We start from the raw sequence: 57671 nt of genomic DNA on the forward strand, positions 1-57671 counted from the left end.
GGCGCGGGCCTGATCACCACCGCCGGGCCGCTGACCCTGGTCAACCTGGCCAAACTGAACAACCAGGGCGGCGAGATTTCCACCGCCCAGGCCCTGCAACTGGACGTCAGCGAGCTGGACAACCGTGACGGCAAGCTGATCAGCGAACAGACGCTGGCCATCACCAGCGGCGCCATCGACAACCGCAACGGCCTGGTCTCGGGCTGGCAGGGCCTGACCGTGAGCGGCCAGAGCCTGGACAACCGCCAGCAGGGCACCCTGTCGAGCCGCTCCGGCGCCGTGCAGGCGACCGTGACCGGCGCGCTGCGCAACAGCGACGGCGGCGCGCTGGTTGCCCAGCAACGCCTGGACGTCAAGGCCGCCAGCCTGGACAACAGCGCCAAGGGCATCCTCTCCAGCGGCAGCGGCCAGCAACTGACCATCACGGCGGCACTGGACAACCATGACGGCGGCCTGATCGATGCCGGGGAAAAACTGGTCATCAGCGCCGGTGCCCTCGACAACCACGGCGGCCGCGTGGCCACCCGCCAGGACCTGGGCCTGACCGCCGCGAGCCTGAACAACACCAACGGCAGCCTCGCCGCCCAGGGCACCCTGACCCTCGACCTGCTCGACGAACTGCTCAACCGCCAGGGCAAGCTGTTCGCCGGCAAGGACCTGCTGCTCCAGCGCGCCGGCCTGGTGGACAACCAGGCTGGCCAGATCGCCAGCCAGGGCCAGCTCAAGGTGCTGGCCGCCAGCGTCGACAACAGCCAGCGCGGCACCCTGGCCGCCAATGGCCCGCTCACGCTCGACAGCCGCGGGGCGCTCAACAACTCAGGCGATGGCCTGATCTACAGCCAGCAGGGCGACGCAGGTCTGCAGGCGGCCAGCCTGAACAACGCCAAGGGCACCGTGCAGGCCAAGGGCGCGATCACCGCGCAGGCCACCGGCCTGCTCGACAACCAGGGCGGCAAGCTGATCGCCCAGGATGGCGCGCTGAGCGTGACCGCCGACACCCTCGACAACCGCGGCGGCATCCTCGCCAGCCTCAAGCAGGCGCTGGGCGTACGCACTACCGGTGTGCTGCGCAACGGCAGCGACGCCACTGGCCAGCGCGGCATTCTGCAGGCGCTGAGCCTGGACGTGCAGAGCGCCAGCCTCGACAACGACGGCGGGCGCATCGCCGCGCTGGGCGGTGACGCGCTGATCCGCACCGGGCAGCTGGACAACCGCGATGGCGGCATTTCCGCCAGTGGCCTGCTCAAGGTCACCGGCGCCAGCCTGCTCAACGGCGGCGACGCGCGCGGCGAGATGGTCGGTCAGCGTATCGACCTTGGGCTGAGCGGCGCGCTGGATAACCGCTCCGGCATCATCGAAAGCGCCAGTACCCTCGCCATCACGGCCGCCACCCTGGACAACCAGGCGGGCCAACTGCGTGCACTGGGCACCAGCGGCACTACACGATTCCAGATCGGCGGGCTGCTGGACAACCGCAACGGGACCCTGGAAACCGCCAACACCGATCTTGCCCTGGTCATTGGCGATCTGCTGAATGCCGGGGGCAGCATCACTCACCTCGGCAATGGCGATTTCGGTGTCAGCAGCCAGCAGGTCATGGCGGCGGGAGGCCGCCTGTTGACGCACGGCACCCTGAATCTCAGTGCCGACGACTGGGTCAACAGCAGCGTGCTGCAAGCCGGCACCCTCAACCTCGATGTCAAAAACTTCACCCAGACCTCCAGTGGGCAACTGCTGGCGACGAAGGCGTTGCTGGGCAAGGGCGGCAACTGGCTCAATGATGGGTTGATTGCCAGCGACGGCACGCTGAGCCTGACCTTGGGTGGTACCTATTCGGGCAACGGCCGACTGACCAGCCTGGGGAACATGACCCTGTCTGCGGCGCAGATGAGCCTGGGCACCGCCACAAGCATTGCCGGTGGCGACAACATCGTTGTCAACGTCGGCAACCAGCTGAGCAATCTTGGGCGCTTGTCGGCGGTCAACGACCTGACGATCCACGCCGGCAGCCTGTCCAATTACGGGGCATTGGCCGCGTCGGGCAACCTGAACCTGATTGCCCAGTCCGTCCACAACGACCAGGCCGCCGATGGCAGTCGAGGTTTGCTGTTCAGCGGCCGGGACATGTCGATGCGCACGGCGGATTTCAGCAACCGTTATGCGGACGTCTACAGCCTGGGCAATCTGCTGGTCGCCGGCGTCACCGCAGGCAGTACTGCGGCAACCTTCCTGAACAGCTCCGGGACTGTCGAGGCAGCCGGCGACATCAACCTGCAGGCATCCAGCTTCGTCAACAAACGCGACAAGTTCAGCGCCAGCCAGCAGATCACCGACGGCTACATGACCATCTACTGCGTCCAGCATTGCAAAGGGCCGCAGGTGAGGGGGCCGGTGCACATCTACAAGACCCAGGCAACCGTGGTGCTGGAAGATTCGCCAACGGCAACCCTGGCTGCCGGGCGTGACCTGACCATTGGCGGGGGCAGCGTTCTCAATTCTCGAAGTGTGATCTCGGCGGGCAATGATCTCACCATCACGGCCGGCAGCATTACCAACGAGGGTGAGCGTTCCAGGTCGGGAACCGTTGGCAGAGAGGTGGGGGCTGGAACCAAGATCCCCAGGGCGTACTTCTTCCAGTTGATCAACGAGGTGAACGCCTACAACCAGGCCCACCCTCGTTCTGGACCGTTCGATGAAGCAGCCTTCAAGGCCCTGGTCGCGAAGTTCGACCCCGGGATGTTTTATGGCATCAATGAAGCACTCACGCTCAAGGACGATAATCAATTCATTGCTCCGGCGCTGATCCAGGCTGCAGGCACGGCGAAGCTCACCGCGGCAGGCAACGTCAACAATATCGTTGTGCGCAGGGCGCCGGAGGCGACCAGCAGTCGTGCGTTCGATACCCAGGTATCCAGCGCGACGCAGGCCACGGTGGTCAACCTGAATGCGCAGTTGCCCCCCGATCTGGCCCAGCGACAGGTAGACCCGACCACCCTGCCAGGCTTCAGCCTGCCGGCGGGGCAGAATGGCCTGTTCCGCTTGAGTGGCAAAGGCAGCGATGCGGCAACCGGGCCCACTCAGGGCTGGACATTGGGCAACGCCACCGTCGGCTCTCATGAGCGCCAGGGGCTGGCCAGCTCCCGACCGGGCGCGATCCAGGCAGTGGATGCTGCCGCGTCCAGGGCGAGCGAGCAGGCAATCGATCGGATTGCCCACCAGCGCGTCGAGTCGGTGGCCAAGGCCAGTGCCATCGGGGTCAATGCGCCCGTGGCCGAGGCAGTGGATAGCGACATTCGATCGCCAAACCCAGGCGCGCAGGCGCTTGAACTGAGCGCGCAGGATGCCGGAGTCAGTGCCCCGCCACGGATACCGGGCATCACCCGCCTGCCCGACAGCCAATATACGAGCAAGCCGCACAAGTACCTGATTGAAACCAATCCTGTGCTGACCGACCTCAAGCAGTTCATGAGCTCCGACTACCTGCTCGGCAATCTGGGCTATGACCCGGACAAGAGCTGGAAGCGCCTTGGTGACGGCTTCTACGAGCAGCGCCTGATCCAGCAGGCGGTGGTGGCGCGTACCGGCCAGCAGTTCATCGATGGCCAGACCTCTGGCGAGCAGTTGTACAAGCACCTGATGGACAATGCCATCCGCAGTAAGGATGCGCTTGGCCTGAGTGTTGGCGTCGGCCTGAGCTCTGCGCAAGTGGCGGCGTTGACGCACGACATCGTCTGGCTCGAAGAGCGTGAGGTCAATGGTGAGCAGGTACTTGCACCTGTGCTGTACCTGGCCCATGCCAACGGCCGCCTGGCGCCTGACGGCGCGTTGATTGCCGGGCAGGATGTTCAGCTGATTGCCGGGGAAAACCTCAACAACATTGGTACGCTCCGTGCCTCACGCAACCTCAGTGCCACTGCAGGCAAGGACCTTACGAACAGCGGCCTGATCCAGGCAGGTGGTCGCCTGGACCTGTTGGCCGGCAACAGCCTGGTCAACAGTGCCGGCGGCATCATCAGCGGGCGCGATGTGAGCCTGACCGCCGTCAATGGTGACCTGATCAATCAACGAGACCTGACGCGCACGGACAACGACTACGGTAGCGTGCGTGAGCAGAGGGACCATCTCGACAGCGCGGCCCGCATCGAAGCCAGCAACAGCCTCAGCCTCAAGGCGGGCCAGGACATCAAGAACGTCGCCAGCGTGATCCAGAGCGGCGGCGACTTGTCGCTCAGTGCCGGGCGTGATGTGAGCTTGCTGTCGGTCGAAGAGCGTCACGGCTTCTACACCGAGCGCCAGCGCAGCAACACGGTGCAGCAGCACGGCGCCACGGTCACCGCCGGCCGCGACCTGAGCCTCGTCGCCGGCCGCGATCTCACCGCCGTGGCCAGCCAGATCGACGCGGGCCGCAACCTCACCCTGGCCGCAGGCGAAGACCTGAACCTGAGCTCCGCCGCCAATGAAGCTCACAGTTTCAGCCGCAGCAAGAAGGTCACCCAGTCCAATGACCAGGTCACCCAAGTGTCGACCACGGTCAAGGCCGGCGGCGATGTGTCGCTGTCCGCGGGCCAGGACATGGCCATCGTTGCCAGCCAGGTCAAGGGCAAGGGCAATGTCGACATCGACGCCGAGCGCGACCTGACCATCGCCTCCGACCAGAACGAAAGTGCTTCGTACTACCTGAAGAAGAGCAAGGGCTCGTTCGGTCGCAGTAGTTCCAAGCAGCAGGAGAGCTACCACAGCACCAACGTCGCCTCGGTGATCGAGGCCGGTGGCGACCTGACCGTCAACGTCAGCAAGAAGGATGATGGCGGCATATCACTGGACGGCGGCCGCGATGTGACCGTGATCGGCAGCCAACTCAAGGCCGGCGGCGATGTCATGCTCGGTGCCACGGGCGATGTGGCGGTGTTGTCCGGCGTCGAGGAGCACGGCGAGTACAGCAAGAAGACCAAGTCCGGCTTCCTGGGCCTGTCGAAGAGCGGCAAGAGCCAGCTGCAGACCCGCGCCACGCAGGTGGGCAGCGAGCTCGATGCCGGAAACGACATTGTTCTGGCTGCAGGCAGCGACCTGCGTTTGCGGGCCAGCGAGGCGAACGCCGGCAACGATGTCGAACTGCGTGCAGGCTTGGTGGACAAGGAGGGCGACATCAACCTGGTGTCGGCCAATGACACTGCCTATAGCCGCTCGGAGGAATACAAGAAGAAGTTCAAGCTGTCGCTTTCTCCCGACATCATCCTGAACCCGGCGGCATTGATGATGCCGATTGCACCGGGCACGGTCCTGCCGTCGGTGTCGATCGGCTCGGCCAAGGCTTCAGGGCAGGAGGCTCGCAGCAGCACCAGTGTCGGCAGTCAGGTGAGCGGTGAGCGTGACGCCACCCTGCAGGCAGCTCGCGATATCAACGTGTTGGGCAGCGGCGTCAGTGCCGGGCGCAACGTCAGCCTCAACGCCGGGCGTGATGTCAATGTCAGCGCCGCACAGAACCAGAGCGACAACTCGCACTGGTCGAGCTCGAGCAAGACGGGCCTGCGTTTCGACAGTGATGACAACGGCATGAACTTCTTCGCCGGTGTCGAAAAGGAGAAGGCCAAGGACCGTTTGCGTGAGCAACTGAGCGCAGGTAGTCGCATCCAGGCCGGACAGGATCTGGATGTCAAAGCCGGACGCGACATCAACCAAACGGGCTCCGACCTGGTGGCCGGTCATGACATCAGCCTGGACGCTGGTCGCGATATCAACATCGACGCGGGGCGCGAAACCCGTATTCAGGAACAGGAGCGTGAGTACGAATCGCACGGTATCAGTGGCTCGGTCAACCATAACGTGGGCAAGACCAAGGACGCGCTGAGCAACACCGGCAAGGGCGAAAATGGGGTAAGCAAGGGCTCCAGCACCCTGCAGACCCTGGATGCGATTGGTCAGTTCTTCGCCGGCCCGACCGGTGACGGCAAGATCGGCAGCAGCAAGCAGACCAGCAGCCAGCAAAGTGTCGACCAGAACAACCGTCCCTCGACGCTGGACGCTGGCAACGATGTGAAACTGCAGGCGGGCAACGACGTAAACATCAAGGGCAGTCAGGTGCAGGCCGGGCGTGATATCGACGTCAAAGGGCGTGACATCAACATCGATGTGGCCAAGGGCAGCAGCAGCCTGGAAAGCAACCAGTCGCAAAGTTGGGGAGGGATCCACGGAGGTACCAGCGGTGGCTTCAAGGTTGGTATCGGTGGCAGCCACGGTACTGCCAGCAACGACAGCCAGCAGGGCACTTCGACGCCAGCGCAGTTGGAGGCTGGGCGCGATGTCCGGCTCGAGTCCGCCAACGATCTGAACATTGTCGGTAGCCAGGTCAAAGGCGGGCGCGATGTCGAGTTGAATGCCGGCAACGACCTGAACATTCGCGCGGCACAGAACGACAGCCAGCAGGAGCAAAATCGCCGCAGCGGTGGTGGCGAGGTGGGGCTGACCTTCGGCTCGGAGGGTGTTGGGGTATATGCCAGCGTCAATCTGGGCAAGGGGCATCTCGAGCGTGAAGCTCAGCGCCATGAGCAAGCCTATGTCTACGCCGGTGACCAATTGAAGTTCACCAGTGGTAAGGACACCAACATCAAGGGTGCACAAGTACGTGGTGATGAGGTGATCGGTCGCGTCGGTGGCGACCTCAATGTGGCCTCGGCCATCGACACAGGTGAAGTAAAGGGCAAGGAGTTCGACATCAATGCCACGGTCACCATTGGTCCCGGGGCGGGTATCAGTGGCTCGGTAGGCTATGGCAAGACCACCGGCAAGACCGAGTGGGTCGAGGACCAGACTCGCATCACGGGTCGTGACAAGGTCGATATCCGCACCGAGAACCACACTCAGCTCGACGGTGCGCTGATCGCCGCCGACAACGGCAATCTCAAGCTTGATACCGGTACCCTTGGATACAGCGATATCGCCGGCAAGGACAAGGAACACGGTTACTACCTGAATGTGGGGGGCAGTTGGAAGAAGGGTTCGGCCAACGCCGAGCAAGACCCCTCCAATGGCAAGGTTACCGAAGGTGCAGGCAACGGGGAGAAGGGATCGAAAAACCAGACCAGCTGGAGTGTCAGTGGCTGGGAGTATGAAAAGGATCGCGAGCAGATTGTCCGCGCCACCGTGGGTGCGGGTGATATCACCGTGCGCAAGGACGCCGAGACAGGGCAGGACTCGACTGTCGGTCTCAACCGTGACCTCGACAAAGCCTATGAGATCACTCGAGACAAGGAGTCGCGTACTGATCTCTACGTGACCGACAGCTCGTTGCACGATGCGCTGAACCCTAAGGAGACGCTGCAGAAGTGGAGCGATGGGCTGCTCAACTACGACAAGACAGCGCTGAAAAACTTCGAACAGGCCAGCGTTGGTATCAATGCCACCCTCAATCGCCTGGAGCGGGTGATGGGGCGTGAGCTGGCGGCAGGCGTTACTGGCGTCACCAGTCGTGACTTCGCTGAACAAACCCTGGAGCAACTGATTCTCGGCGGCAAGAGCCGGGCTGATGCCATGGCGATGATGGCGGATGAAAAGTTCCAGCAGAACGTCCTGGGTGAGTTGAGCCGCTTCTGGAACATCAAGCCGGAGACCATTGCACAAGCGAAGGAGATAGTTGAACAGGCGACTCAACAGGTTGGCGGGGCAAATGTGCTGCATCTTCCAGCTTCCGACGTATCCGCGAAAAAGCTGACTTTGTTGCAGGATAACCTTCGTTCTTTGTCGAGCATCAGTGACTTCATTGAGCAGAATCAGGACAAGGCCCAGGCCATTGGCATCGTCCTCGCCCTCACCCAAGGACCCAAGGGGGTAATCCAGGCCGCAGCCATGAGCGCTGCAGAGCAGACTCCACTCGGTCAGGCTTTGATGGAGCGTCTGCACGGCATGCAGGAGTATGTGGGGCAGAAAATTGCCGAGCACATGGAAGGGCAGGGCCTGAAGAAAGAGGACGACTTTGATAAGTATTTACTGGGCGGCGGGAACCTAGTTGCCAGCATCATAGGCACGGGGATCTCGTCAATTCGTAAGGGTGGCAGCGTCAAAGACTCGCCAAATGATCACTCCAAGTCAGTCGGAGGCAAGGGCAACGAAGAGCATGTCGCGAGAGTGGGCGAATCGACCGGTTCTGACGCAAGTCATTCTAAAGATCCCGGAGGGCAGGAACCCAGGCCCGGTGAGGTATCTGCTAAGCCGCATCCGGCATTGGAGAAGCTCGCTAATGAACGCATGGATGACCTTATTTTACAGTTTGCCAACAAATCACTACCACCCAAGGATTTTGAGCTGACAATAAACGGAAAAACGTTGAAGGCAGATCCGGAGGTCAGTAAGAATGCACCGGTATATTTAGGTGCCTCTGAAGGCATGGTGAAGTCTTATTTCATGCAGCTCGGAGGTGTTGAGCAGCTGCCGGCACCCAAGTCGATAAATATTCGAGGACAAACTGTTGAGCTCTATGCGTTGGTGCGGGCTGATGGCGTTAAAATGAATTTGCGCAATGGCTCAAGTTCTACTGCAGAGTCTGGTGCTCAATGGACGATTGATATCATCGGACATCCAGGGGTGAAAGCTTCAAAGCTGGAGGTTAAATTCAAATGATTTTGTGCTGTCGAGATTCCGAAGAATTCAAGGAAATCGTGGAGTGGAGTCAAGGCTTAGCAGTTGACGCGCTGTGGTTGAGCGTCTGCAAGATTTACTCCTGTGAGAGCTACAACGACCGTAAGCGTATTTTTTTGCAGGTACTGGCTGAACTGCTTCTTGAGGGTAGGGTGTTTCTCGCTAGTGGGGATCGATTGAAAGGGAATGTTATTGAACAAATCGCTGCATTCGATTTGGCTTGGCCTGCAGAAGAAGAAATCGACGAAGCGGTATTTTGGATCAAGAAAGACGGAGTTAGTTGGGTGCCGGGAGGCCTCGTTTGGGTTTACGAGGATGGTACGGAAGTATGGACATGAGCAGTGCCTTTCAGAGTATGGGAGCCTACTTCAGGCTTCTGGTGCCAGGGGAGTATGCATCGATTGGAGATTTTTCAGAGAGCCTGAGACCAGGAGTTGTCGTCTCTCAAGCCTTGGATTTCGATTCGAAACAAGTGTCGAATGGGGAATTTATCAATGAGTATTTTTGCGATTTGTATAGGTGCTAAGCCTGGGGTAAAAAGCATGTTCGCCACACACCGGCGGGATTTTAATAGCAGCTAACCGGCGTTGTCGTGATCGAGTTTTGGCTGATACGTGACATGGAAGGAGCAGCCGTGGATAGGTATGACGATCTGCATCCGGACAAGGTATCCGGCCTGCTTGCAAAACTGGAGACAGCCAATGCGCATGTGCTCGCGGCACTGACTGCCGATCATTCGCAAGTGCCGGCCGACTATGTTGACTTCATGAAGGATCTTGGCTGGGGTGAAGTGGGTGAGGCTGCCTAAATGTTGTATGAGGGCCTGCTGACGCCAGACCAGATCTACGATGAAGATGATGAAGTCCCCTTGGACGGCATCCTCTTGTTCGGGGATGACATGTACAAAAAAGGGGACAGATTTATTTTCCTACTCTAATTTCTGTCTTTGCGTGGCCGAGACGACGTTGAAGCCCGTTGCTTAAGGTGTCTGTGAGGAAATAACGTGCTGGAAGCCGGGGCGTCAAAATTAGAGTATGGAAAATAAATCTGTCCCCTTTTTGCTAATCTACTCAGGCAGCAACCCAATGCTGACTGGAGTGACATTGACCGCCCGAGGCTCCAATGGATTAAAACTGGATGTATCTACCCCTAACATTAATGGTGTCAAGTAATGCTTGCCGATCTAATGAAGATGTTGCCCCCACCGGCATCTCCTGCCTACTCGAACCCCGACTGGGCAAGGGTGGAAAATGACCATGGCATCCGATTGCCTGCTGACTACAAGGCTTTCATCGAGCGTTTCGGCGTGGGGTGCATCGACGATTTTTTGTGGGTAATTGATCCATTCTCCAGCAGTAGTGACCTGAATTTCGATAAGGGCGATTACTTCCGTGAATCTTATGCGGTGATGAAAGCTGAGTTTCCTAGCGACTATCCTAGGCCTGGCTTCCCTGCCCAGGGGGCATTTTGGCCTTGGGGATTCACCGAAAATGGCGAGACGCTGGTATGGGTCGTCAAAGGCGAGCCAGATTCTTGGTCCGTCGCGCTTCATAGTGTGGACCAAGGGGAAGAAGATCTAATCGCCTGTGGTTGTGTTGAGTTATTATGCAGGCTACTAAGAAGAGAGATACACTCACGTATCCTGCCAGAGGATTTTCCCAGTGTAGAAGGAGTCCCTTATCGTTTCATGACTTATAAATAGTCGATCCGCTGTGGGAGATATAATGGCTTGATTTTTATGTGCAGTTCGCAAGATGGGCTTGATGTGTTTTCTAGAGTGCGCGGGTGTTGTTTTCGAAGACTGCTTTCTCCGAAAATTCGAGGATGTCTTTGGGAGTGTCCTGGCTAAAGTATGGTATGACCCGTATGATCGCTTGAGCGGAGTGTAGCTGTATTACCCTGAAGCATTGTGGGTTTTCTGGGTGGGCAGTTCACGGAGTTTTAGTTGAGTTGCTGGAATTTTTTAAGCGGATCCGTGCCGGGCATGCATTTGAAAACGATTGTTTAGGTTTGAAGTTTTTGGTAGAAGGTGTCGAGATTGGGTTCTATGCTCCAGTTTTTGAACATGGAGAAAATGTGGGGCGAAACCGCCTGGCGGGGGATTGATGGATTGGATAAAGCTGCTTAGCCTTGTCGGTAGGGACCAAGGGAGCAATGACTTTCAAGAGCTTTCCACAGTGCTTGGTGAGCAGCCGCAGGTAAATGAAACACCCTTGTCGTATAACGACCCAGAGGGAAGGACCCTTTATCACAAATATCTCAACAGTGGGTTGGAACTCGGCTTTCGAGCGCACAGACTCAATCACATCCATATTTACGTGCAAAGCCACGAGGGATATGCTCCGTTCAAGGGCAGTATTCTCGATCAGGACGCACAAGGCTGGGGGCATGATGCCCTCATAGAAGTGCTTGGGCCTCCGGATACCCAAGGGGGTGGCAAGATGGATAGTTTGCTCGGTTATATACGGCCGTGGGTACGTTATGAGGGGGCAGGCCCTATATTCCTTGCCGAGTTTTCGCAGGATGGACGTTTGTGGAAGTGTTCGCTTGCGCTCAAGTAAATTTTATTAGGCGGGGAGCCATTACTCAGGATTAGGCACTGTGTAGTACGTAACGTTAATGCAAAATCTTCTCTACTTTCTGCTGTTGTGCGGCCAAGGCGACGGCTAAGCGAAAATTGCACGGTGACATGGCCTAAGGGGAGCCGGTAATGAGCCTTGATGAACAATGGGAGCCTGGCTTCGGTACCCTATACACGTGGTTGGCCATGGATAGAATTGGTCGAATTGCGGTCATGGTGAACAATTGTTTTGGTGATATTCCGAAAGTGCTCTTGGCACTGAGCGGGGCGGAGGAAATGCTGGACGCCCTCAGTGAATTCATGTGGGAGGAGTCTCAGGTCTTTCGGTCGTACCCACCTTTGAAGAAAGGTGGCTTTACGGTGGACTTGTATTCGGCATGGCGCTGGCAAGGAAGAGACAAGGCTTTCGTTCTGGATGAGCTGTTGCACGATCTCGAAGAGCGAGGAATCTACAGTGAAGCCAGCCTTGTCTTCAACAAAGGTTTCTTTGTCTATCACGCCGTCGAAGGTTCCCGGGAGGGAGAGGACTTTCCCGTTGGATATGATGGCCCTACGAGTATGGGGGACTATTTCAGGTTTCTGGTGCCAGGGGAGCATGCATCGATTGAAGATTTTCCAGAGAGCCTGAGAGCAGGAATTGTCGTCTCTCAAACCTTGGGTTTCGATTCGAAACAAGTGTTGAATGGGAAATGTATCAATGAGTATTTTTGCGATTTGTATAGGTGTTAAGCCTGGGGCAAAAAGCATGTTCGCCACCCCGGCGTTGTCGTGGTCGAGTTTCGGCTGATTCGTGACAGGGAAGGAGCAGCCGTGGACAGGTTTGAAGATCTGCAGCCGGACAAGGCATCCGGCCTGCTTGCAAAACTGGAGACAACCAATGCGCAGGTGCTCGCGGCACTGACTGCCGATCATTCGCAAGTGCCGGCCGATTATGTTGCCTTCATGAAGGAGCTTGGCTGGGGTGAAGTGGGTGAGGCTGCCTACATGTTGTATGAGGGCCTGCTGACGCCAGACCAGATCTACGATGAAGATGATGAACTCCCTCTGGACGGCATCCTCCTGTTCGGAGATGACATGCAGGGGTACTGCTCGGGGTTCGATACGAACAATGGCTGGGTGGTTGTCGATATCGACCCGGTAAGCCGTGAGGCGAATCAAGTGGCGGACAGTTTTTCCGAGTACATACGTGAAATGCTGAACGACTTGTAGCCTGCGAGGAGCAATGGGGGTGGCCCTTCGGTTTCTGATTGAACACCTGGCAACCTCTGTCAGTCCCACGCTGTGTACCTACTTGTTCACAGCAGGAGGCTTACCCCATGAGCACATACGACTGGGACCTGATCGAACGCTTGCTGCACGAAGTGCAGAACGGCGCCGGTCAAAGTTTCACGCCGCGCCCCTATGCCGAGCAGCATGCCGCCGCGCTGGCCGCCGATGGCGAGGCGCCAGGCGATCTGAACCAGCTCAAGGCCCAGGCCTGCAAGTACGAAAAGATCCTCTTCGAACGCGGTTTCATCGAGAGCCGGCCTGAAGCGGAAGGTGGCAACGGCGAGAATTTCGTCCTCAGCCCGCGCGGCTCGCGCCTGCTCAGCCTGATCGACAGCAGCATTCCGGGCTTCGAACATCCGCGCCAGGTGCTCGATGAACAAGCCGATGCCTTGGACGAAGCCACCTTCGAGCATGTCTCGGCCAAGGCGCAGATCGCCGGCGGGTCAATTTAGACTGGCATCGGCAAGGCCGGTCCCCCGATAATCGGGATCCATTCTCACCGCCGAGCCTTGCCATGTCGTTCAACCCGCAGAGGGGCCGCCCATGACCGCGGTCCGCAAGAACCCCGACGCTTTTGCTTTCCAGGTCATGCTGGGGCTGTGCCTGATCTGGGGCTGCCAGCAGGTGCTGATCAAATCCGCCGCGGTGGATATCGCGCCAGTGATGCAGGCGGCGTTTCGCAATGGTATCGCCGCGGTGCTGGTGGGGCTGCTGGTCTGCTTCCGCGGAGGCTGGAGCCTGGTGGGCAGCACTTGGCGTGCCGGGCTGCTGGCCGGCGCGTTGTTCGGGCTGGAGTTCCTGTTCATCGCCGAGGGTCTGAAGCTGACCTCGGCGGCGCATATGTCGGTGTTCCTCTACACCGCGCCGATCTTCACCGCCCTGGGGCTGCATTTCATGATGCCCAGCGAGCGGCTGCGGCTGTTGCAGTGGCTGGGAATCTTGCTGGCGTTTGCAGGGATTGCCCTGGCCTTCGCGGGTAGTGTTTCCCTGGAGCACCTCGATGGACGCATGCTACTTGGCGACGCGCTGGCGATCCTCGCAGGCTTGGCGTGGGGCGCGACCACGGTGGTGGTGCGCGGCTCGCGGTTATCCGAGGCGCCGGCAACCCTGACCCTGTTCTACCAGCTGGCAGTGGGGTTTGTCGGGCTGGTGCTGATCGCCTTGGTGAGTGGACAGATCGCCGACTTTTCGCTGACCCCGCTGGCGGTGGGCAGCGTGCTGTTCCAGGGGATCGTGGTGTCGTTCGTGAGCTACCTGACCTGGTTCTGGTTGCTGCGTAAGTACCTGGCCTCGAACCTGGCGGTGTTTTCCTTCATCACGCCGCTGTTCGGGGTGACCTTTGGCGTGCTGCTGCTGGACGAGCCGCTGAGCCTGAATTTCGTGATCGGCGCGGTGATGGTGCTGCTCGGGGTGATCATGGTCAGCGCCGAGGCGTGGGTGCGGCAGCAGTTGCGCAAACTGGTGGGGTAAGCGGTCTGTAGTTCCGGCCCTATCGCGAGGCAAGCCCGCCCCCCCCAGGGCTTGCCTCATCACAGGGTCAGCCTGCCTGTCTCAGGTTGGCGCAGGTTGGTGGAGCCGAGAGCCCCCCGGCCAACATCCCGGCCAATCCCATCCCTACCGCAGCCAGTACCAATGCGGGCTGTAGTCCCCCACTGAAATGGCTGCTCAACGCCGCCAGCAGCGGCCCACTCAATTGCCCAAGGGCGAAACAAGCGGTCAACAATCCGGCATTACGCTGCGTGGCATGGGGCGCCAGTTCCCGCGAGCGCTGCATCACCAGTTGCATGCAGGCCAGGAACGGCCCGCCGCACAGCAGCACGCCCAATGCCAGGCCAACCCCGCCGCCCAGCAGGCAGGCCAGTACACCCAGCCCTTGCAACCACAGGGTGATGCTCAGCCAGGTCGAGGTGCGGCCCGGGCGGCGCAGGCTGACGATCATCACACCCAGCGCCGAGGCCAGGCCGAACGCCGGCCAGAACAGGTCGGCCAGCCATTGCCCATGGAACTGCTGGCTGGCCATCTGCGACAGGAAGGTGGCCGGCAGAATGTAGCCGATCCCGTAGAGCGCGTAGACCAGGCCCAGGCGGCCGATGCCATTGTTGGGGCCGCGGTCGTTGCCCAGGGGCAAGGTGACGGGTTCGAGCGCTCGCGGTAGCCACGGCAGCACCGCAAGCAGCATGATCAGTGCGGCGACCCCATAAACCAGCCACAGGGCCGCCGAATCCAGCCCCAGCAGGTGCGCAGCCAAGGCCAGCAAGCCTGTCACCGCGATCCCGACACCGGGTCCGGCGAACACCAGTGCGCCGAGACGCTGGCGGCCATGGGCACTGGCCAGTTGCTGGCTGAGGCTGGCGATCATCACCAGTACCCAGGCGCTGGCCACGCCGGTGCCGAAGCGCAGCAGCAAATGGCTCCAGAATCCGTCGGCCGCCCACGATGCCAGGGTCAGCAATACGCACAGCCACAGCCCGCCATGCAGGCGCAGGCGTACCTGGCGTGGCTGGCGGGCGAACATGCCGTCCACCGCGCCAAGAAAGTAGCCCAGGTAGTTGGCGGCGGCGACCAGGCCGCCAGCGGTCAGGTCGAACTGGCCCTCGGCGATCAGCCGGGGCAGTTGTGGGGTCAGGGCGAAGCGGCCGATGCCCATGGCCATCATCAGCGCCACGGCGCTGGCCAACAGTTGCACGAAGGGCGACATGGAAAAGTCTCCTGCACGAAGGGATGCGATGGATGGCAGGGTAGGGTGCATTGACTTTCAATAAAATTGAATAATGATGATGAAGTTGTTCTGTTTTGGAGAATCTCATGGAGTTCAGCCAACTGCGCATCTTCCAGGCCGTGGCCGAGGAGGGTTCGGTTACCCGCGCCGCCGAGCGCTTGCACCGGGTGCCGTCGAACCTGTCGACGCGCCTGCGTCAGCTCGAGGAGCAACTGGGCGTGGAGTTGTTCCTGCGCGAGCGCCAGCGCTTGCAGCTGTCGCCGGCCGGCAAGGTGCTGCTCGACTACGCCAACCGCCTTGCCAACCTGCGCGACGAGGCGCTCGCGGCGGTGCAGGGGGGCCAGCCAGCGGGGGATTTCGTGCTGGGCACCATGTACAGCACCGCGTCCATTCATTTGCCAGCGCTACTGGCGCGTTATCACCAGGCTTATCCAGCCGTGAACCTGCAGGTCCAGGCGGCGCCTAGTGCGGAACTACTCGAAGGCGTGCTCAGCCATCGGCTGGACGCGGCGTTGGTCGACGGCCCTCTCAACCTGGCCGGGCTGGATGGCGTGCCACTGTGCGAGGAAACGCTGGTACTTATCACCAGCCCCGAACACCCGGTGGTGCACAGCGCCAGTGACGTTGCCGGCAAGGCGGTGTTCACCTTCCGCCAGGGCTGCTCGTACCGCATGCGCCTGGAAGCCTGGTATGCCCATGCCCACACGCCCATGGGCCGGGTGATGGAGATCGAGTCCTACCAGAGCATGCTGGCCTGCGTGATCGCCGGGGCCGGGGTGGCACTCATGGCGCAATCGATGCTCGACAGCCTGCCGGGGCGCGACCAGGTGCGTGCCCACCGCTTGCAGGCACCGTTCGATCATGCGATGACCTGGTTGATGTGGCGCCAGGGCAAACGCGGGGCCAATCTGCAGGCCTGGATCGATTTGCAACAAAGCGAAACGATTGACCGACCGTCGGAAGCTGCCATCTGCGCTTGATCCGGGTCAGAATCGCCCATATCTGTAAGAACAGAGGCATGCGCAATACAAGACATCGGACTATGATCTGTATGACGCATCGCAAGATTGATTGACCGTGAGGCTGACCCGTCAAGGGGGCAATATGAACGAACGCATGTACAACTGGCTCCATGACCTCGCCGTCGCCCTGGGCCTGCTCCCGCCACCGTTGCAGCCGGTGCCGATCCCGACCGACGAAGAACAGCGCAAGCGCCAGCCGCGTCGGCGCTGACCACAAGGCAAAAGGCCGCCGCATCCAGTCGATGCGGCGGCCTTTTGCGTTCAAGGGGCGCGCTTTCGGGGGTGCAGCGCCCAATCCCGGTGCTACTTGCCGCGGATAAGCCGACGCAGCGCGAAGCGGTTGGGATGGCACGCCTCGGCCACCGCTCTGGGCACCGGCAGCGGCTCACCACTGACCCACGCCGCAATCAGCTCACCAGACAGCGGCGCGGTGATCAGGCCCCGTGAGCCGTGCCCACTGTTCACGTACAGCCCCTCCAGCCACGGGCAGGCTAAATCCGGTACCTGCCGCGCATCCTTGCCCAACATGGCGTAGGCCTCGTTGAACGCTTCGACATCGGCCATCGGCCCGACGATGGGCAGGTAATCCGGGCTGGTGCAGCGAAACGCCGCCCGGCCCTGCAACTGCGCCGGGTCCAGCTCGGCGGTGCGCAGGCGGGCGGCGAGGTCTGTGGAGATGTCATCGAGCAGCGCCAGGTTACCCTGATGCTCGGCCACGGTTGGCGTCAGGTCTTCGCTGTTGAAGTCGAAGCTGGCGCCAAGGGTGTGCTCGTCCCCTCGCGGGGGCGCCACGTAGCCGTCGGCACAGACCACGGTGCGCAGCGCACGGCTGCTTTCGGTCACGGGCAGGCGGGTGATCTGCCCACGAATACGCTTGAGCGGCAGCCCGGCGCACGCCGGGAAACGGCGGATATCGGCGGCGCCGGCCAGCACTACCAGCGGTGCGCTGGCCAGCAGGCGCTCACCCTCCCAGGCCTGCCACAACCCATCGGTACGGCGCAGCTCGAGCACATCGGCGTGGGTAAGCAGGCGGATGCGCGGGTGGTCCAGCTGGGCCTGGCACAGCGCAGGCGGGTGCACCCAGCCACCTTCGGGGTAGTACAGGCCGCCGCTGGGCAACGCGACCCGGGCGATGGCTTCGGCTTGGGCGCGTTCCAGGCGCTGCAGCAGGCTGTTGTCGAAGGCCGCTGCCAGCTTGGCCTGGCGCGCATTTTCCTGATCATCAAAAGCCAGTTGCAACACGCCGCAGGCATCCCAGTCCCGGCCACGCTGCAGGTGCTCGAGCCAGCGGCGGGTGTAGCCGAAGCCGGCGAGGATCATCTGCGAAAGGGCGGTGCCGTGGGCGGAAAGCTTGAGGTACAGCACGCCTTGTGGATTGCCCGAGGCCTCCCGGGCCGGGCCGTCGTGGCGCTCCAGCACGCTGACCTGCCAGCCCCGTGCTGCCAGGCTCCGGGCCGTGGCACTGCCGGCCAGGCCGGCGCCGATCACCAGCGCTTCGCGTGGCCCCGATACGGGTGCCGGGTGTGCGTACCAGGGCGCTGCGCGAGCGACAGGCGCACCGTTGTAGACCCCGTGCATCACTTCCCACTTCTTGCCGATGCCCGGCACTTTCTTCATGGTGAAGCCGGCCTCGATCAGCGAGCGACGCACCCAGCCAGTGGTGGTGAAGGTACCCAGGGTGGTGCCGGGGTGCGACAGCCGCGCCAGTTGGGCGAACAGTTCTGGCGTCCACATGTCGGGGTTCTTCGCCGGGGCGAAGCCATCGAGGAACCAGGCGTCGATGCGGGCGTCGAGCTGAGGCAACTGTTCCAGCGCGTCGCCGATCATCAGGGTCAGGGTGACGCGGCCACCGTCGAGACTGAACTGCTGGAACCCCGGGTGGATCGCCACGTACTGCTCCAGCAACGGCTGGGTGAAGGTTGCCAGTTCCGGCCATAGTTGCATGGCGCGGGCCAGGTCTTCGCGGGCCAGCGGGTACTTCTCGACGCTGACGAAATGCAGGCGCGCGTCGGCGGGCGCAAGCTCCGCGAACAGTTGCCAGGCACAGAAGAAGTTCATGCCGGTGCCAAAGCCCGTTTCACCGATCACCAGGCAGGCATGCGGCTGCAGCTCGGCGAAGCGCTGGCGCAGGTGATTCTGCTCGATGAACACATGCAGGGTCTCGTCGATGCCTTCGTTGATGGCGAAGTAGACATCGTCGTATTGCCGGGAGTGGGGGCGGCCCTGGTCATCCCAGTCGATCTGGGCCTGTGTAGGGAGGAGGGTGTCGGACATGGTCGGCTCGGTTGCAGCAAAGGGTGGATCTTAAGCTATCTGCAGACGCTTGCGTCGTTCGTGGCAGCGGCCTGGTGTCGCGATGCTGAGCGCAGAGGGCGCAAAAATCCTGCTCGATCCGCTAATCTTGCTTATCCATTGAAGGAGCCCGCCATGTTCGAATCCGCCGAAATCGGTCACAGCATCGACAAGGACACCTACGAAGCCGAAGTGCCCGCCCTGCGCGAGGCCTTGCTCGAAGCCCAGTACGAACTCAAGCAGCAGGCGCGCTTTCCGGTGATCGTGCTGATCAACGGCATCGAAGGCGCCGGCAAGGGCGAGACGGTCAAGCTGCTCAACGAGTGGATGGACCCGCGGCTGATCGAGGTACGCACCTTCGACCAGCAGACCGACGAAGAGCTGGCCCGCCCGCCGGCCTGGCGCTACTGGCGGGCGCTGCCACCGAAGGGGCGCATGGGCGTGTTCTTCGGCAACTGGTACAGCCAGATGCTCGAAGGGCGGGTGCACGGCCAGTTCAAGGACGCCGTGCTCGACCAGGCCATCGCCGGAGCAGAGCGCCTGGAGCAGATGCTGTGCGACGAGGGCGCGCTGATCATCAAGTTCTGGTTCCACCTGTCCAAGAAGCAGATGAAGGCGCGGCTCAAGGCGCTGAAGGACGACCCGTTGCACAACTGGCGCATCAGCCCGCTGGACTGGCAGCAGTCGGAAACCTACGACCGCTTCGTGCGCTTCGGCGAGCGGGTGCTGCGCCGTACCAGTCGCGACTATGCGCCCTGGCATGTCGTCGAAGGCGTCGATCCGCACTACCGCAGCCTGGCGGTCGGGCGCATCCTGCTCGAAAGCCTGCAGGCCGCGCTGGCCAATAATCCCAAGGGCAAGCACCAGGGCAATGTCGCGCCCCTGGGGCGCAGCATCGACCAGAAGAGCCTGCTCGGCGCCCTGGACATGACCCTGCGCCTGGACAAGCACGACTACCAGGAACAACTGGTCACCGAACAGGCACGCCTGGCCGGCCTTTTGCGCGACAAGCGCATGCGCCGGCACGCCCTGGTGGCGGTGTTCGAAGGCAATGACGCGGCCGGCAAGGGCGGGGCCATCCGGCGGGTGGCGGCGGCGCTGGACCCGCGCCAGTACCGCATCGTGCCGATTGCCGCGCCCACCGAGGAAGAACGTGCCCAGCCGTACCTGTGGCGCTTCTGGCGCCATATCCCGGCCCGCGGCAAGTTCACCATCTTCGACCGCTCCTGGTATGGCCGCGTGCTGGTGGAACGGGTCGAGGGCTTCTGCAGCCCTGCGGACTGGATGCGCGCCTACGGCGAGATCAACGACTTCGAGGAGCAACTGAGCAACGCCGGGGTGGTGGTGGTCAAGTTCTGGCTGGCCATCGACCAGCAGACCCAGCTGGAGCGTTTCGAGGAGCGTGAGCAGATCCCGTTCAAGCGCTACAAGATCACCGAGGAAGACTGGCGCAACCGCGACAAGTGGGATGTCTATTCCGAAGCGGTGGGCGACATGGTCGACCGCACCAGCACCGAGATCGCGCCGTGGACCCTGGTGGAGGCCAACGACAAGCGCTGGGCGCGGGTGAAGGTGCTGCGCACGATCAACCAGGCACTGGAGGCAGCGTTCGCCAAGGACAAGAAGTAGGCGGATCGTGCACGGGTGTTGGCTTGGCCCTATCGCGGGGCAAGCCCGCTCGCACGAAAGCCCGCCCACGCATTGAGCATGCATCCAGGGAATGACCTGATGAAATCTTTTCCCACCACATCCTTCCCGGCAAGCCTTTAGACTGCAGCTTCCCCCGCCAAGGCCTGATTCGAGAACACCATGCACATTTCTTCCGGACGCTGGGTCCAGGGCCTGCTGCTGGCGCTGCTGACCGCGTTTCTCTGGGGCATCCTGCCGATCAAGCTCAAGCAGGTGCTGCAGGTGATGGATCCGGTGACCGTCACCTGGTACCGCCTGAGCGTTTCCGGCGGCCTGCTGTTCGCCTGGCTGGCGGCCAATCGGCGGCTGCCGTCTTTCAGCGGTCTCGGTGTCAAGGGCAAGGGCCTGGTAGCCGTCGCGGTGGCGGGGCTGGTCGGCAACTACGTGCTGTACCTGGTCGGGCTCAACCTGCTCAGCCCTGGCACCGCGCAACTGGTCGTACAGCTGGGGCCGGTGCTGTTGCTGGTGGCCAGTGTCTTCGTCTTCAAGGAGCGCTTCAGCCTGGGGCAGGGCCTGGGCCTGTTGGTGCTGCTGTTGGGCTTCGCGTTGTTCTTCAACCAGCGCCTGGAAGAACTGCTCACGTCACTCGGCACCTACACCACCGGTGTGCTGACCATCATCCTGGCGACCAGTATCTGGGTGTTCTATGCCCTGAGCCAGAAGCAATTGCTGACGGTGTGGAACTCGCAGCAGGTGATGATGGTGATCTACGTCTGCTGCGCGCTGCTGCTGACGCCTTGGGTGCATCCGCTGGAGGCGTTGCAGCTCAGCCCGTTGCAGGGCTGGCTGTTGCTGGCCTGCTGCCTGAACACACTGGTGGCCTATGGCGCGTTCGCCGAGGCATTGGCGCATTGGGAGGCCTCGCGGGTGAGCGCGACCCTGGCGCTGACGCCGCTGGTGACTTTCGTCGCGGTAGCGCTGGCTGCCTGGCTTTGGCCGGACTACGTGCATGCCGAGCAGATCAATGGCCTGGGGTATGTCGGGGCGGTGACCGTGGTACTGGGCTCGGCGCTGGTGGCGCTGGGGCCATCGCTGATGGCTGGCTGGAAAGCGCGTCGGGTGCAGGTTGATTGATGGCCTCATCGCGGTGCAAGTCGCATTGCGATGAGGCCGCCGTATCAGCCCTTGCCGCCGGGCGCCAGCATGTTCTCTGGCCGCACCCACTGGTCGAACTGCTCGTTGGTCAGGTACTTGAGCTCCAGCGCCGCCTCGCGCAGGGTCTTGCCCTCGGCGTAGGCTTTCTTGGCGATTTCCGCCGCCTTGTCGTAGCCAATGTGCGGGTTCAGCGCGGTTACCAGCATCAACCCACGCTCCAGGTGCGCCGCCATCTGTTCGGCATCCGGCTCGATGCCGGCCACGCAGTGCTGCTGGAAGTTGCTGCAACCATCGGCCAGCAGTTCGATCGACTGCAGCAGGTTGTGAATGATCACTGGCTTGAACACGTTCAATTGCAGATGCCCTTGGCTGGCGGCAAAACCGATCGCCGCATCATTGCCCAGCACCTGGCAGGCCAGCATCGACAAGGCCTCGCACTGTGTCGGGTTGACCTTGCCGGGCATGATCGAGCTCCCTGGCTCGTTGGCTGGCAGGCGTACCTCGGCAATCCCCGCGCGCGGGCCGGAACCCAGCAGGCGCAGGTCGTTAGCGATCTTCATCAGGGCCACGGCCAGGGTCTTCAGCGCGCCGGCCAGGCTGGTCAGCGGCTCATGGCCGGCCAGGGCGGCGAACTTGTTCGGCGCGGTGACGAACGGCAGGCCGGACAAGGCCGCCAGCTCAGCGGCGATGGCTTCGGCGAAACCGTGCGGGGCATTGAGCCCGGTGCCCACGGCGGTGCCGCCCTGGGCCAGCTCGCAAACCGCCGGCAAGGTCGCGCGAATGGCGCGCTGGGCGTAGTCGAGTTGGGCAACGAAGGCCGAGACCTCCTGGCCGAAGGTGATGGGCGTTGCGTCCATCATGTGCGTGCGCCCGGTCTTGACCAGGTGGGTGTGGCGCGCCGACAGCTCGGCCAGCCCGGCCGACAGTTCGGCGATCGCCGGCAGCAGTTTGTCATGCACCGCCTGAGCCGCGGCGATGTGCATGGCGGTGGGGAAACAGTCGTTGGAGCTCTGCGAGCGGTTGACGTGATCGTTGGGGTGCACTGGCACCTTGCCGCCACGGCCCTTGCCGGCCAGTTCGTTGGCGCGCCCGGCGATCACCTCGTTGACGTTCATGTTGCTCTGGGTGCCGCTGCCGGTCTGCCACACCACCAGCGGAAATTGGTCGTCGTGCTCGCCGTCGAGCACTTCGTCGGCGGCCTGCTCAATCAGGCGGGCGATATCGGCGGGCAGGTCGCCGTTGCGGTCGTTGACCCGGGCAGCGGCTTTCTTGACCAGCGCCAGGGCATGCAGTACCGCGAGCGGCATGCGCTCCTTGCCGATGGCGAAGTTGATCAGCGAACGCTGGGTCTGCGCACCCCAGTAGGCGTCCTCCGGAACTTCGACCGGGCCCAGGCTGTCTGTCTCGATACGGCTCATGCTGCGCTCACTCCTTTGTAGTTCGAAATCGCAGTTTAGGCCCTGATTCGATAGAGCGGTTCCGTCGCTCGTCGTGCCACTTGAGCACTTCGCCATCACAGCGCAGAATGCTCTACTCTGAGGTACCCGCCTCCCTTTCTTGAAGGAAATGCAATGACCCGTCTCCGTGTCCTCTGTGCCGCCGTTGCCCTGGTTTGCGCCAGCGGCCAGGTACTCGCTGCCACTCCAGCGCACAACGCTGCCGCCGAGAAATTCCTGACCCTGGCCAATGCCGACAAGCTGGGCACCCCGGTGTACATGCAGGTCCAGCAGATGTTCGCCCAGCGCTTCGAGCAAACCAAGGCGCCGGCCTCCAAGAAAACCGTGCTCGACAGCTACCAGGCCAAGGCCAACGCCGCCCTGGACAACGCCATCGGCTGGAAGAAGCTCAAGCCGAAGATGGTCGACCTCTACACCGCGACCTTCACCGAGGCCGAGCTGAACGACCTGGTCAAGTTCTACGAATCGCCCCTGGGCAAGAAAGTCCTGCGTGAAATGCCCAAGGTCACCCAGCAGTCCGCCCAGCTGACCCAGCAGAGCCTGGAGCCGGCGGTACCGGTGGTCAACAAGCTGCTCGACGACATGACCAAGGAACTCGACCCAAGCGCCGGCAAGGCCCCGGCGAAGAAGTGAGCGTGACGCGATGAGCATGCAGCAACGCATCGAACAGCAGCTGGCGCCGCTGGGCACGCAACACCTCGAAGTGCACAACGAAAGCCACATGCACAGCCGTGGCCAGGAAACGCACTACAAGGCGGTGCTGGTCAGCGAGCAGTTCGCGGGGCTGAACAGCGTCAAGCGCCACCAGAGGGTCTACGCCACCATGGGTGAGCTGATGGGCCAGATCCACGCCCTGGCGATTCACACCTACACGCCCGAGGAATGGGCTGTGGTCGGTGTGGCGCCGGCCTCGCCGGTGTGCGCCGGCGGCGGCAAGCACTGAATCCTTTCCGTCGTTCTGATACAATTCGCGTTATTCCCTCGGGGCCGCTTTGCGGCCCATCGCCGGCAAGCCGGCTCCCACAGGTCCTGCGCAAATTTCGAGTCTTGCGCTGAGCGTGTGGGAGCCGGCTTGCCGGCGATGGGCTGCGCAGCGGCCCCATGCTTTTGCCAAACCCGGTCCGCCCCTTACGAGGGCAACCACCTGGAGATTCAACGCAATGACCCAACCGATCGTCGTGGCGGCGCTGTACAAGTTCGTCACCCTCGAAGACTACGTCGAACTGCGCGAGCCGCTGCTCAAGGCCATGCTCGACAACGGCGTCAAAGGCACCCTGCTGCTGGCCAACGAAGGTATCAACGGCACCGTCTCGGCCACCCGCGAAGGCATCGACGCGCTGCTGGCCTGGCTGCGCAACGACCCACGCCTGGTGGACGTCGACCATAAAGAGTCATACTGCGACGAGCAGCCGTTCTACCGCACCAAGGTCAAGCTCAAGAAAGAGATCGTCACCCTCGGCGTGCCTGGCGTGGATCCGAACAAGGCGGTCGGCACCTACGTCGACCCGAAAGACTGGAACGCCCTGATCAGCGACCCGGAAGTGCTGCTGATCGACACCCGCAATGACTATGAAGTGGCCATCGGCACTTTCAGGGGCGCCATCGACCCGAAGACCGAGACCTTCCGCGAGTTCCCCGACTACATCAAGGCCCACTTCGACCCGAGCAAGCATAAGAAGGTCGCCATGTTCTGCACTGGTGGCATCCGTTGCGAAAAGGCCTCCAGCTACATGCTCGGTGAGGGCTACGAAGCGGTCTATCATCTTAAGGGTGGCATCCTGAAATACTTCGAGGAAGTACCCCAGGAAGAAAGCCTCTGGGACGGCGACTGCTTCGTCTTCGACAACCGGGTCACGGTGCGCCACGACCTGACCGAGGGCGAGTACGACCAGTGCCATGCCTGCCGCCACCCGATCGACGTGAAGGACCGGGAGTCGGAGCACTATTCGCCAGGCGTGAGCTGCCCGCACTGCTGGGACAGCCTGAGCGAGAAGACTCGGCGCAGCGCCATCGATCGCCAGAAGCAGATCGAGCTGGCCAAGGCGCGCAACCAGCCGCACCCGATCGGTTTCAACTACAAAGCCGAGGCCTGATGCATGTCCGCACGCCTGCTCTATGTGATGGACCCGATGTGCTCCTGGTGCTGGGGCTTTGCCCCGGTGGCCGAGGCGCTGATCGCCCAGGCCAGTGAGGCGGGTGTAGGGACCCGCCTGGTGCCGGGCGGCCTGCGCACCGGTGGCAGCGCCCTGGACGCCTCGACCCGCAAGTACATCCTCGAGCACTGGCAGGCGGTGCATGATGCCACCGGGCAACCGTTTCGTTTCGACGATGCGATGCCCGACGGTTTCGTCTATGACACGGAGCCGGCGTGCCGCGCCCTGGTGGCCGCACGCGAGCTGGATGAAAAGCAGGCCTGGCGCCTGCTGCAACTGATCCAGGCATCGTTCTACCAGCAGGGCGTGGATGTCACCCGCGCCCCGCAACTGGTGGAGCTGGCCGAGCAGGCCGGCTTCGACCGCGAGCAGTTCTCCCAGCGCTTCACCCTTCCTGACACCCGTGTCGCCACCAGTGCCGATTTCGCCTGGGTGCAGGACCTGGGCATCGCTGGCTTCCCCACGCTGCTGGCCGAGCGCAATGGCCAGCTGGCCCTGCTGACCAATGGCTACCAGCCGCTGGACAGCCTGCAACCCTTGCTCGGCCGCTGGCTGCAGCAGGCCGCCTGTGCTTGACCTGCCAGGGTCGCCAGACCCTGTGCCAGGGAAGTCCCCCGCTGTGCCCGATCGCCTGAGCTGGGCGGAGATCCGCCGCCTGGCCCTGCACCACAAGCAAGCCCTGTGGACCGCCAACCTGGTGGCCGTGCTCGCCGCCCTGTGCAGCGTACCGATTCCCTTGCTGCTGCCGCTGCTGGTGGACGAAGTGCTGCTGGGGCATGGCGACGCAGCGCTGAAGTGGATGAACAATTTTCTGCCCACAGGCTGGCAGGTGGCCGCCGGTTACATTGGGCTGATGCTGTGCGCCACCCTCGGCCTGCGCCTGGCGGCGTTGGCGTTCAACGTGGTCCAGGCCAAGCTGTTCGCCGGCCTGGCCAAGGATATCGTCTACCGCCTACGCATCCGTCTGATCGAGCGACTCAAGCGCATTTCGCTCAAGGAATACGAAAGCCTGGGCAGCGGCACGGTGACCACCCACCTGGTCACTGATCTGGACACCCTGGACAAGTTCGTCGGTGAAACCCTGAGCCGCTTCCTGGTGGCCGTGCTCACCCTGACCGGCACCGCGGCCATCCTGATCTGGATGCACTGGCAGCTGGCGTTGCTGATCCTGCTGTTCAACCCGCTGGTGATCTATTTCACCGTGCAGTTGGGCAAGCGCGTCAAGCACCTGAAGAAGCTCGAGAACGACAGCACCGCACGGTTCACCCAGGCATTGACCGAGACCCTCGACGCGATCCAGGAGATCCGCGCCGGCAACCGCCAGGGCTACTTCCTCGGCCGCCTGGGGCTGCGCGCCCGCGAGGTGCGCGACTACGCGGTGGCCTCGCAGTGGAAGAGCGACGCCAGTGGCCGCGCCAGTGGCCTGTTGTTCCAGTTCGGCATCGATATCTTCCGTGCCGCTGCCATGCTCACGGTGTTGTTCTCCGACCTGTCGATCGGCCAGATGCTGGCGGTGTTCAGCTACCTGTGGTTCATGATCGGACCGGTGGAACAGTTGCTGAACCTGCAATATGCCTACTATGCCGCCGGCGGTGCGCTGAGCCGCTTGAACGAGCTGCTGGCGCGGGCCGACGAGCCGCAGTACCCGGCGGCCGCCGACCCGTTTGCCGGGCGCGACACGGTCGGTATCGAGGTGCGCGACCTGCGCTTCGCCTATGCCGACGAACCGGTGCTGGACCAGCTCAACCTGACCATTGCCCCGGGCGAGAAGGTCGCCATCGTCGGTGCCAGTGGCGGCGGCAAGAGTACCCTGGTGCAGTTGCTACTTGGGCTGTACAGCGCCCAGGCCGGGACCATCCGCTTCGCAGGCGCCAGCCTGCAGGAGATCGGCCTGGAGACCCTGCGCGAAAATGTCGCGGTGGTGCTGCAGCACCCGTCACTGTTCAACGACAGTGTGCGCGCCAACCTGACCATGGGGCGTGACTGCAGCGACGACGCCTGCTGGCAGGCGCTGCGCATCGCCCAGTTGGACGCCACCATCGCCGCGCTGCCCCAGGGCCTGGACAGCATCGTCGGGCGTTCCGGCGTGCGCCTGTCCGGTGGCCAGCGCCAGCGCCTGGCGATCGCCCGCATGGTGTTGGCCGAACCCAAGGTGGTCATCCTCGACGAGGCCACCTCCGCGCTGGACGCCGCCACCGAATACAACCTGCACCTGGCCCTGGCGCGCTTCCTCAGCGGGCGCACCACGCTGATCATCGCCCACCGCCTGTCGGCGGTGAAGCAGGCGGACCGGGTGCTGGTGTTCGATGGCGGTCATGTCGCCGAAGATGGCGACCACCAGCAGCTGATCGCCGAAGGTGGCCTGTACGCCAAGCTCTACGGCCACCTGCAGCAAACCTGAAAACAGCCTCAAGGTTCGAGCTGCAAGCGGCAAGTTGGGGGCAGCGCACTTTTTCTTGTCGCTTGGCGCTTGTAGCTTGTCGCTCCTTCATGGCAAATGGCCTACGCTGTGCTTGTCTAGGTCGATTCGTGCCTTATCTGCCGCCATGACAGGGATTACATGAAGGGAAATCGGACTCTCGAAGCGCCAAGGCTGCTGGGCATCATCTGGCCCTTCGTCGCCGTTGTGGTTTTCCAGGTACTGCTTGGCAGTCTGAGTCTTTATGCATTGTCCGCCGTGCGCGCCTATGTGGCGGGCGAGAGCCTGTGGTCCAAGGCGCAGAAGGACGCCATCTACTACCTCAACCTCTATGCCGATGATCGCGATCCGCTGACCTATGCCCGCTATCGCCGGGCCATCCTGGTGCCCCAGGGCGATCACAACCTGCGCCTGGCCCTGGATCGGCCCGAGCCGGACCTGGAGGCGGCGCGCCAGGGCGTGCTGCAAGGCGGCAATCACCCCGAGGATGTCGCCCGGATCATCTGGTTCTACCGCAACTTTCGCCATATCAGCTATATGGAAACCGCCATCGATTACTGGGACATCGGTGACGACTACCTGCGCCAGCTCGACGTGCTGGCCCAGCAGATGCGCGAGGGGTTTGCCGGCGGCAAGGCCGATGCCCATCAGGTAGCCAACTGGAAGGCGCGGATCGTGGCCATCAATGATGGCGTGACGCCCGCCGCCAAGGCATTCAGCGATGCCCTGGGTGAAGGTTCGCGGATGCTGCTCAAGGTGCTGATGCTCACCAACCTGGCCACCGCGCTGTTCCTTATCGCCATGGCCTGGCGGCGCTCGAGCAAGCTGCTGGCCCAGCGCCAGGCATTCGCCAGTGCGTTGCAGGAGGAGAAGGAGCGGGCGCAGATCACCCTGGAGTCGATCGGCGACGCGGTGATCACCGCCGATGTCGATGGTTGCATCAGCTACATGAACCCGGCTGCCGAACAGCTGACGCACTGGCAGGCGATGCAGGCCCAGGGGCTGCCGCTGGCGGCGCTGTTCAGCCTGCTCGACGAGAATGCCGAAGGCGACAGCCTGACGCTGGTCGAGCAGGTGCTCAGCGGCAGCCTCAAGGGCGGCGCCGAGCACGCCCGGCTGATCCAGCGCCTGGATGGTAGTACGGTGTCGGTCAACCTGGTGGGCTCGCCCATTCTTACAGAAGGGCAGGTCAGCGGCATCGTCGTGGTACTGCACGACATGACCCAGGAGCGCCAGTACATCGCCAACCTGTCCTGGCAGGCCACTCACGACGCGCTGACCGGTCTGGCCAACCGCCGCGAGTTCGAATACCGCCTGGAGCAGGCGCTCAATGCCCTGGCGCGCCAGGCCGGCCGGCATTCATTGATGTTCCTCGACCTCGATCAGTTCAAGCTGGTCAATGACACGTGTGGGCATGCCGCCGGCGACGAGTTACTGCGCCATATCTGCGCGGTGTTGCAGTCGGGCCTTCGCGAAGGTGACACCTTGGCGCGCCTGGGGGGGGACGAATTCGGCGTGCTGCTCGAGAACTGCCCGCCGGAGCAGGCCGAGCGCATTGCCGAGCAATTGCGCCAAGCCGTGCAGAGCCTGCATTTCGTGTGGAAGGGTAGGCCCTTCGTCACCACGGTCAGCATCGGCCTGGTGCATATCGCCCAGGTGCCCAGTACCTTGGAGGCATCGTTGCGCGCGGCGGACATGGCTTGCTACATGGCCAAGGAGAAAGGGCGCAATCGCGTCCAGGTCTATCACGCCGACGACAGCGAGCTGTCCATGCGCTTTGGTGAAATGGCCTGGATCCAGCGCCTGCACGTAGCGCTGGAGGAGAATCGCTTCTGCCTATACGCCCAGGAAATCGCTCCGCTGCACCCCCACGATGGGCTGGGGCATATCGAGATCCTCCTGCGCCTGCACGATGAAAGCGGGCGTACCATCCTGCCCGACAGCTTCATTCCCGCAGCCGAGCGCTATGGCCTGATGACCGCACTAGATCGTTGGGTGGTACGCAGCGTGTTCCAGGTGATTCGCCAATGCCTGGACGAGGGCCGGGAGGGGCCGTTGGCCATGTGCGCCATCAATCTCTCGGGCTCGAGCATTGGCGACGACAAATTCCTCGAGTACCTGCAGCGCCTGTTTGGCGAGTACGACATCCCGCCCCGGTTGATCTGTTTTGAAATTACTGAAACCAGCGCCATCGCCAATTTGGGTAGTGCAATCCGGTTCATCAATGAATTGAAAGGATTGGGCTGCAAATTCTCGCTGGACGACTTCTGCGCCGGAATGTCGTCATTCGCCTATTTGAAGCATTTACCTGTAGACTTCCTGAAGATCGACGGAAGTTTCGTCAAGGACATGCTTGATGACCCGATCAACCGGGCGATGGTCGAAGTGATCAATCACATTGGCCACGTCATGGGCAAGCGGACCATTGCCGAGTTCGTCGAAACGCCACTGATCGAGCAGGCTTTGCAGGAAATCGGCGTGGACTACGCCCAGGGGTATCTCATCGAACGTCCGCAGGTGTTCACCTGCGACAGCCTGCAGCGCCAACGGATTGCCGCGAGGCCCCTTCTGCACCGGGCGCCGGGGACCTTTCGCTGAACAACGCCCGGAAATCACAGGGAATCAAGGAGCTGACAGTGATCGACGCGTTCGTAAGGATCGGACCATTGATGGATCCGGCCAGTTATCCACAGTGGGCCCAACAACTGATCGACGATTGCCGCGAAAGCAAGCGTCGGGTGGTGGAGCATGAGTTCTACCAGCGCCTGCGCGATGGCCGGCTCAAGCAGTCGACCATCCGCCAGTACCTGATCGGTGGCTGGCCGGTGGTCGAGCAGTTCTCCCTCTACATGGCCCACAACCTCACCAAGACCCGTTACGCCCGGCACCCCGGGGAGGACATGGCGCGCCGCTGGCTGATGCGCAACATCCGCGTCGAGCTCAATCATGCCGACTACTGGGTGCACTGGTGCCAGGCCCATGGCATCCACTTGCATGAATTGCAGTCTCAGGAAGTGCCGCCCGAGCTCAATGGCTTGAACGACTGGTGTTGGCGGGTATGCGCCACCGAGTCGCTGGCCATCGCGATGGCGGCCACCAACTACGCCATCGAAGGTGCCACCGGCGAATGGTCGGCAGTGGTCTGCGCCGAAGATACCTACGCCCAGGGCTTCCCCGAAGACACCCGCAAGCGCGCCATGAAATGGTTGAAGATGCATGCGCAGTATGATGACGCGCACCCGTGGGAAGCGCTGGAAATCATCTGCACTCTGGCGGGCGAGAACCCGACCCTGGGGTTGCGCACCGAGCTGCGCCGGGCGATCTGCAAGAGCTACGACTGCATGTTCCTGTTCCTGGAGCGTTGCATGCAGCTCGAAGGGCGCCAGCAGGGGCGTTTGCGCCCGGCCTTGGCGGCGGGCTGAAATCATCGTTTGCTGGTTCTTTCGCCGCGGTTTGTCGATGCGGCGAAAGGGCCGCAAGGCGGCCCCGGCTACCTGAAGATTACTGCGCGTTCAGCGCCTGCCCGTTCACATCCTTGCTGTCCGGCCCCATCAGGTACAGGTACACCGGCATGATGTCCTCGGGCAGCGGGTTGTTCTGCGGGTTCTCGCTCGGATACGCCTGGGCGCGCATTGCCGTGCGGGTGGCGCCTGGGTTGATGCTGTTGGAGCGCACCGGCGCGACGCCTTCCAGCTCGTCCGCCAGGGTCTGCATCAATCCTTCGGTGGCGAATTTCGACACCCCGTAGGCGCCCCAGTACGCCCGGCCCTTGCGCCCGACGCTGCTGGAAGTGAACACCACCGAGGCGTCTTCAGACAGCTTGAGCAGCGGCAGCAAGGTGCTGGTCAGCATGAAGGTGGCGTTGACGTTGATATGCATCACGCGCATGAAATTGTCGCCCGACAGCTGTTCCAGCGGCGTGCGCGGGCCAATGATCGAGGCGTTGTTGAGCAGGCCGTCGAGGCGGCCGAACTGATCCTCGATCATCGCCGCCAGTTCGTCGTACTGGTGGGGCAGGGCGGTTTCCAGGTTGAACGGGATTACCACCGGTTGTGGGTGGCCCGCGGCTTCGATCTGGTCGTAGACCTCGTTCAGGTTGGCTTCGGTCTTGCCCAGCAGCAGCACCGTGGCGCCCAGGGCGGCATAGGCCTTGGCGGCAGCGGCGCCGATGCCGCGGCCGGCGCCGGTGACCAGGATGATTCGGCCCTTGAGCAGGTCGGGGCGGGCGGTGTAGTCGAACATAGGTCTGTCCTTGGATATGAGCTGCAAGCTGTAAGCGGCAAGCGACAAGAGAGAGCGGATCAGTGTTGGGGCTGCTCTTTCCTGAAGCTTGAAGCTTGACGCTTGCGACTTGAAATCAGCAGCCGCACAGCGCGCTGTCGATCACCTTGCGCAGCTCCAGCGGGTGGTCCACCACCACGTCGGCACCCCAGTTGTTGGGGTTGTCCTCTGGATGTATATAGCCATAGCGCACCGCCGCAGTGCGGGTGCCGGCATCACGGCCGGACTCGATATCACGCAGGTCGTCGCCGACGAACAGGACGCTGGCCGGATCCAGATCGAGCGTCTTGCATGCCAGGATCAGTGGCTCGGGGTCGGGCTTGCTGTTCTTCACATGATCCGGGCAGATCAGCAGCGCCGAACGCTCGGCCAGCCCGAGTCGCTGCATGATCGGCTCGGCGAAGCGCACCGGTTTATTGGTGACCACGCCCCACAGCAGGTTGCCTTTCTCGATGTCGGCCAGCAGCTCCGGCATGCCGTCGAACAGCTTGCTGTGCACCGCGCAGTCGCGCTGGTAGCGCTCGAGGAACTCCAGGCGCAGGGGCTCGAAGCCGTCGGTATCGGGGTCCATGGCGAAGGTTGCTGCGACCATGGCGCGGGCGCCGCCGGAGATCACCTCGCGGATACGCGCGTCGTCAATGGCCGGCAAGCCGCGATCGGCGAGCATCGCCTGGCAGATGGCAATGAAGTCCGGCGCCGTGTCCAGCAGGGTGCCGTCCATGTCGAAGAGTACTGCTCGCAGGCGCATGCTCATTCCTCGCGCAGGGTCTGGATCATGTAGTTGACGTCGACGTCGTTGCACAGCTTGTAGTGCTTGGTCAGCGGGTTGTAGGTCAGGCCGATGATGTCCTTGACCTCGAGGCCTGCGGCACGGCTCCAGGCGCCCAGCTCGGAAGGGCGGATGAACTTCTTGAAGTCGTGGGTGCCGCGCGGCAGCATCTTCAGCACGTATTCTGCGCCGATAATGGCCAGCAGGTAGGCCTTGGGGTTGCGGTTGATGGTCGAGAAGAACACTTGGCCGCCGGGCTTGACCATGCGGTAGCAGGCACGGATCACCGAGGAAGGGTCGGGCACATGCTCGAGCATTTCCAGGCAGGTGACCACGTCGAACTGGCCAGGCATCTCTTCGGCCAGGGCTTCGGCGGTGATCTGCCGGTACTCCACCGCAACGCCCGACTCCAGCTGGTGCAACTGGGCCACCGCCAGCGGTGCCTCGCCCATGTCGATGCCGGTGACGGTGGCGCCACGCTGGGCCATTGCCTCGCTGAGGATGCCGCCGCCGCAGCCGACGTCCAGCACCTTCTTGCCGGCCAGGCCGACACGCTCGTCAATCCAGTTGACCCGCAGCGGGTTGATGTCGTGCAGCGGCTTGAACTCGCTCTCGCGGTCCCACCAGCGGTGGGCCAGGGCTTCGAACTTGGCGATTTCGGCGTGGTCGACGTTGCTCATGGGAACAGTCCTCTGAATCTTCGATAAATAGTGTCGCGGGGCGGCAGCCGCAACTGCCGGCCATTCATTCGTTGCGCCCACCGATGCGGGCTCCCCAAGCGCGGGCGTTGGCGGCCAGCGCGGCTTCGTCCATTTGGCTCAGGCGGCGGTCCTCGACCAGTTGCTGTCCGGCGACCCAGACATCCTTCACGCAGTCGCGCCCGGTGGCGTAGATCAGTTGCGAGACCGGGTCGTGCACCGGTTGCTGCGCCAGCCCCGACAGGTCGAAGACGGTCAGGTCGGCGGCCTTGCCCACCTCGAGCGAGCCGGTGATCGCTTCCAGGGCTAGGGCACGGGCGCCATTGAGCGTGGCCATGCGCAGCGCCCTGTGTGCGTCCAGAGCGGTGGCCGAGCCAGCGACGGCCTTGGCCAGCAGCGCGGCGGTGCGGGTTTCACCGAGCAGGTCGAGGTCATTGTTGCTGGCGGCGCCATCGGTGCCGACGGCCACGTTCACCCCGGCCTGCCACAGGCGCTCCACCGGGCAGAAACCGCTGGCCAGCTTGAGGTTGGATTCGGGGCAGTGGACCACACTGGTGTTGCTTTCTACCAGCAGCGCCAGGTCTTCGTCGCTGATCTGGGTCATGTGCACCGCTTGCAGGTTCGGGCCCAGCAGGCCCAGGCGCGCAAGGCGCGCCAGTGGCCGCTCGCCGTTGTCCTTGAGCGCTTGCTCGACTTCGCTGGCGGTCTCGTGGATGTGCATGTGCAACGGTGCGTCCAGCTGATCGGCGATTACCCGGATCTTCTCCAGGTTCTCGTCGCTCACCGTGTAGGGGGCGTGCGGGCCCAGGGCAATGGTGATGCGCGGGTGGTGGCGCAGCTCGCCGAACAGTTCGATGGCCAGGTGCAGGGCCTCGTCCGGGGTGCGTGCGCCTGGGATGGGGAAATCCAGCAGCGGCACGGCGATCTGCGCGCGGATGCCGCTGCGGTGCACACGGTCGCAGGCCTCGCGTGGATAGAAATACATGTCGGCGAAGCAGGTGATGCCGCCCTTGAGCTGTTCGGCAATGGCCAGGTCGGTGCCGTCGGCCACGAAGGCCTCGGTCACCCAGCGACCCTCGGCGGGCCAGATGTGTTCCTGCAGCCAGGTCATCAGTGGCAGGTCGTCGGCCAAGCCGCGGAACAGGGTCATGGCAGCGTGGCCGTGGGCGTTGATCAGCCCGGGCGTCAGCAGGCAGTCGGGCAGCGTTCGCACTTCCCGCGCTTGTGGCGCCCGCTCGCGTGGGCCGAGCCAGGCGATCTGACCGTCGCGGATGCCCAGCGCATGGCCCTCCAGCACGACACCGGCCGGCTCGACGGGGACCAGCCAGTCCGGCACAAGCAGCAGGTCGAGGAGGGGAGTGGCGATGGGCATGCGCGATATATACCTGGATCGGTTCGGCTAAACGCGCAGTATACCCGAGCGTCCGCGACGCAGGCTCGCTATAATCGCCGGCTTTTGATGCCAGGGCGACGGGGAGAGGCGATGCGCGAGCAACTGATGGCGGCGGAGACGGTAACGGGCATCGAGTGGCGCGACGGCGTGCTGCACCTGCTCGACCAGCGCCTGCTGCCGCTTGAGCAGTGCTGGCTGGCCTGTACCGAGGCGGCCGAGGTGGCTGAGGCGATCAGCGACATGGCCGTGCGTGGCGCTCCGGCGATCGGCATCTGCGCCGCCTACGGCCTGGTGCTCGCGCTGCGCCATCGCCTGGCGGAAGGCGAGAGCTGGGAGGAGAGCCTCGAAGAAGACTTCATGATGCTCGGCGAGGCGCGACCTACTCCGGCCAACCTGTTCTGGGCGCTCAACCGCATGCGTGAGCGTCTGCAGCGCCTGCGCCCGGATGAGGACGTGCTGAAGGTGATGGAGGCCGAGGCGGTGGCGATTCACCAGAGTGATCGCGAGGCCAACCTGACCATGGCCCAGTTCGGTGTCGAGCAGATCCGCAGGCACCAGGGCAGCGAGCAGGCCCTGCTTACCCATGGCAACGCCGGGGCGTTGGCCACTGGAGGCTTCGGTACTGCCCTGGGGGTGATCCGCGCCGCCACCCTGGAGGGCATGGTCGAGCAGGTCTATGCCTGCGAGTCGCGGCCGTGGCTGCAGGGTTCGCGCCTGACCGCCTGGGAGCTGGCCGCCGACGGTGTGCCGGTGACTGTGGTCGCTGACGCGGCGGCGGGGCACCTGATGAAGATCAAGGGCATCACCTGGGTGGTGGTCGGCGCCGACTGCATTGCCGCCAATGGCGATGTGGCGGCGAAGATCGGCACCTACCAGATGGCGGTGGCGGCCATGCACCACGGGCTGCGCTTCATGGTGGTGGCGCCTAGCACCAGCATCGATCTGAACCTGCCCACCGGGGACGATATCCCGCTGGAGACGCGCGGCGAGGAAGAGCTGTTGGAGGTGTCCGGGATCCAGGTAACCGCTGATGTCGAAGCCTATAACCCGGTGGTCGATGTCACGCCGGCCGACCTGATCGACGTGATCGTCACCGAGAAGGGCGTGGTCGAGCGCCCGGATACCGCAAAAATTGCCCAGTTGATGTGCCGCAAACGCCTCCATTGAGGCGTTTTTCCATCCGTGCGGATGGTACTGTACGGCAACCTGCCATATCTCCCATGCGCGCAGCGTTTGTGATACCATCCGGCAGTTTCCAAGGCCGCTCTTTACCGCGGTCTTCATTGCGCAGATCCATGGCACAACTCATTGATTTGTCGTAAGTCGTCGCACCCCAATTGCGCTGCGGCGGCGAGCTTCGTTCGTCCTTCGAGGGATCAGGCGAAGTTTCACCAGAAAAAGGAATCAGGCTTCTCATGGGCGAACTGGCCAAAGAAATCCTCCCGGTCAATATCGAAGACGAACTGAGACAGTCTTACCTCGACTACGCGATGAGCGTTATTGTCGGGCGAGCGCTGCCCGATGCGCGTGACGGCTTGAAGCCCGTGCATCGCCGCGTTCTGTATGCGATGAGCGAACTGGGCAACGACTGGAACAAGCCGTACAAGAAATCCGCCCGTGTGGTCGGTGACGTGATCGGTAAGTACCACCCGCACGGCGACACCGCCGTGTACGACACCATCGTGCGCATGGCCCAGCCATTCTCGCTGCGCTATTTGCTGGTCGATGGCCAGGGCAACTTCGGTTCGGTGGACGGCGACAACGCCGCGGCCATGCGATACACCGAAGTGCGCATGTCCAAGCTGGCCCATGAGCTACTGGCCGACCTGCACAAAGAAACTGTCGACTGGGTGCCGAACTACGACGGTACCGAGCAGATCCCGGCGGTCATGCCGACCAGGATCCCCAACCTGCTGGTCAACGGTTCCAGCGGTATCGCCGTGGGCATGGCGACGAACATTCCGCCGCACAACCTCGGCGAAGTGATCGATGGCTGCCTGGCGCTGATCGACAACTCCGACATCACGGTCGATGAACTGATGCAGTTCATCCCGGGGCCGGACTTCCCGACAGCGGGCCTGATCAATGGTCGCCAGGGCATCATCGAGGCCTATCGCACCGGCCGTGGCCGCATCTATATGCGTGCCCGCTCCGAGATCGAGGACATCGACAAGGTCGGCGGCCGCCAGCAGATCGTGGTCACCGAGCTGCCGTACCAGCTGAACAAGGCGCGCCTGATCGAAAAGATCGCCGAGCTGGTCAAAGAGAAGAAGATCGAAGGCATCACCGAGCTGCGCGACGAGTCCGACAAGGACGGCATGCGTATCGTCATCGAGCTGCGCCGCGGCGAGGTGCCGGAGGTGGTGCTCAACAACCTCTACCAGCAGACCCAGCTGCAGAGCGTGTTCGGCATCAACATCGTTGCCCTGATCGACGGTCGCCCGCGCCTGCTGAACCTCAAGGACCTGCTCGAGGCGTTCGTTCGCCACCGTCGCGAGGTGGTCACCCGCCGCACCGTGTTCGAGCTGCGCAAGGCCCGCGAGCGTGGCCATATCCTTGAAGGCCAGGCGGTCGCGCTGTCCAACATCGACCCGGTCATTGCCCTGATCAAGGCCTCGCCGACGCCGTCCGAAGCCAAGGAAGCACTGATCAGCACGGCCTGGGAGTCCAGCGCGGTGCAGGTCATGGTCGAGCGTGCCGGTGCCGAGTCGTGCCGTCCGGAAGACCTGCCGGAGCAATACGGCCTGCGCGAAGGCAAGTACTACCTGTCGCCGGAACAGGCCCAGGCGATCCTGGAGCTGCGCCTGCACCGCCTGACCGGCCTGGAGCACGAGAAGCTGCTGGCCGAGTACCAGGAGATCCTCGAGCAGATCGGCGAGCTGATTCGCATCCTCAGCAGCGCCGAGCGCCTGATGGAAGTGATCCGCGAGGAGCTTGAAGCGATCCGCGCCGAGTACGGCGATGCCCGTCGCACCGAAATCCTCAATGCCAGCCACGACCTCAACTACGGTGACATGATCCCGGAAGAAGAGCGTGTGGTGACCATCTCCCACGGTGGCTACGCCAAGACCCAGCCATTGTCCGCGTACCAGGCCCAGCGCCGTGGTGGCAAGGGCAAGTCGGCCACAGGCGTCAAGGACGAGGACTACATCGAGCACCTGCTGGTCGCCAACAGCCATGCCACCCTGTTGCTGTTCTCCAGCAAGGGCAAGGTGTACTGGAAGAAGACCTACGAGATTCCCGAGGCCTCCCGCGCCGCCCGCGGCCGCCCACTGGTCAACCTGCTGCCGCTGGAGGAGGGTGAGCGCATCACCGCCATGCTGCAGATCGACCTGGAGGCGCTGCAGCAGCACGCAGATCCAGAGGAAGAACTGGAAGACAGCGACGACAGCGTGATCGAAGGCGAGCTGGTGGAGGCCGAGGAGATCGACGAGGAAGACGGCGACACCCCTGAGTGGATCGCCGAAGCGACCGGCGCCTACATCTTCATGGCCACTGCTTCCGGTACCGTCAAGAAGACTCCGCTGGTGCAGTTCGCCCGTCCGCGTTCCAACGGCCTGATTGCCCTGAAGCTCAAGGAAGGTGACACCCTGATCGCTGCCGCCATCACCGATGGCGCCAAGGAAGTCATGATGTTCTCCGACGCCGGCAAGGTGATCCGCTTCGCCGAGAGCGTGGTGCGCGAGATGGGCCGTACCGCCCGTGGCGTGCGCGGCATGAAGCTGGGCAAGGGGCAGCAGATCATTTCCATGCTGATTCCGGAGTCCGGCGCGCAGATCCTCACCGCTTCCGAGCGTGGTTTTGGCAAGCGCACCCCGCTGTCCAAGTTCCCGCGTCGCGGCCGTGGCGGCCAGGGCGTGATCGCCATGGGCACCAAGGGGCGCAACGGCCTGCTGATCGGCGCTATCCAGGTGCAGGAAGGCGAGGAAATCATGCTGATCTCCGACCAGGGCACGCTGGTGCGTACCCGGGTCGGCGAGGTGTCCAGCCTGGGCCGTAACACCCAGGGTGTCACGCTGATCAAGCTGGCCACCGACGAGACGCTGGTGGGGCTTGAGCGCGTCCAGGAACCCTCCGAGGAAGAGCTCGATGAACTGATCGAGACGGACGAGGAGGGCGCCCCGCTCGATGCGGTGGGCGACGACGATGCCGGCACCGAAGAGGCGCCTCAGGAATAATCGATGCAACAACCCGAGCGGGGCGACCAAGGTCGCCCCGTTTGACTGATGAAGGTGGGGCATTGGCGCTGCAAGGCAGCCCCGGTGCCGGCGACGCAGTCTTGACTGGTCGGCAGCGAATTACGATTTTGTTCTATTTGGCAGAGCGAGAGTGGATGTGAGCAAACGAGCCTTTAACTTCTGCGCAGGCCCTGCCGCGCTTCCTGATGCCGTGCTGCAGCGCGCCCAGGCCGAGATGCTGGACTGGCGCGGCAAGGGTCTGTCGGTGATGGAAATGAGCCATCGCAGCGACGACTATGTGGCTATCGCCGAAAAGGCCGAGCAGGACCTGCGCGACCTGCTGTCCGTCCCCTCCAACTACAAGGTGCTGTTCCTGCAGGGCGGCGCCAGCCAGCAGTTCGCCGAGATTCCACTGAACCTGCTGCCGGAAAATGGCACCGCCGACTACGTCGAGACCGGTATCTGGTCGAAGAAGGCCATCGAGGAAGCGCGCCGCTTCGGCACTATCAACGTTGCTGCCAGCGCCAAGCCCTACGACTACCTGGCCATCCCGGGCCAGAACGAGTGGCAGCTGACCCGCAACGCCGCCTACGTACACTATGCGTCCAACGAGACCATTGGTGGCCTGCAGTTCGACTGGGTGCCCGAAACCGGTGACGTCCCGCTGGTGGTCGACATGTCCTCGGACATCCTGTCGCGCCCGATCGACGTGTCGCAGTACGGCCTGATCTATGCCGGCGCGCAGAAGAACATCGGCCCGAGCGGCCTGGTGGTGGTGATCGTGCGCGAAGACCTGCTGGGTCGTGCCCGCAGCAGCTGCCCGACCATGCTCGACTACAAGGTGTCGGCCGACAACGGCTCGATGTACAACACTCCGGCCACCTATTCCTGGTACCTCTCGGGCCTGGTGTTCGAGTGGCTCAAGGAGCAGGGTGGCGTCGAGGCCATGGAGCAGCGCAACCGCGCCAAGAAAGAGCGCCTGTACGGCTTCATCGATGCCAGCGAGTTCTACACCAACCCGATCAGCGTCAACGCCCGTTCGTGGATGAACGTGCCGTTCCGCCTGGCCGATGAACGTCTGGACAAAGCCTTCCTGGCTGGCGCCGATGCCCGTGGCCTGCTCAACCTCAAGGGTCATCGTTCGGTCGGTGGCATGCGTGCCTCGATCTACAACGCCCTGGGCCTGGAGGCTGTCGAGGCGCTGGTGCAGTACATGGGTGAATTCGAGAAGGAGCACGGCTGATGTCCGATCAGGAGCTCAAGGCCCTGCGTGTGCGCATCGACAGCCTCGACGAGAAGATCCTCGAGCTGATCAGCGAGCGCGCCCGTTGCGCCCAGGAAGTGGCCAAGGTCAAGACCGCATCGTTGCCTGAAGGCGAGGCGCCGGTGTTCTACCGCCCCGAGCGCGAGGCCGCGGTGCTCAAGCGCGTCATGCAGCGTAACCAGGGGCCGTTGGACAACGAAGAGATGGCGCGGCTGTTCCGCGAGATCATGTCCTCCTGCCTGGCGCTCGAAGAGCCGCTGAAAGTGGCCTACCTCGGCCCTGAGGGGACCTTCACTCAAGCCGCAGCCATGAAGCACTTCGGCCATGCCGTGGTCAGCCGCCCGATGGCGGCCATCGACGAGGTGTTCCGCGAGGTGGCGGCCGGTGCGGTCAATTTCGGCGTGGTGCCGGTGGAGAACTCCACCGAGGGCGCCGTCAGCCATACGCTGGACAGCTTCCTCGAGCATGACATGGTGATCTGCGGCGAGGTCGAGCTGCGTATCCACCATCACCTGCTGGTGGGCGAGAACACCAAGACCGACAGCATCACCCGCATCTACTCCCATGCCCAGTCGCTGGCCCAGTGCCGCAAGTGGCTGGACGCCCATTACCCGAACGTCGAGCGCGTGGCTGTGTCGAGCAACGCCGAGGCGGCCAAGCGGGTCAAGGGCGAGTGGAACTCGGCGGCGATCGCCGGCGACATGGCGGCCAACTTGTATGGTCTGACCCGTCTGGCCGAAAAGATCGAGGACCGCCCGGACAACTCCACGCGCTTCCTGATGATCGGTAACCAGGAAGTACCGCCGACCGGCGACGACAAGACTTCGATCATCGTCTCCATGAGCAACAAGCCGGGTGCTCTGCACGAGCTGCTGGTGCCGTTCCACGAAAACGGCATCGACCTCACGCGCATCGAGACTCGTCCGTCGCGCAGCGGCAAGTGGACCTACGTGTTCTTCATCGACTTTGTCGGCCATCACCGTGATCCGCTGATCAAGGCGGTGCTCGAGCAGATCAGCCAGGAGGCTGTCGCGCTGAAGGTGCTGGGCTCTTATCCGAAAGCGGTACTCTGACGTAGGTTTCAAGGTTCATCGCGGGTCTCGTGGGAGCGGGCTTGTCCCGCGATGGGCTTACAGGCTGTCTTGATTTCTGAACAGGGTTTGCACTCGTGGTTGATGCTGTAACAAACAAATCCGCACCGGTTGTCGGTCGCCTGGTCGTGGTCGGCCTCGGTCTGATCGGAGGCTCCTTCGCCAAGGGCCTGCGCGAAAGTGGCCTGTGCCGCGAAGTGGTCGGCGTCGACCTCGACGCCGAGTCACGCAAACAAGCCGTGGCGCTTGGCGTGGTCGATCGCTGCGAGGCAGACCTTGCGGCCGCTTGTGTCGGTGCCGACGTCATCCAGTTGGCTGTGCCGATCCTGGCCATGGAGAAAGTCCTGGCTCGCCTGGCCCAGCTCGACCTGGGTAATGCGGTGATCACCGACGTGGGCAGTGCCAAGGGCAATGTGGTGCGTGCCGCGCGCGAGGCGTTTGCCGAGCGCCTGCCGCGATTCGTGCCGGGGCACCCGATCGCCGGGTCCGAGCAGAGTGGGGTGGAGGCCTCCAATGCGGCGTTGTTCCGTCGGCACAAGGTGATCCTCACTCCGCTGGCGGAAACCGAGCCGGGCGCGCTCGCCCTGGTTGATCGCCTCTGGCGAGCGCTGGATGCCGATGTCGAGCACATGTCGGTGGAGCGCCATGACGAAGTGCTGGCCGCCACCAGCCACCTGCCGCACCTGCTGGCCTTCGGCCTGGTCGACTCGCTGGCCAAGCGCAATGAAAACCTGGAGATCTTCCGGTACGCTGCGGGAGGCTTCCGCGATTTCACGAGAATCGCCGGCAGCGACCCAACCATGTGGCATGACATCTTCCTCGCCAACCGCGAGGCGGTCCTGCGCACTCTCGATACATTTCGCAGCGACCTCGACGCCCTGCGCGACGCGGTCGATGCTGGGGACGGGCACCAACTGCTGGGCGTGTTCACCCGCGCCCGGGTTGCCCGCGAGCATTTCAGTAAAATCCTTGCCCGTCGGGCCTATGTGGACGCTATGAACGCCAACGATCTGATTTTCCTGGCCCAACCGGGTGGCCGCGTGTCCGGACGGATCCGCGTACCTGGCGACAAATCGATTTCCCACCGCTCGATCATGCTCGGCTCGCTGGCCGAGGGTACGACCGAAGTCGAAGGTTTCCTCGAGGGTGAAGACGCCCTGGCGACCTTGCAGGCCTTCCGCGACATGGGCGTGGTCATCGAAGGGCCGCACCACGGTCGCGTGACCATTCACGGTGTTGGCCTGCATGGCCTCAAGCCGCCGCCCGGCCCGCTGTACGTGGGCAACTCCGGCACCTCGATGCGCCTGCTGTCCGGCCTGCTGGCAGCGCAGTCGTTCGACACCACCATGACCGGTGACGCCTCGCTGTCCAAGCGCCCGATGAACCGCGTGGCCAATCCGCTGCGTGAAATGGGTGCTGTGGTCGAGACCGGCCCTGAAGGTCGTCCGCCGTTGACCATCCGCGGTGGGCACAAGCTCAAGGCGCTGAACTACACGCTGCCGATGGCCAGTGCCCAGGTCAAGTCCTGCCTGCTGCTGGCCGGCCTGTACGCCGAAGGCACCACTACCGTCACCGAGCCTGCGCCGACCCGTGACCACACCGAGCGCATGCTGCGCGGCTTCGGCTACGCGGTCGAGTCGAACGGTCCGGTAGCCTCCCTGCAGTCCGGTGGCAAGCTCACTGCTACCCGCATCGAAGTGCCGGCGGACATTTCCTCCTCGGCGTTCTTCCTGGTGGCGGCGTCCATCGCCGAGGGTTCCGAGCTGGTCCTGGAACACGTCGGCATCAACCCGACCCGCACCGGCGTTATCGACATCCTGCGCCTGATGGGCGGCGACATCACCTTGGAAAACCAGCGTGAAGTCGGCGGCGAGCCGGTGGCCGACCTGCGCGTGCGTGGCGCCAGGCTCAAGGGTATCGACATCCCGCAAGAGCTTGTGCCGCTGGCGATCGACGAGTTCCCGGTGCTGTTCGTCGCTGCCGCCTGCGCCGAAGGGCGTACCGTGCTGCGTGGCGCCGAAGAGCTGCGGGTCAAGGAGTCGGACCGCATCCAGGTGATGGCTGACGGCCTGATCGCCCTGGGCGTGAAGTGTGAGCCGACCCCGGACGGCATCATCATCGATGGCGGCCAGATCGGCGGCGGCGAAGTGCACGGCCACGGCGACCATCGCATCGCCATGGCCTTCAGCATCGCCTCGCTGCGCGCCAGCGCGCCGATCGTGATCCATGACTGCGCCAACGTCGCCACGTCGTTCCCCAACTTCCTGGCACTGTGCAAGGAAGTCGGCATCCGCGTCGCCGAAGAGGGCAAGTCGTGAATTCGCAAGCACCGGTCATCACCATCGACGGGCCGAGCGGCTCGGGCAAGGGTACCGTGGCGGGCCTGCTGGCCCGCGAGCTGGGCTGGCGCCTGCTCGATTCCGGTGCCCTGTACCGCCTGCTGGCGTTCAACGCCACTAACCATGGCGTCGACCTGACCAACGAAGAGCTGCTCAAGGCGCTGGCCGCGCATCTGGACGTGCAGTTCGTCGCGGCGGAGCCGGGCAAGCTGCAGCAGATCATTCTTGAAGGTGAGGATGTCAGCAATGCCATCCGCACCGAGACAGTCGGTGCCGGGGCCTCGATGGTCGCCTCGCTGCCCGCGGTGCGCGAGGCGCTGCTGCAGCGCCAGCGTGCTTTCCGTGAAGCCCCCGGGCTGATTGCCGACGGTCGCGACATGGGCACCGTGGTATTCCCGGACGCGCCGTTGAAGGTGTTCCTTACCGCCAGTGCCGAGGAGCGTGCCCGTCGCCGTTACCTGCAGTTGAAGGGCAAGGGCGAAGATGTTAGTCTGTCGAGTCTGCTAGATGAGATCCGTGCGCGTGATGAGCGCGACACCCAGCGTGCAGTGGCCCCGCTCAAGCCGGCGGCCGATGCAATCCAGCTGGATTCCACGGAGTTGTCCATCGAGCAGGTGCTGCAACGCATCAGAAGCGAGCTCGCCCTGCGCGACCTGGCCTGATGGAGAGGAGGGCCGGCAGGGGCACCAGTCAACGTCCTGCCAGCGCTCCTTAACTTAACGAAACCCACATTGTCTGGAATGTGGCTATGGGCGTCTTTTTCGCCCGAATCTACAGGAATTAAAATGAGCGAAAGCTTTGCAGAACTCTTTGAAGAAAGCCTGAAAACCCTCAATCTTCAGCCGGGTGCAATCATCACCGGTATCGTTGTCGACATCGACGGCGACTGGGTTACCGTACACGCTGGCCTGAAGTCCGAGGGTGTCATCCCGCTCGAGCAGTTCTACAACGAAACCGGCGAACTGACCATCAAGGTCGGTGACGAAGTTCACGTTGCGCTGGACGCGGTCGAAGACGGCTTCGGCGAAACCAAGCTGTCCCGTGAAAAAGCCAAGCGCGCCGAGTGCTGGATTGTTCTGGAAGCTGCTTTCGCTGCCGAAGAAGTGGTCAAGGGCGTTATCAACGGTAAGGTTAAAGGCGGCTTCACTGTCGACGTTAACGGCATCCGTGCGTTCCTGCCGGGCTCCCTGGTTGATGTCCGCCCAGTGCGCGACACCACCCACCTCGAAGGCAAAGAGCTGGAATTCAAGGTCATCAAGCTGGACCAGAAGCGCAACAACGTTGTCGTTTCCCGTCGTAGCGTCCTGGAAGCCGAAAACAGCGCCGAGCGCGAAGCTCTGCTGGAATCGCTGCAGGAAGGCCAGCAGGTCAAAGGTATCGTCAAGAACCTCACCGACTACGGTGCGTTCGTTGACCTGGGCGGCGTCGATGGTCTGCTGCACATCACCGACATGGCCTGGAAGCGTATCAAGCACCCGTCCGAGATCGTCAACGTTGGTGACGAGATCGACGTCAAGGTCCTGAAGTACGATCGTGAGCGCAACCGCGTTTCGCTGGGCCTGAAGCAACTGGGCGAAGACCCATGGGTTGCTATCAAAGCCCGTTACCCAGAGAGCACCCGCGTGACTGCTCGCGTTACCAACCTGACCGACTACGGCTGCTTCGCTGAGCTGGAAGAAGGCGTTGAAGGTCTGGTACACGTTTCCGAAATGGACTGGACCAACAAGAACATCCACCCGTCGAAAGTCGTTCAGGTTGGCGACGAAGTGGAAGTCATGGTTCTGGACATCGACGAAGAGCGTCGTCGTATCTCCCTGGGCATCAAGCAGTGCAAGTCCAACCCATGGGAAGACTTCTCAGGCCAGTTCAACAAGGGTGACAAGATCACCGGTACCATCAAGTCGATCACCGACTTCGGTATCTTCATCGGCCTGGACGGCGGCATCGACGGTCTGGTTCACCTGTCCGACATCTCCTGGAACGAAGCCGGCGAAGAAGCCGTGCGTCGCTTCAAGAAGGGCGACGAGCTGGAAACCGTCATCCTGTCGGTTGATCCAGAGCGCGAGCGCATCTCCCTGGGCATCAAGCAGCTGGAAGACGATCCGTTCTCCAACTTCGTTTCGATCAACGACAAGGGCGCTATCGTCAAAGGTATCGTCAAGGAAGTTGATGCCAAGGGCGCTATCGTGACCCTGGCCGACGACATCGAAGCTACTCTGAAAGCTTCCGAAATCAGCCGTGACCGCGTTGAAGACGCTCGTAACGTGCTGAAGGAAGGCGAAGAGATCGAAGCCAAGATCATCAGCGTCGACCGCAAGTCCCGCGTCATCAGCCTGTCCATCAAGTCGAAGGACGATGCTGAAGAGCGCGAAGCCATCCAGAGCCTGAAAAACGCTCCGGAAGCGGCTGCCGACACCACCATGGCCGCGCTGCTGCGCGAAGCTATGGCCAAGCAGAACTGAGTTCTGTTTGATCGGTAAAAAGGGCGACCCTCGGGTCGCCCTTTTTTGTGCCTGTGTGTCCCGTCCTGAATAAGGTTTACACCTCCCATCCCGAATTTCCGGAGAGTCAGATGGATCAAGGTGTAAAGCGCACACAGCGTGATTACTCGCTGTCTTCTAAATTGGCAGTAGTCGATCAGATCGAAAAAGGCGAGCTGACCTGCACCCAGGCCCGGGAGCGGTACGGCATCCAAGGAAAATCTACGGTTCTGGTATGGTTGCGTAAGCACGGTCGGCAGGATTGGAGCCAGGGGGCCTCGATCCGCGACGAGAGGAGCTGCGCGATGTCTGACCCCAAAACGCTCACTCCAGAGCAGCGAATCAAAGAACTTGAGCAGCAGCTTGCTGATGAGCCAGAAGGCTCAGTTCTTTGAGACGGTCGTTGATGTTCTAAAAAATGAATACGGTGTATCGGTCGTAAAAAAGCGATCCGGCAAGTCCTCACGCAAGGTCAAGTTGCAGGACTGAGCATTGCCAGGGCTTGTCAGTTTCTAGGCATCAGTCGACAGGCTTACTACAAGCGCAACCAGGCCGCTGATGACAAAAAGCGCCAGACGGATCGAGTGATTGAGTTCGTACAGCAAATCCGGATGCGTCAGTCTCGTCTGGGGACACGCAAGCTGCACTATTTGCTGCATTGCCAACCTGACAGACGAGTCCAGGTGGGCCGAGACAGGCTTTTCCAGGTCTTGGGTGAGCGCCGCTTGCTAGTACTGTCTAAGCGGGCGTATCACAAGACAACACAGAGCTTTCATCGCTTTTACCGTCATCCCAGCTTACTTAAGCCCGGTCCAAGCCAAGTCGTACCGACAAGGCCAGAGCACGTCTGGGTGGCCGACATTACTTATCTGCCCGCACGTAACGGCCCGCTGTATCTGAGCCTGGTAACGGATGCGTACGCTAGGAAAATCGTTGGCCACCACGTCCATGAAAGCCTGCATGCCGAGTCGGTGGCGCAAGCTTTCAAGCAGGCATTACGGAAGCGACGTCATCGCCAGCCATTAGTCCACCATTCGGATCGAGACATCCAATACTGCTCGGTGCTATACCAGTCACTGCATCAACGGCACGGCGTTCAGTGCTCCATGACCGATGGGTATGACTGCTACCAGAACGCGCTGGCCGAGCGAATCAACGGAATCCTCAAGACGGAGCTGCTGTCGAGGAGCCCTGAAGATCGTGAGCAGGCGAGGAAGATGGTTGATGAGGCAGTGCAGATCTACAACACAGAACGGCCCCATATGGCCCTGAAAAACAAAATGCCCGATGCGGTGCATCGGGCGTTTTGAGGCCTGTCGGCCTACCTGGACGGGTGTAAACCTATTTCAGGACTAGACAGTGATTTGCCTGGAGGAGCCAAAACAGCTTGTTCCTACAGGGTTTGTAGATATTTCTGTGCTCGTGGGCGATGTGTGGGCCGTAGGCTTTACCACTCGCCTGTAAAGTTGCGTCGCAGTGCGCTCGCGTTCGTGTGGGGGGGATAGCCCGTGCTGCGCCTTATCTTGAATTTTTTTGTTTAGTCAAGAACCACCCTGTTCAAATCCGCCGGAGCGTGCTACAAACTGATTAAGCAATGATCTAGCTGCTTGATAACGAAGGGAAAAATATGACGAAGTCGGAGCTGATCGAACGTATTGTCACCCATCAGGGGCTGCTCTCGTCCAAGGACGTCGAGCTGGCCATCAAGACCATGCTTGAGCAGATGTCGCAGTGCCTGGCGACCGGGGATCGTATCGAGATCCGTGGCTTTGGCAGCTTTTCCCTGCACTATCGCGCACCGCGGGTAGGGCGCAATCCCAAGACCGGCCAGTCGGTCAGCCTCGAAGGTAAGTATGTGCCGCATTTCAAGCCCGGTAAGGAGCTGCGTGATCGGGTCAATGAAGATGAGCATGTGACCCATTGAGTGAAAAGGAGTGATGTGATGCGTAGTCTCAAGCGTGCCCTGACGGTGCTGTTCGTGCTACTGCTGGCGGCTGTGGTGTTGTTCTTCGTGCTGGAGAATCGTCAGGATGTTTCATTGATCATGTTTGGTTGGGTTGCACCGGGTTTTCCCGTGGCGGTGCTGGTATTGGCGACTTTGCTTGTTGGGTTGGTTGTCGGTACATTATTTGGTGCTTACGGATCGAGGCGTGAGAGGCACAGGGTGCATCCTGCAGCATCGCATAACAATTAAAAGAATTTTCCTACATATGAGATAGACTTCTCCCTTTGTCGGTGGGGGTAATGCTAATTCCGTTCTCTTGCTGGACTGGCTGGGGTGTCTTTACGGGGGGGGCGTCAGGGCTGGTCAAGCTGCGACGGATATCTCTCTTGTTCGATTCGCAATGGGCTGCATTCATTTTCTGTTTTTCACTCTTCCTTCAATCTGCTTGAGCATATTTGCTGGTTGCTCAGGTAGGCCTTGCATTGCGCGTAGTGGTGGCTCGTCGTCGGGGCGCCAAACATCTGAATCTGCTCCAGCAAGTCAATAGTCATCTATCCTTAAGATGATCGGTTGTGGTGTGTAAGTTCAGGTCGGGCAAGGTAAGGAGTGTCACAAGCTCGCGGCACCTCTCTGCTGGGCTTGGGCGCGTTGATCGGTTCGATGGAACTAAGTTTCGGTTGAGTGCTCCATGAATGGCTAGTCTCATGCATGGGGTGGGGCATTTCACAATGCCATCTACTATGCTGGGGGATGGTTAAGAATTTGACTTGTGCTCAAGATTACACGGACCCAAGGAATTAGAGAGAAATGCGCAATGAACGTGAGCACCGGAGTGGTGGCGAATCTGACTTGTTCGACTTGCTTGAGTGGCTGTGGTTGCGAAAAGTCACAATATTTCTCGCTGCCCTTGCGGGAGGGGTGCTGGCGGCTATATATGCGTGGATGGTTGCTCCTGTATATGAGTCTAAAGTCATCGTGCAGCCGCCCGTGCAGACTGATATCGCTCGATTAAACTACGGTAGAGGAAATGGAAGTGGCTTAAGTTTGTTTTCGGTCAAGGATGTTTATGGTGTATATGTTCGAAATCTTCAGTCCGAATCCTTGTCTAGAGACTTTTTCTTGAAATATTACCTTCCCAGTCTGTCAAGTCGGGAGCGCGCGGGATCGCAGGATGGACTCTATCGTCTTTTCAAAGAGGCTGTGACTCTTAAGGGGGATGGAAAGGAGGCGTCTGGGCGTTTCACTGTTGTGGTGCGCTCTTCTGATGCTCGGCGCTCAGTAGATTGGGCGCAGGCGTTTGTGGAGATGGCGGCAGCCCGTACAAAGCTTGAAGTGATCGAGGATGCTCGTTCGGATGCTCTTGTGCTGGCTGAGAGTCTTGAGCAGCAGGTCGAGATGGCCAGGGAAAGTACGGCCAGGCAGCGCAAGGACCGCATTGCTCAGTTAAAAGAGGCGTTGAAGGTTGCGCGGGCGGTGAATATTGTGTCTCCGCCTATTGTCTCTAATAGTTTGTATGGTGGGTTGTCAGCCGATGAGGGTGGGGCGCGGCTGTATATGAGGGGTAGCAGGGCTCTGGAGGCGGAGATCGACAACCTGGCGAATCGAGTCTCGGATGATTCGTTCATTGATGGGCTTCGGAGTCGTGAGGGGCAAATTCATTTTCTACGTAAATTGAATGTTGCTTCGGAGGGTCTGCAGGTCTTTCGCCAGGATGGGGGTGTCGAGTTGCCGGATGCTCCGATCAAGCCTAAAAAGCTGCTCATCGTTGTGCTCGGGGTGATGCTGGGGGCAGTGTTGGGGGTGGTTCTGGCTCTGCTTTCTTATCTGAGAGGGAATCTGCATCGCTTTAGGTGCAAGAGCGAGTAGATAATTGATTCGTGAGTAGTATTGGAAAGGGGGGGCGGTCCTTCAGGGTTGAGCTGTAGCCCCTTTCGCTCGGTTGCCTCCAAAAAATATCATTCATGTGTCGGGGTGGCTTGTCTGATTCATTAGTGAGTGCAGGCAGATTAGTTTGGCTCTGATTGCGGCGCTATGGCTGGTCGCTTTATAAATAAGATGGATTGTATTTTCTGTGCGGTAGCGGCTGCGTGAGCCTGAGTAGATGATTGATCTTCATCTTGGCTCGCTCGGGTCCGAGCTCTCCAGGTGTTCTCGTTTCCTTGGTTTCATTGCCCTTTCTGTGGATGGTATTGGTTATCGTATGTCCACTCTTCGAGGCAGTGAGATCTTGAGTGTCGAATTTGGCGTGCGGCTGCTTTAGCGCTTGGTCGGTGGTTGGTTTGGTTGGTTGCGAGTGTGCAAATAGGCCGTGGCAAGGGGGGGGTGGCGGGGCGTGGTGCTCATGCTGCTCATGCTGCTCATGCTCATGCTCATGGGTTGGGGTAGCGTGTCCATAGCGCTCTGCTCATCAGGCTGTATCGGGTGGCGAAGCTTGATTCGTCGATGCTCTGCAAAAAACTGCGCCTATGTCAGGCCGGCTTGGGAAGTTAAATATTGCTTGCGGGGCTGATGGGGGCTATGGAAAACAGGCGTCCAGAGGCTTCGAGGGTGTTTTAGAGGATGTCATCGGACGCAAAGGCGGTTGCCTGGCCTCATTGCGGCAAAAGATTTGAGTTTTGTCAGAGGTGTGGCAAAATGGTAAGTCTTGCTCCATCTGGCTAATGGGGGTGGTGTGTGCGCTATCCTCGAGTGCTGATCGAGATTAGCCTGTAGGCGAATACGGATTAATTCAAGGCAGGTAATTGTGGAAAGTCTAGGTGGTGTTTCTCTTTCTCGTCGTGTTGAGTTTGATCTGTTTATTATTGCTCAGACTATTTGGCGGCAGCGCTTGTTGGTTGCGACTGTGGCGTTGGTTTTTACGGCGATGTGCGTGGTCTATGCTTATTTCCTGGCGACGCCTGTTTATCAGGTAAAAAATATATTACGCCCTGCTTCTCAATCCAGTCTAGATGCGTTGAAAAGAACGGGGCTCTACGACGTTTCTCCTGTGTCGGCACTGCTTCGGTTCGGCGCGGCATTGGAGTCATATGATATTCGTAAGAAATTTTACGAGCAGCATCAAGATCTCTTTTCCCCTTACAAGCGCGCTGGGCTCACAGATGAGCAAGTGCTTCGGATGTTTAACACCGAGATGCTCAAGGTTGTAATGCCTGTTGCGGAGCGGGACTTTGGGCAGGGGCGTCTGCAAATCACCATGACCTATCCTGAGGGGGTCGATGGTGTTCGTATGCTCAATGACTACGTCGCATTCGTTGTGAAAGGAGAGGAGGAGGCTGTTCGTCACGATGTCGAGAGTACCCGACGTAGTCGAGTGGAAGGGTTGGCCTCCCAGATCGACTCCTTGCAAATGGTGTATGAGCACGAAAAATCTGCGCAGATTGCTAAGTTGCGTGAGCAAAATATCCTTCGGCGTGCGGTTTTGCAGGATGAGCTGGGTGCACTTCGTGTTGAGCTGAAAACGCAGCGGGCCAATCGACTGCATGAGCTGGAAGAGGCCATTGCGGTGGCCAGGTCTTTGGGGCTTAAGCGCCCAACGACTGCATCGCTCCTGGGTGAGTCGGGTATGGCAGCGGGAGGGAATGTCATTCGCACCGAAATCAGCAGTCAGAAGGAGCCGCTTTACTTTCTTGGCACGGACGTGCTCGAGGCGGAGCAAGCAGTCTTGCGCAAGCGTGATTCTGATGACTTTACCAACCGACGGGTTGCCGAGATACAGAAAGAACTTCAAATGTTGAGTGTTGACCGGCAGATTGAAGTGCTCCAGCGACGTAAAGAGGACGCTTTGTTCGTGGCAGGGACGAGTGCTAAGCGTACGGAGCAGGCGCTTCTCGGAGCACAGGACTCGACATTGGCGGGGTTGCGTCTGGTGGAGGTTGAGCAACCGGCGCTGGCGCCGTCGGAGCCCATCAAGCCGATGAGGCTGATTTTGATTTCTTTTGGAGCGCTTCTCGGTGTGATCGTAGGCGCTATAATGGCTGTTTTGCGACGTTATGCAGCGCTCAGAAACGTACCGTTTACGTCTGATAGGCCGAAGATTGTGGAGGCTAGCATCCAGGCGCTGAAGGCGGTAGATTGAGTCTTCAGTAGCTCATGGTGCCGGGTGGTTGCAAGCCTATTGCCATCTTTTGGTGAAATGATACGAATTTTCTGATGCTCATCTCGGTGTGTCAGTATTGAAATGAATTAGGGTCAGTGCATGAAGAAAGTATTGGTTACCGGGGCAGATGGTTTTATTGGTTCTCATCTGACAGAGCTCCTTGTTCGAGAGGGGTTTGAGGTCAAGGCGCTCTCCCAGTATAACTCCTTCAATTACTGGGGTTGGCTTGAGGATGTGGATTGCCTGGGTCAGGTAGAGATCCTGAATGGTGATGTGCGCGACCCTCATTACTGTAAGCATATTACCAAGGGTGTAGATACTGTTTTTCATCTGGCGGCACTGATTGCGATTCCTTATTCCTATGTGGCCCCCGATAGTTATGTTGATACTAATGTAAAGGGTACGCTTAATATTTGTCAGGCGGCGCTTGATAATGGTGTTGGGCGCGTGATTCACACTTCTACTAGTGAAGTGTATGGGACGGCTCAGTATGTGCCTATTGATGAAAAGCATCCCATCCAGCCGCAGTCGCCCTACAGTGCGTCGAAGATTGGCGCTGATGCCATGGCGATGAGTTTTTTCAATGCTTTTGATCTTCCGCTGACGATAGCGCGCCCCTTCAATACTTATGGGCCACGTCAATCGGCCAGGGCGGTGATCCCGACTATCATTACGCAAATTGCCAGTGGTAAGAAGGAAATAAAGCTGGGTGATGTATCGCCTACGCGCGACTTTAACTATGTGGCTGATACTTGTCGCGGTTTCCTCGAGCTCGCGCAATGCGAGAAGGCTGTCGGAGAGACAGTTAATATAGGCTCGAACTATGAAATCTCAGTGGGTGACACGCTGGAGCTTATTCGTGAGCTGATGCACAGTGATGTTAAGTTCATTACGGATGAGCAGCGCTTCCGTCCCGGGAAGTCCGAAGTTTTCCGGCTGTGGTGCGATAATACAAAAATTCGAAATTTGACCGGGTTTGAGCCCAGTTTTTCGATTCGCCAGGGTCTGCAAGAAACAATCGATTGGTTCACTAAGCCAGAGAATCTGGCTAAGTACAAGGCTGATCTTTACAACGTTTGAGGACTGTCCATGTTCGAAGCGCTTATCGGTTTTGTCCGAGATCAGTACGCGACAAACGATTTCATCCCGCTTCATGCTCCCACGTTCACTGGAGCAGAAAAGCAGTACGTGGTTGAGACTGTAGAATCGACTTTCGTTTCCAGTGTCGGCGCATTCGTTGACCGGTTTGAGCGAGACATGGCTGTATACACCGGTTCGCCTCGTGCTGTCGCGACCGTGAATGGTACTGCGGCTCTGCACATTGGCTTGTTGCTGGCTGGTGTCAAGCCTGGCGATCTGGTTATTACTCAGCCGCTCACCTTTGTTGCGACCTGTAATGCGATAGCCTATTGTGGTGCAGAGCCAGTTTTTATTGATGTGGATCGTCATACGCTTGGCCTTTCCCCCGCCGCTGTTGAGGCATGGCTTCACGAGAATGCATTCCGGGATATCGACGGCGTCTGTCGTACACGCACTGGCGATCGTGTCCTTCGGGCTTGTGTACCTATGCATACCTTCGGTCATCCTGTTGAACTCGATGCGTTGGTGGACGTTTGTAGTCGTTGGGGCCTGGCTATGGTGGAGGATGCTGCAGAATCGTTAGGCAGTCTCTATAAAGGTCAGCAGACGGGAACGTTTGGCCTGATCGGTACGCTGAGCTTTAATGGCAACAAAATCATAACGACTGGGGGCGGGGGCATGATACTGGCAGGGGAGGCTTTAGCCGTGCGCGCTAAACACCTCACTACGACCGCCAAAGTGCCACATGCTTTCGAATACATGCATGATGAGGTTGGGTACAATTACCGAATGCCCAACATAAATGCCGCTTTGGGGTGTGCGCAACTCGAGCTTTTAGAGGGCTTCATCGCTTCAAAGCGGCTGTTGGCTGAGCGTTATCAGGCATTTTTCTCAGAGACCCCGCTGACCTTTGTGGTAGAGCCGGAGGGGTGCCGTTCCAACTATTGGCTGAATGCTGTTTTGTGCCCAGATGTACAGCAGCGTGATGCATTGCTGGAGTACAGCAATCGTTCCGGTGTTATGACGCGGCCCATTTGGCAGCTAATGACTCACTTGCCAGCATATTCTCATTGCCTGCGCGGAGAGCTGCCGAATGCTCAATGGCTGGAGGAGCGTATCGTTAATTTACCCAGTAGTGTTTTGCCGGAGCATGCAGTTTGAAGGTCAAGGTGGCGATTTTCACTGGGACGCGCGCCGAGTACGGATTGCTGCATAGCTTGATGAGCGATGTTAAGGCAAGTGCGCGACTTCAGCTCCAGGTCGTCGTTGGAGGTATGCATCTGTCCCCAGAGTTTGGGGATACATGGAAAGATATCGAGCGTGATGGTTTTCCAATTGATGCAAAAGTAGAGATGCTACTTTCCTCCGATTCGGATGTGGGGGTCGTCAAATCTATAGGTGTAGGCATCTTGGGCTTTGCCGATGCCCTGGATCGCCTTCGTCCAGACGTGCTGGTGGTTCTAGGTGATCGTTTTGAAGCGCTGGCAATCGTTCAGTCTGCGTTGATTATGAAAATACCGGTCGCACACCTCCATGGAGGGGAAGTGACAGAAGGTGCCTATGATGATGCTATTCGTCATGCGATCAGTAAACTATCCTATCTGCACTTTGTATCGGCCGAGCCTTATCGCCAGCGAGTTATTCAGCTGGGTGAGTCCCCCGATCGGGTTTTCAATGTTGGAGCGATTGGGATCGACCACTTGAAGCGTACCCCGTTGATGGGGCGTGATGAGCTTTCCGAAAGCCTCCAGTTTGATATCTCGTCACCGTTCTTTTTGGTGACGTATCATCCTGTGACATTGGCGGAAGAAAGTCCGGAGTTCAGCTTCAGGGCGCTGCTGGAGGCATTGGATCGTTTTCCTGAGCATAAGGTGATTATCACCTATCCTAATGCTGACAATGGCGGGCGAGCAATCATCCCGATGCTAGAGGCCTATGCTCATCAATCCGCCGGTCGAGTGCTTGCTATTCCGTCGCTTGGTTTCAAGCGTTACCTGAGTGTTGTAGCGTTGGCCGATGCCGTAGTGGGTAACTCTTCTAGCGGTATCATTGAAGTGCCCTCATTTCACGTGCCGACTGTCAATATAGGCGTCAGACAAAAAGGGCGGTTGGCCGCCAAGTCGGTGTTTGACTGCAAGCCAGAGGTCGAAGCTATAGTAGGGGCGTTACGTCATGTTCTGACGGCAGATTTTGAACTGCTTTGTCAGTCGGTTGTAAACCCCTATGGATGCGGTGATGCTTCGAAGCAGATTGTGAGCGCTCTTGAGCGCTTCCAACCCGCCACCATTGTCAAGCCATTTTACGACTTGAGTTAAATTATGAAATTATCGAGTGACCAATCAGTCTTCGTTATTGCTGAAGCCGGTGTCAATCATAATGGCAAGCGCGAGCTGGCATTTGAGTTAATCGATGCCGCTGCGCAGGCAGGTGCGGATGCGGTAAAGTTTCAGACGTTCGATGCCAAGCGGCTTGCTTCGAAATCGGCTCCAAAAGCTAAGTATCAAACACGTAGTACTGACGCCGATGAAAGCCAGTTGGCGATGCTGAGACAGCTCGAACTGCCCCAAGAGTGGCATTATGAATTGCAAGCATATGCGCGATCCCAAGGCATTCAATTTCTTTCTACAGCGTTTGATACGGGGAGTTTGAAATTTCTGACTGAAATGGATTTGCCCGTATTCAAGGTGCCCTCCGGTGAGTTGACAAATGGCCCTCTACTGTGGCAGTTCGCCAAGACTGGAAAGCCGTTGATTCTTTCCACTGGAATGGCAACGCTGAGCGAGGTAGAGCAGGGGCTTGCTATTGTAGCGCATGCGTTGAATAGCGATTCTGAGCCTGGTTGCATGGAGGAAGTCTGGCGCAACTGGAGTCTGCCTTCCAGTCGACTTCGGCTGCAGGGGCATGTCACATTGCTTCATTGCACCTCCCAGTATCCGACTCCGCCCGAAGAGGTTAACCTCTTGGCAATGGATACACTTAGAGCTTTTGGGCTCGCAGTAGGCTATTCGGATCACACAGAGGGCTGTCTTATCCCCATCGCTGCCGTGGCTCGAGGAGCTACAGTGATAGAAAAGCACTTCACTATTGATCGAGGCCTACCAGGACCTGATCACAAGGCATCGTTGGAGCCCCACGAGCTGAGTATGATGGTGAGCCAGATACGTTCATTGCAACTGGCGCTGGGGGATCCCTGTAAAGCACCACAACCCAGTGAGTGGGACACCAGAAAGGCTGCGCGCCAGCAGGTAGTTGCAGCTCGAGATATTGCTGTCGGTAGTGTTATCTCGAGAGACGATCTCACTACTGCTCGTAGCGGCTTCGGATTGCCGCCTACTGTGTTGTGGGAGCTGGTGGGCAGCACGAGCAAACGGGCCTTTTTGGCAGGTGAGACTCTGGAAAAATGAAGCCGTTCGCCCATGAGGACATGCCGCTGGTCCTGCTTGGAGCAGGTGGGCATGCAAAGGTGCTAAGGTCACTGATCGATGTTTCTGGGCGAAAGCTCCTTGGGGTTTGCGATCCTAATCTTGTCCATGCAGGCACGAGTCTCTGGCGAGGAGTCAAGGTGCTAGGAGGAGATGAAGTGCTCGATGGGCTCGACATCTCAAGTGTTGGGTTGGTCAATGGCGTCGGCCAACTCGTTGGCAAGGACCTCCGCCAGCGCATCTATGATAAGGCTCGGGCTTTAGGTTTCGTTTTTCCGCCGCTGATTCATCCCAGTGCATGGGTAGACGAATCGGTCGAGTTAAGCGATGGCGTTCAAATCATGGCGGGGGCCATTGTTCAGCCGGACGTGCGAATAGGGGCGAATTCGACTATCAATACGCGGGCTAGCCTAGATCATGATTGTACCATCGCTTCGCAGGTCCACATTGCCCCTGGGGTTGTTCTGTGTGGTGGCGTGACGGTGGCTCATGGCTCATACGTCGGTAGCGGTGCCACGGTTACACCAGGTGTTGTAGTTGGCGAACATGCAGTGATTGGTGCAGGCACGGTTGTCGTGAGAGACGTGCCGCCTCGCAGCGTCATCAAAGGGCCTTCGGTTTACCCTCGCCCGTTGCGGGAAGGCTGATTTTTCTAGAGAAGGAATGCAATGAAGCAGTGGGAAAAAACGCTTATCAGTCCTGGTTGCACTATTGAAGAGGCGATTGCGACTCTAGATCGTGTTGCTGTTCGTATTGTGATGATTGTAGATGGTCACCGGCAGCTTCTGGGAACTCTCACTGACGGAGATGTAAGGAGGGCGCTGCTTAAACAGTGCCCCTTGAACACGCCTGTGCATCAAATCATGTGCACGACACCACGTACCGCTGAGCGCGATTGGGGGACGGATCGCATCCTGTCAGTGATGGAAAAGTACTCGCTTTTACAGTTGCCTGTGCTGGATGAGCAACGAAGAGTCATTGGCCTGCAAACACTGCATGACTTGCTGAATAAGCCCCGATTAGATAATCCGGTTTTCTTGATGGCTGGTGGTTTTGGTACCCGTTTGCGACCATTGACCCAGCACTGCCCGAAACCCTTGCTCAAGGTCGGAGAAAAACCCATCCTTGAAATCATACTTGAACGGTTTATCAGTGCTGGGTTCCATCGTTTTTTTATTTCGACGCATTACATGCCGGAAATGATTCGAGAACATTTCGGTGATGGAAGCCAGTGGGGAGTTGAGATCCGCTATGTTCATGAAGAGCAGCCTCTAGGCACAGGAGGGGCTTTGGGCCTCCTGCCTCAGG

Annotated in this window: 44 protein-coding genes and 1 pseudogene (1 of these 45 running past the window's edge); 38 read left to right on the forward strand and 7 right to left on the reverse strand. The window is 60.6% G+C overall.

Annotated features, from left to right (window positions below):
- From OH705_RS15135 to OH705_RS15175, 9 genes are all read left to right on the forward strand, one after another.
- On the forward strand, positions 1-8613 hold an 8613-nt coding region (locus OH705_RS15135), incomplete at its 5' end, for a hemagglutinin repeat-containing protein (RefSeq protein WP_267302445.1).
- Positions 8610-8969, forward strand: a complete 360-nt coding sequence (locus OH705_RS15140) for a hypothetical protein (RefSeq protein ID WP_267302446.1) — start codon at positions 8610-8612, stop codon at positions 8967-8969. The genes OH705_RS15135 and OH705_RS15140, both read left to right, overlap by 4 nt.
- Positions 8970-9223: 254 nt before the next feature.
- Positions 9224-9439 (forward strand): hypothetical protein, encoded by a 216-nt coding sequence (locus OH705_RS15145; protein WP_267302447.1) that lies wholly within the window; start codon positions 9224-9226, stop codon positions 9437-9439.
- Positions 9440-9802: 363 nt separating this feature from the next.
- Positions 9803-10333, forward strand: coding sequence for an SMI1/KNR4 family protein (locus OH705_RS15150; protein WP_267302448.1), 531 nt, complete (start codon positions 9803-9805; stop codon positions 10331-10333).
- Between the two features lie 403 nt (positions 10334-10736).
- Positions 10737-11192, forward strand: coding sequence for a hypothetical protein (locus OH705_RS15155; protein ID WP_267302449.1), 456 nt, complete (start codon positions 10737-10739; stop codon positions 11190-11192).
- Positions 11193-11341: 149 nt separating this feature from the next.
- Complete coding sequence (locus OH705_RS15160) at positions 11342-11941, forward strand: hypothetical protein (protein ID WP_267302450.1); 600 nt, start codon at positions 11342-11344, stop codon at positions 11939-11941.
- Positions 11942-12022: 81 nt separating this feature from the next.
- Positions 12023-12421: an SMI1/KNR4 family protein gene (locus OH705_RS15165; protein WP_267302451.1), complete on the forward strand. Its 399-nt coding sequence runs from the start codon at positions 12023-12025 to the stop codon at positions 12419-12421.
- Positions 12422-12528: 107 nt separating this feature from the next.
- Positions 12529-12933 carry a transcriptional regulator gene (locus OH705_RS15170; RefSeq protein ID WP_267302452.1) on the forward strand — a complete coding sequence of 135 codons (405 nt, stop codon included), beginning with the start codon at positions 12529-12531 and terminating at the stop codon, positions 12931-12933.
- A 91-nt stretch (positions 12934-13024) separates the two neighbouring features.
- Positions 13025-13951, forward strand: a complete 927-nt coding sequence (locus OH705_RS15175) for a DMT family transporter (protein ID WP_267302453.1) — start codon at positions 13025-13027, stop codon at positions 13949-13951.
- A 67-nt stretch (positions 13952-14018) separates the two neighbouring features.
- On the opposite strand, the gene OH705_RS15180 is transcribed toward OH705_RS15175, so the two are convergent.
- Positions 14019-15179 (reverse strand): MFS transporter, encoded by a 1161-nt coding sequence (locus OH705_RS15180; protein ID WP_267302454.1) that lies wholly within the window; start codon positions 15177-15179, stop codon positions 14019-14021.
- 107 nt (positions 15180-15286) lie between these two features.
- On the opposite strand from OH705_RS15180, the gene ptrR reads away from it, so the two are divergent.
- Both ptrR and OH705_RS15190 read left to right on the forward strand, forming a co-directional pair.
- Positions 15287-16180 carry a putrescine utilization regulator PtrR gene (ptrR, locus tag OH705_RS15185; RefSeq protein ID WP_267302455.1) on the forward strand — a complete coding sequence of 298 codons (894 nt, stop codon included), beginning with the start codon at positions 15287-15289 and terminating at the stop codon, positions 16178-16180.
- 124 nt (positions 16181-16304) lie between these two features.
- Entirely contained in the window at positions 16305-16433 is a 129-nt protein-coding gene (locus tag OH705_RS15190; protein WP_256206021.1) for a PA1414 family protein, read from the forward strand.
- A 92-nt stretch (positions 16434-16525) separates the two neighbouring features.
- Here the strand turns inward: OH705_RS15190 and mnmC are convergent, their stop codons facing one another.
- A complete protein-coding gene (mnmC, locus tag OH705_RS15195) occupies positions 16526-18496 on the reverse strand; it encodes a bifunctional tRNA (5-methylaminomethyl-2-thiouridine)(34)-methyltransferase MnmD/FAD-dependent 5-carboxymethylaminomethyl-2-thiouridine(34) oxidoreductase MnmC (protein ID WP_267302456.1) in 1971 nt (656 codons plus the stop codon).
- Between the two features lie 153 nt (positions 18497-18649).
- On the opposite strand from mnmC, the gene pap reads away from it, so the two are divergent.
- Both pap and OH705_RS15205 read left to right on the forward strand, forming a co-directional pair.
- Positions 18650-20143, forward strand: coding sequence for a polyphosphate:AMP phosphotransferase (gene pap, locus OH705_RS15200; RefSeq protein WP_267302457.1), 1494 nt, complete (start codon positions 18650-18652; stop codon positions 20141-20143).
- 180 nt (positions 20144-20323) lie between these two features.
- The gene (locus OH705_RS15205) at positions 20324-21277 is read left to right on the forward strand and encodes a DMT family transporter (protein WP_023631942.1); all 954 of its coding nucleotides are present in this window, start codon (positions 20324-20326) and stop codon (positions 21275-21277) included.
- Between the two features lie 44 nt (positions 21278-21321).
- On the opposite strand, the gene OH705_RS15210 is transcribed toward OH705_RS15205, so the two are convergent.
- Positions 21322-22716, reverse strand: a complete 1395-nt coding sequence (locus OH705_RS15210) for a class II fumarate hydratase (protein WP_038705627.1) — start codon at positions 22714-22716, stop codon at positions 21322-21324.
- Positions 22717-22869: 153 nt separating this feature from the next.
- Here OH705_RS15210 and OH705_RS15215 point away from each other — a divergent pair, with 153 nt between their 5' ends.
- The 7 genes from OH705_RS15215 to OH705_RS15245 all read left to right on the forward strand — a co-directional run bounded on the left by OH705_RS15215 (position 22870) and on the right by OH705_RS15245 (position 30749).
- Positions 22870-23388, forward strand: a complete 519-nt coding sequence (locus OH705_RS15215; protein WP_023631438.1) for a DUF2059 domain-containing protein — start codon at positions 22870-22872, stop codon at positions 23386-23388.
- Between the two features lie 10 nt (positions 23389-23398).
- Complete coding sequence (locus OH705_RS15220; RefSeq protein WP_023631439.1) at positions 23399-23698, forward strand: BolA family protein; 300 nt, start codon at positions 23399-23401, stop codon at positions 23696-23698.
- Positions 23699-23915: 217 nt separating this feature from the next.
- Positions 23916-24848: a rhodanese-related sulfurtransferase gene (locus OH705_RS15225; RefSeq protein ID WP_267302458.1), complete on the forward strand. Its 933-nt coding sequence runs from the start codon at positions 23916-23918 to the stop codon at positions 24846-24848.
- 3 nt (positions 24849-24851) lie between these two features.
- Positions 24852-25484 (forward strand): DsbA family protein, encoded by a 633-nt coding sequence (locus OH705_RS15230; RefSeq protein ID WP_110604974.1) that lies wholly within the window; start codon positions 24852-24854, stop codon positions 25482-25484.
- Positions 25477-27309 carry an ABC transporter ATP-binding protein gene (locus OH705_RS15235; RefSeq protein ID WP_104444283.1) on the forward strand — a complete coding sequence of 611 codons (1833 nt, stop codon included), beginning with the start codon at positions 25477-25479 and terminating at the stop codon, positions 27307-27309. Before OH705_RS15230 ends, OH705_RS15235 begins: the two co-directional genes overlap by 8 nt.
- A 159-nt stretch (positions 27310-27468) precedes the next feature.
- On the forward strand, positions 27469-29925 hold the full coding sequence (locus OH705_RS15240; RefSeq protein WP_038705630.1) for an EAL domain-containing protein: 2457 nt from the start codon (positions 27469-27471) through the stop codon (positions 29923-29925).
- Positions 29926-29963: 38 nt separating this feature from the next.
- Positions 29964-30749, forward strand: a complete 786-nt coding sequence (locus tag OH705_RS15245) for a TenA family transcriptional regulator (protein ID WP_263158642.1) — start codon at positions 29964-29966, stop codon at positions 30747-30749.
- 79 nt (positions 30750-30828) lie between these two features.
- On the opposite strand, the gene OH705_RS15250 is transcribed toward OH705_RS15245, so the two are convergent.
- From OH705_RS15250 to OH705_RS15265, 4 genes are all read right to left on the reverse strand, one after another.
- On the reverse strand, positions 30829-31569 hold the full coding sequence (locus tag OH705_RS15250; protein ID WP_023630597.1) for a YciK family oxidoreductase: 741 nt from the start codon (positions 31567-31569) through the stop codon (positions 30829-30831).
- Between the two features lie 115 nt (positions 31570-31684).
- The gene (gene mupP, locus OH705_RS15255; RefSeq protein ID WP_023630596.1) at positions 31685-32356 is read right to left on the reverse strand and encodes an N-acetylmuramic acid 6-phosphate phosphatase MupP; all 672 of its coding nucleotides are present in this window, start codon (positions 32354-32356) and stop codon (positions 31685-31687) included.
- A gap of 2 nt (positions 32357-32358) precedes the next feature.
- The gene (gene ubiG / locus OH705_RS15260) at positions 32359-33057 is read right to left on the reverse strand and encodes a bifunctional 2-polyprenyl-6-hydroxyphenol methylase/3-demethylubiquinol 3-O-methyltransferase UbiG (RefSeq protein ID WP_023630595.1); all 699 of its coding nucleotides are present in this window, start codon (positions 33055-33057) and stop codon (positions 32359-32361) included.
- A 64-nt stretch (positions 33058-33121) separates the two neighbouring features.
- On the reverse strand, positions 33122-34447 hold the full coding sequence (locus OH705_RS15265) for a TRZ/ATZ family hydrolase (protein WP_038705631.1): 1326 nt from the start codon (positions 34445-34447) through the stop codon (positions 33122-33124).
- A gap of 111 nt (positions 34448-34558) precedes the next feature.
- Here OH705_RS15265 and mtnA point away from each other — a divergent pair, with 111 nt between their 5' ends.
- The 18 genes and pseudogenes from mtnA to OH705_RS15355 form a co-directional block, all read left to right on the forward strand.
- Complete coding sequence (gene mtnA, locus OH705_RS15270; protein ID WP_267302459.1) at positions 34559-35635, forward strand: S-methyl-5-thioribose-1-phosphate isomerase; 1077 nt, start codon at positions 34559-34561, stop codon at positions 35633-35635.
- 248 nt (positions 35636-35883) lie between these two features.
- Positions 35884-38646, forward strand: coding sequence for a DNA gyrase subunit A (gyrA, locus tag OH705_RS15275; RefSeq protein WP_267302460.1), 2763 nt, complete (start codon positions 35884-35886; stop codon positions 38644-38646).
- A 157-nt stretch (positions 38647-38803) separates the two neighbouring features.
- Entirely contained in the window at positions 38804-39889 is a 1086-nt protein-coding gene (gene serC / locus OH705_RS15280; RefSeq protein ID WP_046857873.1) for a 3-phosphoserine/phosphohydroxythreonine transaminase, read from the forward strand.
- The gene (gene pheA, locus OH705_RS15285) at positions 39889-40983 is read left to right on the forward strand and encodes a prephenate dehydratase (protein ID WP_094010729.1); all 1095 of its coding nucleotides are present in this window, start codon (positions 39889-39891) and stop codon (positions 40981-40983) included. Before serC ends, pheA begins: the two co-directional genes overlap by 1 nt.
- A 95-nt stretch (positions 40984-41078) precedes the next feature.
- A complete protein-coding gene (locus OH705_RS15290; RefSeq protein ID WP_267302461.1) occupies positions 41079-43319 on the forward strand; it encodes a bifunctional prephenate dehydrogenase/3-phosphoshikimate 1-carboxyvinyltransferase in 2241 nt (746 codons plus the stop codon).
- Positions 43316-44002, forward strand: a complete 687-nt coding sequence (gene cmk, locus OH705_RS15295; protein WP_267302462.1) for a (d)CMP kinase — start codon at positions 43316-43318, stop codon at positions 44000-44002. Before OH705_RS15290 ends, cmk begins: the two co-directional genes overlap by 4 nt.
- Positions 44003-44125: 123 nt before the next feature.
- Complete coding sequence (rpsA, locus tag OH705_RS15300) at positions 44126-45802, forward strand: 30S ribosomal protein S1 (protein ID WP_023630827.1); 1677 nt, start codon at positions 44126-44128, stop codon at positions 45800-45802.
- Positions 45803-45912: 110 nt separating this feature from the next.
- Positions 45913-47130, forward strand: a pseudogene (locus tag OH705_RS15305) (IS3 family transposase).
- A gap of 317 nt (positions 47131-47447) precedes the next feature.
- Complete coding sequence (gene ihfB / locus OH705_RS15310; protein WP_139672864.1) at positions 47448-47744, forward strand: integration host factor subunit beta; 297 nt, start codon at positions 47448-47450, stop codon at positions 47742-47744.
- An 18-nt stretch (positions 47745-47762) separates the two neighbouring features.
- Complete coding sequence (locus tag OH705_RS15315; protein WP_267302463.1) at positions 47763-48014, forward strand: DUF1049 domain-containing protein; 252 nt, start codon at positions 47763-47765, stop codon at positions 48012-48014.
- A 558-nt stretch (positions 48015-48572) separates the two neighbouring features.
- Positions 48573-49631, forward strand: a complete 1059-nt coding sequence (locus OH705_RS15320; protein WP_267302465.1) for an LPS O-antigen chain length determinant protein WzzB — start codon at positions 48573-48575, stop codon at positions 49629-49631.
- Between the two features lie 877 nt (positions 49632-50508).
- Complete coding sequence (locus tag OH705_RS15325; protein WP_267302466.1) at positions 50509-51840, forward strand: Wzz/FepE/Etk N-terminal domain-containing protein; 1332 nt, start codon at positions 50509-50511, stop codon at positions 51838-51840.
- Between the two features lie 120 nt (positions 51841-51960).
- Complete coding sequence (locus tag OH705_RS15330; RefSeq protein WP_267302467.1) at positions 51961-52941, forward strand: NAD-dependent 4,6-dehydratase LegB; 981 nt, start codon at positions 51961-51963, stop codon at positions 52939-52941.
- Positions 52942-52950: 9 nt separating this feature from the next.
- Complete coding sequence (locus OH705_RS15335) at positions 52951-54102, forward strand: LegC family aminotransferase (protein ID WP_267302468.1); 1152 nt, start codon at positions 52951-52953, stop codon at positions 54100-54102.
- Positions 54099-55256, forward strand: a complete 1158-nt coding sequence (gene neuC / locus OH705_RS15340) for a UDP-N-acetylglucosamine 2-epimerase (protein WP_267302469.1) — start codon at positions 54099-54101, stop codon at positions 55254-55256. Before OH705_RS15335 ends, neuC begins: the two co-directional genes overlap by 4 nt.
- Positions 55257-55259: 3 nt before the next feature.
- Positions 55260-56345 carry an N-acetylneuraminate synthase gene (neuB, locus tag OH705_RS15345; RefSeq protein WP_267302470.1) on the forward strand — a complete coding sequence of 362 codons (1086 nt, stop codon included), beginning with the start codon at positions 55260-55262 and terminating at the stop codon, positions 56343-56345.
- Positions 56342-57010, forward strand: a complete 669-nt coding sequence (locus tag OH705_RS15350; protein WP_088851827.1) for an acetyltransferase — start codon at positions 56342-56344, stop codon at positions 57008-57010. Before neuB ends, OH705_RS15350 begins: the two co-directional genes overlap by 4 nt.
- 21 nt (positions 57011-57031) lie before the next feature.
- Positions 57032-57671, forward strand: partial view of a nucleotidyltransferase family protein gene (locus OH705_RS15355; protein ID WP_267302471.1) — the 5' portion only. The gene runs 407 nt beyond the window's last position; the window shows 640 of its 1047 coding nt (coding positions 1-640); it begins with the start codon at positions 57032-57034; its stop codon lies beyond the right edge, outside the window.

The organism is Pseudomonas sp. BJa3 (assembly GCF_026343815.1).
In the GTDB taxonomy this organism is placed as follows: domain Bacteria; phylum Pseudomonadota; class Gammaproteobacteria; order Pseudomonadales; family Pseudomonadaceae; genus Aquipseudomonas; species Aquipseudomonas soli.

Excerpts from the sequence above, each read along its gene's own strand:
- mtnA (WP_267302459.1), top strand. The coding sequence starts at position 34,559 with ATGCGCGAGCAACTGATGGCGGCGGAGACGGTAACGGGCATCGAGTGG.
- OH705_RS15215 (WP_023631438.1), top strand. The coding sequence starts at position 22,870 with ATGACCCGTCTCCGTGTCCTCTGTGCCGCCGTTGCCCTGGTTTGCGCC.
- OH705_RS15265 (WP_038705631.1), bottom strand. The coding sequence starts at position 34,447 with ATGCCCATCGCCACTCCCCTCCTCGACCTGCTGCTTGTGCCGGACTGG.
- OH705_RS15335 (WP_267302468.1), top strand. The coding sequence starts at position 52,951 with ATGTTCGAAGCGCTTATCGGTTTTGTCCGAGATCAGTACGCGACAAAC.
- OH705_RS15155 (WP_267302449.1), top strand. The coding sequence starts at position 10,737 with ATGGATTGGATAAAGCTGCTTAGCCTTGTCGGTAGGGACCAAGGGAGC.
- OH705_RS15205 (WP_023631942.1), top strand. The coding sequence starts at position 20,324 with ATGCACATTTCTTCCGGACGCTGGGTCCAGGGCCTGCTGCTGGCGCTG.
- OH705_RS15140 (WP_267302446.1), top strand. The coding sequence starts at position 8,610 with ATGATTTTGTGCTGTCGAGATTCCGAAGAATTCAAGGAAATCGTGGAG.
- ubiG (WP_023630595.1), bottom strand. The coding sequence starts at position 33,057 with ATGAGCAACGTCGACCACGCCGAAATCGCCAAGTTCGAAGCCCTGGCC.
- OH705_RS15180 (WP_267302454.1), bottom strand. The coding sequence starts at position 15,179 with ATGTCGCCCTTCGTGCAACTGTTGGCCAGCGCCGTGGCGCTGATGATG.
- OH705_RS15210 (WP_038705627.1), bottom strand. The coding sequence starts at position 22,716 with ATGAGCCGTATCGAGACAGACAGCCTGGGCCCGGTCGAAGTTCCGGAG.
- pheA (WP_094010729.1), top strand. The coding sequence starts at position 39,889 with ATGTCCGATCAGGAGCTCAAGGCCCTGCGTGTGCGCATCGACAGCCTC.
- OH705_RS15170 (WP_267302452.1), top strand. The coding sequence starts at position 12,529 with ATGAGCACATACGACTGGGACCTGATCGAACGCTTGCTGCACGAAGTG.
- mupP (WP_023630596.1), bottom strand. The coding sequence starts at position 32,356 with ATGCGCCTGCGAGCAGTACTCTTCGACATGGACGGCACCCTGCTGGAC.
- mnmC (WP_267302456.1), bottom strand. The coding sequence starts at position 18,496 with ATGTCCGACACCCTCCTCCCTACACAGGCCCAGATCGACTGGGATGAC.
- OH705_RS15240 (WP_038705630.1), top strand. The coding sequence starts at position 27,469 with ATGAAGGGAAATCGGACTCTCGAAGCGCCAAGGCTGCTGGGCATCATC.
- gyrA (WP_267302460.1), top strand. The coding sequence starts at position 35,884 with ATGGGCGAACTGGCCAAAGAAATCCTCCCGGTCAATATCGAAGACGAA.
- OH705_RS15320 (WP_267302465.1), top strand. The coding sequence starts at position 48,573 with ATGCGCAATGAACGTGAGCACCGGAGTGGTGGCGAATCTGACTTGTTC.
- OH705_RS15220 (WP_023631439.1), top strand. The coding sequence starts at position 23,399 with ATGAGCATGCAGCAACGCATCGAACAGCAGCTGGCGCCGCTGGGCACG.
- OH705_RS15160 (WP_267302450.1), top strand. The coding sequence starts at position 11,342 with ATGAGCCTTGATGAACAATGGGAGCCTGGCTTCGGTACCCTATACACG.
- rpsA (WP_023630827.1), top strand. The coding sequence starts at position 44,126 with ATGAGCGAAAGCTTTGCAGAACTCTTTGAAGAAAGCCTGAAAACCCTC.
- pap (WP_267302457.1), top strand. The coding sequence starts at position 18,650 with ATGTTCGAATCCGCCGAAATCGGTCACAGCATCGACAAGGACACCTAC.
- OH705_RS15230 (WP_110604974.1), top strand. The coding sequence starts at position 24,852 with ATGTCCGCACGCCTGCTCTATGTGATGGACCCGATGTGCTCCTGGTGC.
- ihfB (WP_139672864.1), top strand. The coding sequence starts at position 47,448 with ATGACGAAGTCGGAGCTGATCGAACGTATTGTCACCCATCAGGGGCTG.
- OH705_RS15175 (WP_267302453.1), top strand. The coding sequence starts at position 13,025 with ATGACCGCGGTCCGCAAGAACCCCGACGCTTTTGCTTTCCAGGTCATG.
- OH705_RS15330 (WP_267302467.1), top strand. The coding sequence starts at position 51,961 with ATGAAGAAAGTATTGGTTACCGGGGCAGATGGTTTTATTGGTTCTCAT.
- OH705_RS15350 (WP_088851827.1), top strand. The coding sequence starts at position 56,342 with ATGAAGCCGTTCGCCCATGAGGACATGCCGCTGGTCCTGCTTGGAGCA.
- OH705_RS15150 (WP_267302448.1), top strand. The coding sequence starts at position 9,803 with ATGCTTGCCGATCTAATGAAGATGTTGCCCCCACCGGCATCTCCTGCC.
- OH705_RS15250 (WP_023630597.1), bottom strand. The coding sequence starts at position 31,569 with ATGTTCGACTACACCGCCCGCCCCGACCTGCTCAAGGGCCGAATCATC.
- OH705_RS15225 (WP_267302458.1), top strand. The coding sequence starts at position 23,916 with ATGACCCAACCGATCGTCGTGGCGGCGCTGTACAAGTTCGTCACCCTC.
- OH705_RS15315 (WP_267302463.1), top strand. The coding sequence starts at position 47,763 with ATGCGTAGTCTCAAGCGTGCCCTGACGGTGCTGTTCGTGCTACTGCTG.
- OH705_RS15190 (WP_256206021.1), top strand. The coding sequence starts at position 16,305 with ATGAACGAACGCATGTACAACTGGCTCCATGACCTCGCCGTCGCCCTG.
- neuB (WP_267302470.1), top strand. The coding sequence starts at position 55,260 with ATGAAATTATCGAGTGACCAATCAGTCTTCGTTATTGCTGAAGCCGGT.
- ptrR (WP_267302455.1), top strand. The coding sequence starts at position 15,287 with ATGGAGTTCAGCCAACTGCGCATCTTCCAGGCCGTGGCCGAGGAGGGT.